This is a genomic window from Niveispirillum sp. FG148, from assembly GCF_057809655.1.
This window is the reverse complement of record NZ_JBMDKJ010000019.1, coordinates 1-55,461: the sequence shown is the minus strand read 5'-3', so window position 1 is coordinate 55,461 and position 55,461 is coordinate 1. Positions and strand designations below refer to the sequence as shown.

Sequence of the window (55,461 nt, the reverse complement as noted above, 5' to 3'; positions counted from 1 at the left end):
CAAGGGCGGCCGCCTGCGGCACCGTCCGCGGGAAACCGTCCAGGATGAAGCCCTTGGCGCAATCGGGCTGATCGATCCGTTCGGAGATCATCTCGATCATGATCTCGTCCGGCACCAGCTGGCCCGCCTTCATGATGGCGTCGGCGCGCTGGCCCAGTTCGGACCCGCTGCGCACGGCGGCGCGCAGCATGTCGCCCGTCGAGAGCTGCACGGTACCGTACTTCTTCTCAAGACGCTGCGACTGCGTCCCCTTGCCCGCACCGGGCGGACCCAACAGAATCAGGTTCATCCACGTCTCCCACGCAGCTTGGCCTTCTTGATCAGGCCTTCATACTGATGCGCCAGCAGGTGGGAATGGATCTGAGCCACGGTATCCATGGTCACCGTGACCATGATCAGCAGGCTGGTGCCACCGAAATAGAAGGCGGCCCCATATTCCGCCATCATGATTTCCGGCAGCAAGCAGACCACTGTGATGTAGGCGGCCCCCACCACCGTCAGACGGGTCAGCACATAGTCCAGATAATCGGCCGTGTTCTTGCCGGGCCGGATGCCCGGAATGAACCCGCCATACTTCTTCAGGTTCTCGGCCGTCTCGGTCGGATTGAAGACGATGGCGGTATAGAAGAAACTGAAGAAAACGATCAGCGCCGTGTACAGCACCATGTAAAGCGGCGTGCCATGCGCGATAAAGCGGGTCACCGTCGCCAGCCATTCCGGCCCGCCCGCCTGCGAGAAACCGACCGCCGTCAGCGGCAGCAGCAGCAGGGAGGAGGCGAAGATCGGCGGAATGACGCCCGCCGTATTCAGCTTCAGGGGCAGATGCGAGGCTTCCCCGCCATACATCTTGTTGCCCATCTGGCGCTTGGGATACTGCACGATCAGGCGACGCTGCGCGCGTTCGAAGAAGACGATGCCGGTAATCACCACAACAGCCAGCAGCAGCATGCCGATGATGAACCAGGTGCTCATGGCTCCGGTGCGGCCCAACTCCAGGATCTTCACCAGGGCGCCCGGCAGGGCGGCCACGATACCGGCGAAGATGATCAGGGAGATGCCGTTGCCGACGCCGCGCGCCGTGATCTGCTCGCCCAGCCACATCAGGAACATCGTGCCGCCCACCATGGTCACCACGGTCGACAGGCGGAAGAACCAGCCCGGATCAATGACGACACCGCCACCGGCCTGGTTCATCCCTTCCAGGCCCAATGCCAAGCCATAGGACTGGACAAGAGCCAGGATCACCGTCAGGTAACGGGTGTACTGGTTGATCTTCTTGCGGCCCGACTCGCCTTCCTTCTTCAAGGTCTCCAGCGACGGCGCAACGGCGGTCATCAGCTGGATGATGATCGAGGCGGAGATGTAGGGCATGATGTTGAGCGCAAAGATGGACATGCGCTCGACAGCACCACCGGCGAACATGTTGAACATGCCCAGGATGCCGCCCGACTGGTTGGCGAAGAAGCTGGCAAAGGCGCCGGAATCGATACCGGGCAGCGGAATGTAGGTGCCCAGGCGATAGACGATCAATGCGCCCAGGGTGAACCAAATCCGCTTCTTCAGTTCGGTGGCCTTGGAGAAGGCCCCGAAATTCATGTTTGCGGCAAGCTGTTCAGCGGCGGATGCCATAAAAGGCCTCTTGGCAAGTCACAATCCTGGCCGAAACGCACGGCCAGTCCTTCTCACGCGTATCAACAGGACATATGGGCACGCGGTCAACATGAAAAACACCCGCGCCACGATGCTATGTGCTGCGGACGGGGTTCGCCCCTGCCGGACCGCCCATCTTGAACCATTCCGGCTGATATCGGGATTTGCCGGCGGGGTCAATTCCACCAATGTCGGGGATCGCTGTGACGATGCCGCGCCGCCATCCCAGACGGCCGCGGCATACTGTCCCGCTCCGGCAGGCCCGAAACGCAACAAGGCCCTGGGTTTCCCCAGGGCCTTGTCACAAACCAACAGTGCGTTGGAGAACCGATCAGGCCTCGACGGCCGGCAGGTTCACCTTGCCACCGACTGCCTCGACCGCAGCGACGGCGCCGGCGGAAGCGCCAGCCACGTCGAAGGTCACGGCGGCGGTGATCGCGCCCTTGTTCAGCAGACGCACGCCGTCAGCCGACGGACGGGCCAGACCGGCCGCAACCAGCACCGCAGCGGTGATGGTCTCGGCAGCGTTCAGGCGACCGGCCTCGATGGCCTTCTGCACTGCGCCGACATTGACGACAGCATAGTCCTTCGCGAACGGAACGTTCGAGAAGCCGCGCTTCGGCAGACGGCGATGCAGAGGCATCTGGCCGCCTTCGAAGCCGCGGATCGAAACGCCCGTACGGGACTTCTGACCCTTGACGCCGCGGCCACCGGTCTTGCCCTTGCCGGAACCGATGCCACGGCCGATGCGCATCCGCAGCTTGCGGGCGCCTTCGTTTTCGCGGATTTCGTTGAGCTTCATGGATTTGATCCTTCAGGCCGTATCGGGGAAGCCTCTTACGAGGCCTCCTCGACGCGCACGAGGTGCCGAACCTTGTTGATCATCCCGCGGACGGCCGGCGTATCTTCCAGCTCGCGGGTGCGGTTCAGCTTGTTGAGGCCCAGACCGATCAGGGTCGCACGCTGGTCGCTCTGGCGACCGATCGGGCTACCCGTCTGGGTCACGATGACGGTGGTCTTCTCAGCCATTTACGCGGCCTCCTTCTCAGCACCCTCGCGCTTGCCGAGGATGTCGGAAACGCGACGGCCACGACGGGCAGCCACCGAACGCGGGCTGACGCACTGCGCCAGGGCGTCGAAGGTCGCCTTGATCATGTTGTGCGGGTTGGAGGTGCCGACCGACTTGGTCACCACGTCCGCCACGCCCAGGGCTTCGAAGATGGCGCGCATCGGGCCGCCGGCGATGATGCCGGTACCCGGGGGGGCAGCGCGCAGCACGACGCGGCCGGCACCGAAGTGACCGAACACATCATGATGCAGGGTACGACCCTCGCGCAGCGGCACGCGGATCATGGACCGCTTGGCCTGATCGGTGGCCTTGCGAATGGCCTCCGGCACTTCGCGGGCCTTGCCCGAACCCACGCCGACGCGACCCTTCGCGTCACCAACGACGACGATGGCAGCGAAGCCGAAGCGACGGCCACCCTTCACCACCTTGGCGACGCGATTGATCCCGACGAGCTTCTCGACGAGATCGTCGCCTTCGCGTTCCTCACGGCGATCGCGGTTCTCACCACGATCGCGGCGCTCGCCGCGATCGCGGCTACGCCGCTCGTTTTCGCCGCCGGCCGCGCTGTTCTCATTACGAGCCATGCTAACCCCCTTAGAACTGCAGGCCGGCTTCACGCGCGGCGTCGGCCAAAGCCTTCACGCGCCCGTGATACAGGTACTGACCACGGTCGAAGTACACGGTGTTGACACCCTTTTCGGCAGCGCGTTCGGCAATCAGCTTGCCGACGGCCTTGGCCGCTTCGATGTCGGCACCGGTCTTCAGAGCTTCGCGCATCGGCTTTTCCAGCGTCGACGCAGAGACCAGCGTGCAGCCGGCCTCGTCGTCGATGATCTGGGCATAGATGTGCTGGCTCGACCGGAAGACCGAGAGACGTGCGCGACCACCACCGACCTTGCGGAGCCGGGCGCGCACCCGCGCCTTGCGGCGCGCGTTGAGATCCTGTTGCTTGCTCATCGACGTCCGCCTTACTTCTTCTTGCCTTCTTTGCGGATGATCGTCTCGTTATCGTACTTCACGCCCTTGCCCTTGTAGGGCTCGGGCGGACGATAGGAGCGGATCTCCGCGGCGATCTGACCCACCTGCTGCTTGTCAGCGCCGGTGATCGAGATGGACGTCGGCTTGTCGCACTTCATCGTGATACCCGTGGGAATCGGGTAGCGGATGTCGTGGGAAAAGCCCAGGTTCAGCACCAGCTCGGAACCAGCGACGGCGGCCTTGTAGCCGACGCCGGTGATTTCGAGATTGCGCGTGAAACCCTTGTCCACGCCGTTGACCAGGTTGGCAACGTTCGTGCGGGCGGTAGCCCAGTTCTGGCGAGCCCGCACCGTCTCGGCGCGGGGCAGGACGACAAGCTTGCCGTCCTCCAGCTTGGCTTCGATTTCGTCGATGAGGGTAAGGCTGAGCTGACCCAGCTTACCCTTGGCGGTGACAGTCTGACCGGCGACCTGAACGGTAACCCCGGCCGGAACCGGCACCGGATGCTTTCCGATACGCGACATTGGGCCGTGCTCCTTAGAACACCTTGCAGAGCACTTCGCCGCCGACATTGGCGACGCGGGCTTCCGCATCAGACATGACGCCGCGGGGCGTCGACAGGATCGAAATGCCCAGGCCGTTATAGACCCGCGGCAGATCGGCGATCTTCGAATAGATGCGGCGGCCCGGCTTGGAAACGCGGTGCACTTCCTTGATAACCGGCTCGCCTTCGAAGTACTTCAGTTCGATGCGCAGGGACTGCACACCGGGACGGTCTTCTTCCACGGAATAACCGCGGATGTAGCCCTCGCGCTTCAAGACTTCCAGCACATTGGTGCGGAGCTTGGATGCGGGGCTCGTCACGACCGACATACGGGCCTTCTGACCGTTACGAATACGGGTCAGCATATCGCCCAGGGGATCGCTCAGGCTCATTACCCGACCCTCCTTACCAGCTGGACTTGGTCATGCCCGGGATCTGACCATTGCTGGCGAGATCACGCAGGGCAACGCGGCACAGACGGAACTTGCGGTAGAAGGCGCGCGGACGCCCCGTCAGTTCGCAACGGTTCCGAATGCGGGTGCGGCTGCCATTGCGGGGCAGCTGCGCCAGCTTCAGGACGGCCGCGAAACGCTCCTCGTCGGACAGTTCGCGGTTCTTGGCGGTCGCCTTCAGGGCGGCCCGCTTTTCCCGATGCTTCGCCGCCAGCTCGGTGCGGCGCTTGTTCTTCTCGATCGAGCTCTTCTTAGCCATTGGTCCCCGCCTCCCCGGCGAACGGCATGTCGAAACCCTTCAGGAGAGCCTTGGCTTCCTTGTCGGTCTTGGCCGTGGTGACGAAGATGATGTCCATGCCGCGGATATCGTCCACCTTGTCGTAGTCGATTTCCGGGAAAATCAGCTGTTCCTTCAGGCCCAGGGCATAGTTGCCACGGCCGTCGAAGGCGTTGCCGTTGATCCCGCGGAAGTCGCGCACGCGCGGCAGGGCGATGGTGACCAGACGATCCAGGAACTCGTACATGCGGTCGGCGCGCAGGGTGACCTTGCAACCGATCGGCATGCCTTCGCGCAGCTTGAACTGGGCGATGGACTTACGCGCCTTGGTGATCACGGGCTTCTGGCCGGTGATGGCAGCCAGTTCGGCGGCAGCCTGGTTCACCTTCTTGCCGTCGCTGGCGGCTTCGCCAACGCCCATGTTGATGACGATCTTTTCCAGACGCGGAATCTGCATGTCGTTGGCGTAGTTGAACTCCGCCTTCAACTTTGCACGCAGGGTCGCGTCGTAGCGTTCTTTCATACGAGCAGCCATGGCGCGCCTCACTGATCGATCACTTCGCCGGAACCCTTGGCGAAGCGGACCTTGCGGCCGTCCTCCAGGATCCGGAAGCCAACGCGGGTCGGCTTGTTGGTCTTCGGGTCGACGATGGCGACGTTGGACAGGTCCAGCGCCGCTTCGATCTCGACGATGCCGCCCTGCTGCATCGGGGTCTGACGCTGGTGCTTCTTCACCAGGTTGACACCGCGCACCTTGACGCGACCCTCGGTCGGAAGGACGGCAATGACCTCGCCGGTCTTGCCCTTGTCCTTGCCGGCGATGACGGCGACATTATCGCCCTTGCGGATCTTCGCAGCCATCAGAGCACCTCCGGCGCCAGCGAAATGATCTTCATGAACTTCTTGCCGCGCAGTTCACGGGTCACGGGCCCGAAAATGCGCGTACCGATCGGCTCGCCCTGCTTGTTGATCAGCACGGCGGCGTTGCGGTCGAAGCGGATGACGGAACCGTCCTCGCGGCGCAGTTCCTTGGCAGTGCGAACGATAACGGCACGCTGCACGTCACCCTTCTTCACGCGGCCGCGCGGAATGGCCTCCTTCACCGACACGACGATGACATCGCCGATGGCGGCGAAGCGACGACCAGCGCCGCCCAGCACCTTGATGCACTGCACCCGGCGCGCGCCACTATTGTCCGCGACTTCCAGGTTGGTTTGCATCTGAATCATGGAATGGCTTCCTTATCTTCAGGCGTTCGGATTGCCGTCGGCGGCCGGGGCCACAACGACGGTCCACCGCTTGGACTTGGAGATCGGACGGCATTCTTCGATCTGGACAACGTCACCGATCTTGAACGCGTTCGCCTCGTCATGGGCGGCGTACTTCTTGGACTGCTTGATGAACTTCTTATAGACAGGGTGCATCACGCGACGTTCGACAAGCACGGTGACAGTCTTGTCACCCTTGTCGGACACCACGGTGCCCTGCAGGACGCGACGGGGCATCGTTAACCCCTCCTCAGGACGCGGACACAGCAGACACCGTCTGCTGGCCCAGGATGGTCTTGATGCGGGCGATGTCGCGACGCACCACACGAACCCGCGCCGTATTCTCCAGCTGGCCGGAAGCCTTCTGGAAACGCAGGTTGAACTGCTCCTTCTTGAGCTGGAGGAGCTGATCGTTCAGCTCGTCCGTGCTCTTGCCGCGAAGGTCAGTAGCCTTCGTCATGCCTCACCCCCTTCACCCAGACGGGTGACAAAACGCACCTTGATCGGCAGCTTCGCAGCGGCCAGTTCGAAAGCGCGCTTGGCCAGGTCGGCCGGCACGCCGTCAACTTCGAACATGATACGGCCCGGCGCAACGCGCGCCGCCCAGAATTCCGGCGAACCCTTACCGGAACCCATGCGGACTTCCGCCGGCTTCGAGGACACGGGCAGATCCGGGAAAATCCGGATCCAGACGCGACCCTGACGCTTCAGGTGACGGGTGATGGCGCGACGAGCGGACTCGATCTGACGTGCCGTAATACGCATCGGCTCAACGGCTTTCAAGCCGAAAGCGCCGAAATTCAGAGAGGTACCGCCCTTCGACGCGCCGTGGATACGGCCCTTGTGCGCCTTGCGGTACTTGGTACGCTTCGGACTCAGCATGGCATGTAGCCTTCTCTATATCCCTTGCCAGTATCCGGATGATCAGCGGGTAGCCGTCTGTTCCGCGGCGCGCTTGTCCTGCGCCATCGGATCATGGGCCAGCACTTCACCCTTGAACACCCACACCTTGACACCGCAGGTGCCATAGGTGGTCTTGGCAGTGCCCACGCCGTAATCGATGTCAGCGCGCAGGGTGTGCAGCGGCACACGGCCTTCGCGATACCATTCGATACGGGCGATTTCCGCACCACCCAGACGACCGGAGCAGTTGATCCGGATACCCTGGGCGCCCAGACGCATTGCGGACTGCACGGCGCGCTTCATGGCGCGACGGAAGGCCACGCGGCGTTCCAGCTGGCTGGCGATGTTCTCGGCGATCAGACGGGCGTCCAGTTCCGGCTTGCGGATCTCGACGATGTTCAGGTTCACCTCGGAACCGGCCATCCGGCTGAGCTCGGAGCGCAGCTTTTCGATGTCCGCACCCTTCTTGCCGATCACCACACCCGGACGGGCCGTGTGGATGGTGATGCGGGCCTTCTTGGCCGGACGCTCGATGATGACGCGGCTGACGCCGGCGGCCTGCAGACGGGTCTGCAGGTAGCCACGCAGCTTCAGATCCTGGTGGAGCAGCTTGGCATAGTCACGACCAGCGTACCAGCGGCTGTCCCACGTCCGGTTGATACCGACACGCAGGCCGATCGGATTGACTTTCTGACCCATTATTCAGCGGCCCCCTCGGCCTTGTCCTCAGCGCGCTCACGCACGATCACGGTCAGGTTGCTGAACAGCTTCTCGACACGGGCGCCACGACCGCGGGCACGGGCGTGAAAACGCTTCATGACAAGAGCCTTGCCGACCGTCGCGTGGGACACGAACAGGCGATCAACGTCCAGCTGGTGGTTGTTCTCGGCGTTCGCGATGGCGGACTGGAGGACCTTCTTCACTTCGCCAGCGATACGACGCTTGGAAAATGTCAGAAGGGCGACAGCTTCACCAGCGGACTTTCCGCGGATCAGCTGCGCAACCAGGTTCAGCTTCTGCGGGCTCGTGCGGATCATTCCGCCGAACGCCTTGGCCTCAGTCTCGCTGAGGCGCCGCTCTGCAGCAGGCTTGCCCATGATTACTTCCTCTTCGCCTTCTTGTCGGCCGCGTGGCCGTAGAACGTACGGGTCGGCGAGAATTCACCGAACTTGTGACCGATCATGTTCTCGGTCACCAGCACCGGCACGAACTTCTGGCCGTTGTAGACGCCGAAGGTCAGACCGACGAAATGCGGCAGAATGGTAGAACGGCGGGTCCAGATCTTGATGATCTCATTACGGCCCGACGCACGCGCCTTGTCTGCCTTCTTCAACAGGTAGCCGTCAACGAACGGCCCCTTCCAAACGGAACGAGTCACGGCAGCACTCCTTTACTTAGCGCGGCGGCGGATAATGAGCTTATCCGTGCCCTTGTTCTGACGCGTCTTCTTGCCCTTGGTCGGCTTGCCCCACGGCGTGACCGGGTGACGGCCACCGGAGGTACGGCCTTCACCACCACCGTGCGGATGGTCGATCGGGTTCATGGCGACGCCGCGAACGGCAGGACGCTTGCCCAGCCAGCGGTTACGACCGGCCTTGGCGATGACCACGTTCGACTGGTCCGGATTGGACACGGCGCCGATGGTGGCCATGCACTCGCCACGGACCATGCGCAGCTCGCCCGAGGGGAGCTTCAGCTGGGCATAGCCCTGGTCGCGACCGACCAGCTGCAGGTACGTGCCGGCGGAACGCGCCAGCTGACCACCCTTGCCGGCCTTCAGTTCCACATTGTGGACGATGGTGCCGACGGGGATGTTCTTCAGCGGCATCGCGTTGCCGGGCTTCACGTCCACCTTCTCACCGGAGACGATGACGTCACCGGCCTTCAGGCGCTGCGGAGCCAGGATATAGGACAGCGTGCCGTCTTCGTACTTCACCAGCGCGATGAAGCCGGTACGGTTCGGGTCATATTCCAGACGCTCGACCGTGGCCGGCATATCGAACTTGCGACGCTTGAAGTCGACGATGCGGTACGTGCGCTTATGCCCGCCGCCCATGCGGCGAGCGGTGATGCGACCCGTGTTATTGCGACCGCCGGAGCCCGTCAGGCCCTCGGTCAGCATCTTCACGGGCTTGCCCTTGTGCAACTCCGAGCGATCCACCAGAACGAGCTGGCGGAGGCTCGGCGTAATCGGACGGAAAGTCTTCAAAGCCATAGCTCTACCCTCACACGCCGGTGGTCACGTCGATGGAGCTGCCCTCGGCGAGGGTCACGACGGCCTTCTTGTAGTCCGACCGGCGGCCGATCGTCCCACGGAAGCGCTTCGTCTTACCCTTGACCACGGAGGTGTTCACCGCCGTGACCTTCACCTTGAACAGGCCCTCAACCGCGGCCTTGATTTCGGGCTTCGAGGCATCCATGCGCACCTTGAAGGTGACCTGGTTGTGCTCGGAACCCATGGTGGCCTTCTCGGTGATGACGGGCGCAACGATCAGATCGTACATGCGCTCGGCCGAGACGGTGGTCTTCTTGCTCGTGCTCATTTCAGGCGAGCCTCCAGCTGCTCGACCGCGTTGCGCGTCAGGACGAGAACGTCCCTGCGCAGGATGTCGTACACGTTGGCGCCCTGTTCCGGCAGCACGTCGATGTGCGGGATATTGCCGGCGGCACGGGCAAAGTTCACATCGACATTGGCACCGTCGATGATGAGAGCCGACTTCAGACCCAGGGCCTGCAGCTGACCGAACAGCACCTTGGTCTTGTGGCTGTCGGCCTTGGCGGCCTCCAGAACGACCAGCTTGCCTTCGGCGGCCTTGACCGACAGGGCGGTCTTCAGGGCCAGCTTGCGGACCTTCTTGGTCAGGTCATGTTCGTGGGAACGAACGACCGGCCCGAAAATACGCGCGCCACCGCGGAACTGCGGCGAGCGCAGCGAGCCCTGACGGGCGCGGCCGGTGCCCTTCTGGCGCCACGGCTTCTTGGTGGTGCCGGAGATCTCGGAGATCGTCTTGGCCTTGTGCGTGCCAGCGCGGCGCTTGGCCAGCTGCCACAGCACCATGCGGGCCAGGATGTCCTGGCGGGCCGGCAGGCCGAACACGTCTTCCGACAGCTCGATCTCGCCGACGGTCTCGTTGTTCAGATTCTTGATGGACGTCTTCATTTATCAGCCCTCCGCCGCGACAGCTTCAGCAGCCGGAGCACGGAAGGCGCCGGGGAACGGCACGCCCTCGGGCAGCTTCTTCTTGACGGCGTCCTTGACGAGGACGAAGGCGCCCTCATGGCCCGGGACAGCGCCCTTGACCAGGATCAGACCGCGCTCGGCGTCGACCGACACGACCTTCAGGTTCTGGACGGTAACGGTGTCGACACCCATGTGACCGGGCATCTTCTTGTTCTTGAAGGTCTTACCGGGATCCTGACGGCCACCGGTCGAACCGATGGAGCGGTGCGACACGGACACGCCGTGGGTCGCACGCAGACCGCCGAAATTCCAGCGCTTCATACCGCCGGCAAAACCCTTACCCAGGGTCGTGCCCTGCACGTCCACGAACTGGCCGGCAACGAAATGATCCGCGGTCAGCTCAGCACCGACCTCGATCAGGTTGGCGGGAGCCACGCGGAACTCAACGAGCTTCTTCTTCGGCTCGACCTTGGCCTTGGCAAACACCTCACGCTGGGCCTTGGCGACGTTCTTCACCTTGGCCTTGACGGCGCCGAGCTGGAGGGCCGTATAGCCATCCTTCTCTTCCGTCTTGTGGGCGATGACCTGGACCTGGTCCAGCTTCAGCACAGTCACCGGCACGCTCTCACCCTCGTCGGTGAAGACGCGGGTCATGCCGACCTTCTGCGCGATCAATCCGGATCGCATCTGTTTTTTCTCCTCACTCGGGACATCCTCAGATTGGGAGAGGTCCCGTACTCGACCAAACTTGATTACAGCTTGATTTCGACGTCGACGCCGGCGGCCAGGTCGAGCTTCATCAGCGCATCAACCGTCTGCGGCGTCGGGTCGACGATATCCAGCAGACGCTTGTGGGTGCGAATCTCGAACTGCTCACGCGACTTCTTGTCGATGTGCGGGCTGCGGTTCACCGTGAACTTTTCCAGCTGCGTGGGCAGCGGAATCGGACCGCGGACGCGCGCACCGGTCCGCTTCGCGGTGTTGACGATCTCGCTGGTGCTCTGGTCGAGCACGCGATGATCAAACGCCTTAAGGCGGATCCGGATATTCTGATTGTCCATGTCCTAGACCCCAAAAAGAGCAGGGTTTATACCCAAAGAAGGAGCCGGCCCCAAGCACTTTCGGGCCGGCCCCATCACATTGCTGAAATGCGCGTCGGGAACGCTTACTTGACGATCTTCGACACGACGCCGGCGCCGACGGTGCGGCCGCCCTCGCGGATGGCGAAGCGCAGGCCTTCGTCCATGGCGATCGGGGCGATCAGCTTCACGCCGATGCGGATATTGTCGCCGGGCATCACCATTTCCGTGCCTTCCGGCAGGGTCACCGAGCCGGTCACGTCCGTCGTGCGGAAGTAGAACTGCGGACGGTAGTTGGCGAAGAACGGCGTATGACGGCCACCCTCTTCCTTGGTCAGGATGTAGGTCTCGGCTTCGAAGTCCGTGTGCGGGGTGATCGAGCCGGGCTTGGCCAGAACCTGACCACGCTCGACATCTTCACGCTTCGTGCCGCGCAGCAGCGCGCCAATGTTGTCGCCGGCCTGACCCTGGTCCAGCAGCTTGCGGAACATTTCAACGCCCGTGACGGTCGTCTTCACCGTGGCCTTCAGGCCGACGATCTCGACTTCCTCACCGACCTTGACGATGCCCTTCTCGACGCGGCCCGTCACAACCGTGCCACGGCCCGAGATCGAGAATACGTCTTCGATCGGCATCAGGAACGGCTTGTCGATCGGACGCTCCGGCTGCGGGATGTAGCGATCAACCTCGGCCATCAGCTCCAGGATCGCATCGCGGCCGATCGCCGGGTTGCTGTCGTTCAGGGCGGCAACGGCCGAGCCCTTCACGATCGGAATGTCGTCGCCCGGGAAGCCGTAGCTGGACAGCAGCTCGCGCAGTTCCAGCTCAACCAGCTCGACCAGGTCCGGATCAGCCAGATCCATCTTGTTCAGGAACACCACCAGGGCCGGCACGCCGACCTGACGGGCCAGCAGGATGTGCTCGCGCGTCTGCGGCATCGGGCCGTCGGCGGCCGAGCACACCAGGATCGCGCCGTCCATCTGCGCCGCACCCGTGATCATGTTCTTCACGTAGTCAGCGTGACCCGGGCAGTCAACGTGGGCATAGTGACGGTTGTCCGTCTCGTACTCGACGTGAGCGGTCGAGATCGTGATGCCACGGGCCTTCTCTTCCGGAGCCTTGTCGATCTGGTCGTAAGCCGTGAACGTGGCGCCGCCCTTCTCGGCCAGAACCTTCGTGATGGCCGCCGTCAGAGACGTCTTGCCATGGTCGACGTGACCGATCGTGCCGATGTTGCAGTGCGGCTTCGTCCGCTCAAACTTTGCCTTAGCCATGATTTTCCGTCCTCATTTCAATCGGTTGACGACCGTGTTCATGCCACTTTGCTGCGCAGTTCGTCAGCGATGGCGTGCGGCGCCTGTTCATAACGGTCAAACTTCATCGAGTACTGTGCCCGGCCCTGACTGATGGACCGGAGATTGTTCACATAACCGAACATCGTCGAGAGCGGCACCCGGGCATCGATCAGGCGGGCGTTGCCGCGCTGGTCCATGCCGGTGATCTGCCCCCGGCGGCTGTTCAGGTCGCCGATGATATCCCCCAGATATTCCTCCGGGGTCACCACCTCGACCTTCATCACGGGCTCCAGCAGGACGGGGCGAGCCTTGGCCAGCCCTTCCCGCAATGCCGCCCGCGCGGCGATTTCAAACGCCTGCGCGGAGCTATCCACATCGTGGAAGGCGCCATCGACCAGCTCGACCCGGACGCCCACCACCGGATAACCGGCGATGACACCCGAGGTTCTGGCTGCCTCAAGCCCCTTCTGCACACCCGTGACAAATTCCTTGGGCAGCGTATCTGCCCCGACCTTGTTCACGAATCCCAACCCCGGTCCGGCATCCGACGGCTCCACCACCAGCTTGACGCGGGCGAATTGGCCGACGACCCCCAACTGGCGCCGATGCGTGTAATCAACTTCACCGCGGGCAGTCACCGTCTCGCGATAGGCCACCTTCGGCCGGCCCACCGCGGCATCCACCCTGAATTCCCGCCGCATGCGGTCGACAATGATCTCCAGATGGAGTTCACCCATCCCCCGCAGCACAGCTTGACCCGATTCGGGATCGCGGCCCACCCGGAATGAAGGATCCTCGGCCGCCAGGCGCCCGAGTGCCACCGCCATCCGGTCATGATCGGCCTGCGTCTGCGGCTCGACCACCACCTCGATCACCGGCTCGGGGAATTCCATCCGTTCCAGAAGGACCGGATGCGCCGGATCACACAGCGTGTCCCCCGTCGCCGTCCCCTCCAGAGAGGCGAATGCGACGATGTCGCCCGCATGGGCCTCCTCGATCTCCTCCCGGCTGTTGGCATGCATCAACAGCATGCGACCAGCTTTCTCCTCCAGCTGCTTGCCCGGATTGGCCATGATGGCGTCCTGGCGCAGCGTGCCGGAATAGATTCGGGCGAAGGTCAGGGACCCCGCGAACGGATCGTTCATCACCTTGAACGCCAACGCCGCAAAAGGCGCCTCGTCAGTGGCGGGCCGGCTGACCGGTTCGCCCGACGGCGTCAGGGCTTGAATGTCACCGACATCCGCCGGCGACGGCAGATAATCGACAACAGCGTCCAGCATCGGCTGCACGCCCTTGTTCTTGAAGGCCGACCCGCACAGCACCGGCACGAGCTTCAGCCCGATGGTGCCCTTGCGGATCAAGCGCCGAAGTTCCGTCGCATCCGGCTCCTGGCCGGACAGGAAGGCATCTGTCGCCGCTTCCTCCATCTCCACCGCCTGCTCGACCAGCGTCGCGCGGTGGCGCTTCGCCTCTTCCAGCAGGTCGGCGGGAATCTCAACCCGCTCGAACCGGGCGCCCAGCATGTCGTCGGACCAGACGATCGCAACCATGTCGATCAGGTCGATGACACCTTTGAACCCGGCTTCCACGCCCAGCGGCAATTGCACGAGCGCGGGACTGGCGCCAAGCCGGTCCCGGATCATGCCGACCGTGGCCAGAAGGTCCGCGCCGACGCGGTCCATCTTGTTCACAAAGCAGATGCGCGGCACACGGTACCGATCCGCCTGCCGCCACACCGTCTCTGACTGCGGCTCCACACCCGACACCGCATCGAACAGAGCCACCGCACCATCCAGAACCCGCAGGGAACGTTCGACTTCGATGGTGAAGTCGACATGCCCGGGCGTGTCGATGATGTTGATGCGGTGATCCTTCCAGAAGCAGGTCGTCGCCGCCGACGTGATGGTGATGCCCCGCTCCTGCTCCTGTTCCATCCAGTCCATCGTGGCGGTGCCGTTGTCGACCTCGCCGATGCGATAGGACTTCCCGGTATAGAAGAGAATCCGCTCCGTCGTCGTCGTCTTGCCGGCATCGATATGCGCGGCAATGCCGATATTCCGATAGGAGTGGATGGGATGGGACCGGGCCATGGATTGGGGCTTCGCCGTGCGTGGTTCGTAGGAACTTACCAGCGGTAGTGCGAGAAGGCCTTGTTGGCTTCGGCCATGCGATGCGTGTCTTCACGCTTCTTCACGGCCGTACCGCGCTGCTGCGCGGCATCCAGCAGCTCACCCGACAGACGCTCGGTCATGGTGTTTTCCGAACGGTTGCGGGCGGCACCGATGATCCAGCGGATCGCCAGGGCCTGCGCACGGTCGGAACGCACTTCCACCGGAACCTGGTACGTCGCACCACCAACGCGGCGGGAACGAACTTCCAGATACGGACGGACATTATTCAGGGCGTCATGGAAGAGCTGCAGGGCGTCCTGCTTCGTCTTCGCCTCGATACGATCCAGGGCGCCATAGACGATGGACTCAGCCACCGACTTCTTGCCGTCGTACATCAGGCAGTTCATGAACTTCGTCAGCACGATGTCGCCGAACTTGGCATCGGGCAGAACTTCGCGCTTGTCGGCTTTACGACGACGGGACATTGCTCGCTCTCCTTACTTGGGCCGCTTCGCGCCGTACTTGGAACGACGCTGCTTGCGGTCCTTCACGCCCTGCGTATCGAGCGTGCCGCGGATGATGTGGTAACGCACACCGGGAAGATCCTTCACGCGGCCACCACGGATCATGACGACCGAGTGTTCCTGGAGGTTGTGACCTTCACCGGGAATGTAGCTGATGACTTCGTAGCCGTTCGTCAGGCGCACACGGGCAACCTTACGCAGCGCCGAGTTCGGCTTCTTCGGGGTGGTGGTGTAAACGCGGGTGCAGACGCCACGCTTCTGCGGGCACTCCTGCAGGGCCGGCACCTTGTCCCGGGCCACCAACGGAGCCCGCGGCTTGCGGATCAACTGACTGATCGTCGGCATGAACGCCCTTCGCCTTTTCTATATCCCCGTTCGGGGATGTCATTCCAAACCGGTCGCACCACCAACCCCATGACGACGACGAAAAACACCCGCATACGAAGCGGCAAGCTCCGTGCGGGAGATTTCCATACGCCGTCCGAACAAGGACTCGGGTGCGGCTATCGACTGTTCCGGGGAGGTTCCTTGGAGCTGGCCAACGTCCCTGATGGGTAAGCGCATGAAGCCAACAGTGGGGACAGCGTCTAGACGCCACGAGGGCGGGCTACAGCCTGCCCCCCCGAAATAGGTTGGCGGACTATATGGATGAGTCCGGGGGCCGTCAAGTCGAACCCTAGGGCTTCCGCCCCGTTTCCCTTGCATCCTGGCCCCCAGGAGTCCGCAGAGCTGGACCCGGCCGCAGCCGGGCTCAGGCTCCCGGCCCGCTTAGTCATCCGGCAGCGGCGCCAGTTCCACATCCGCGTAGATTTCGGCCATGGGGATGCTGATGCCAATGCTGTAGAGTACGATTTCAGCAGACAAACCCCGGATCGTTTCGACAACCCAACGGTCGCTCTGACGGTTGTGAAGCCATGCCTCCGCCGCGGATTGCTCGACCTCCAGCACCTGTTCCACCCGCGCGGCGGCGTAATCATCGCGCCTGACGGCCATCTCACGGGCGGAATTGCTGGGGGACAGCACCTGCACGGCCATGAGCGGCAGGGTGACCGACGGCTCGTCAGGATGGCAGCGGATCAGAATATCCGGGACCCGGACGGTCCGGCACTGCTCGATGAGCAGCACGCCTCCGCCGGATTCGATTTCGCAGGGGCGTCCCTCCGCCTGGAGCCGATTGCTTAAGGCGGCCCTGAGGTTTGCGGTAATCACCGCATGATTTGTGGAGGGCGCCGACAGCGCCACCGGCCAACCATTCACCAGCTCGTAGCGGCGGTCGTTGCCCGAGTCCCAGACCAGGAACGCCTCGATACTCATGCGCCGGGGCGCGTGCCGTTGTTCTGCAATCGCCATGGTATGATCCCTGGATGCGCACGCCAAAGTGACATCCTAGGCCGATTCGTCCGGTACCGCCACCCACACCGCGCCAAACGCCGCCAATCGCCACCCCGCCATGCTTGCGCCGCCACTGGCCTGAAGCCCCTCCCGGCCTTATATAGGCCGCTTGTTTTCAAGGACCCTGGCCCATCATGACCAAGCAGACCCATACTCCGGCCGCCGCCCCCAAGGTCGGTATCGTCTCCCTCGGCTGTCCCAAGGCCCTGGTGGACAGCGAACGCATCCTGACCAAGCTGCGGTCCGAAGGGTATGAGATTTCCGGTTCCTATGACGGGGCCGATGTCGTTCTGGTCAATACCTGCGGCTTCCTGGACAGCGCCAAGGCCGAAAGCCTGGAAGCCATCGGTGAGGCCATCAAGGAAAACGGCAAGGTGATCGTCACGGGATGCCTCGGCAAGGAAGAGAGCCTGATCCGGCAGAGCCACCCGAATGTGCTGGCCGTCACCGGTCCGCACCAATATGAGCAGGTGGTGAGCGCCGTGCATGACGTGGTGCCGCCGCGCCACGATCCCTATCTGGATGTCGTGCCCCCACAGGGCCTGCGCCTGACGCCGCGCCATTACGCCTATCTGAAGATTTCCGAGGGCTGCAACAACCGCTGCACCTTCTGCATCATTCCTTCCATCCGCGGCGACCTGGTCTCCCGCCCCGCCAACATGGTGCTGGCCGAGGCAGAGGCGCTGGTGAAGGCGGGGGTCAAGGAAATCCTGGTGGTCAGCCAGGACACGTCCGCCTATGGCATGGACACCCGCTATGCGGAGAGCAAGTGGAAGGGCCGGCAGGTCCGCGCCAAGTTCATCGACCTGGCCCGCGAACTGGGCGAACTGGGCGCCTGGATCCGCCTGCATTATGTCTACCCCTATCCGCATGTGGACGAGGTCATCGGCCTGATGGCAGAGGGCAAGGTGCTGCCCTATCTGGACATCCCCTTCCAGCATGCCGCCCCCAATGTGCTGAAGGCCATGAAGCGCCCGGCGAACACCGACAAGGTGCTGGACCGGATCAAGATGTGGCGCCAGGGCTGCCCCGATCTGACCCTGCGCTCCACCTTCATCGTCGGCTTCCCCGGAGAGACGGAGCAGGACTTCCAGTATCTGCTGGACTGGCTGACCGAAGCGCAGATCGACCGGCTGGGCTGCTTCAAGTACGAACCCGTGGACGGTGCCCCGGCCAACGAGCTGCCGGGCGCCGTGCCGAAGGAGGTGCAGGAGGAGCGCTGGAACCGACTGATGGCCCACCAGCAGGAAATCAGCGCCAAGCGTTTTGCCGCCAAGATCGGCCGCGAAATGGATGTGCTGATCGACGAGGTGGATGAGGACGGGGCCATCGGCCGGTCCTGGGCCGACGCGCCGGAAATTGACGGCGCTGTTTACTTGAACGGCGAGGATATGGTTAAGGTCGGCGACATGGTGCGGGTGCGCATCGAGGAAGCCGACGAATATGATCTGTGGGGCAGTGTCATCCGCTGACCCGCGTGACGGGAGCGATGATGTCCAACGGGGTTGATCTTTTTCTGAATGCCGGACCATTGATCCAGGCCCATGCCGTGCTGGCCGGTGCCGCCATCCTGCTGGGCGGGGTCCAGTTTGCCATGCCCAAGGGCACTATGACCCATCGGGTGGTGGGCTGGGCCTGGGTTCTGGCCATGGCCACGGTGGCATTGTCGTCCTTCGGCATTCATGAACTGCGCATCATCGGCGCGTTCAGTCCCATTCATCTTCTCTCAGTGCTGGTGCTGGTCGCGCTCTGGCAGGCCATCCGTCTGGCGCGGAAGGGCGACATCGCCCGGCACAGGCGGACCATGATCCGGGTCTATGTTCTGGCCCTGCTGATCACGGGCGGCTTCACCCTGCTGCCCGGCCGTTTGATGTATCGCATATTTTTCGGGGAATAACCCCGACGGGTGATTGTGGCTTTGCGCGTGGCAGGGGGCTGGAGCTAGATTTCCAGAAAAGCCTACACACGCGCGGTCGCCATGCAGATCACCCCCCTGTTCTCCACCCCCCTGGTCCGGGCCAGCCTGGGCGCCCAATCCCCGCTGATCACGCGCCTGCGCGACACCATCCTGGCGCATGAGGCAGCGACGCCGCAGGGTGTGCAGCACAGCAACGATGGCGGCTGGCAATCCACCGACAATTTCCTGGATTGGGCGGGGGACGCCGGGGCAGCGCTGATTGACGGGCTGACGCAGATGATCAACCAGGTGACACTGGTCGTCGACAATGGCCAGTTGCGCAAGGTGGCACCGGCCTGGACCCATACCGCCTGGGCCAATGTCAACCGCCGGGGCAATGGCAACCATGCCCATTTTCATCCCGGCGCCTATTGGTCGGCCGTCACCTATGTCGATGATGGCGGCATCGGCGGAAAGCCGGACCTGGGTGGCTGTATCGAGTTCACCGACCCGCGCGGACCCCTGCCCATGATGTACGCGCCGACTGTGAAGGTGAATGCCCAGGGCTATCTTTCCGCAGGCCTGGCGGAACGCGTCTATCCGGAGACGGGGTCGATCATCATCTTCCCCTCCTGGCTGCTGCACTCCGTCGCCCCCTATAGCGGGGACGGCATCCGCATTTCCGTCGCGGTGAATTTCAGCGTCTGATCGCGTCCTACTCGTCGCCGATCCAGACCTTGGCGGACAGCAGCTTCTGCGCGCCCTCGCGCAGTTCATCATGCAGGCGGCGGACATCCGCCACCACCGCCTCCTCCAACTGGCCCAGCTTGCGCCCGCGATGGGCGTGCAGCAGATCGCCCAGCCGTTTGGCCGTGCGATAAAGCGGGGGGAAAGACCGCCCCACGCCCAGAACCTCGTCCCGATAGTCCGGTTGCAGCACGTTGGGATAGATCCGGTCCATCCGGTCCAGGGCCAAAGAAAGCTGAGTACGGTTCATCGCCATCGCTCAGTTGCGGATCACCGGGCGCCAACGCGGCGGCTTCTCCCCATCCCCGGCATCCTCTCCCTCCACGGGCGGGACCAGGGTCCGGGTTGGCGCACCGGTGTCGCCCGGGCGCGCGGCCCCTTTGGACAGCAGGCCCCGCAACCAGTAGATATGGGCTACGGCCACAACGGCCCCAATCGGCACGGGGGCCGCGATCAGCAGCCAGGCGTGGTCGGCCGCCAGGGCCGGCGCCATGGGCAGCGAACGCAGTAACGACCCGACCAGACTGGCCGCCCCCGCCCCGGCCAATGCCGCGAATAGCAGCCCAACCCTGCCCGCCCGCCGTCCCGATGCCATTGCCCGCTCCCTCGATTACGCACGCGGCCTATTTAGGCGGCGGCGGGGGTCGTTGCCAAGGGGCAAGGCCGTCTTGCCGCAACACACGCCGCATTCGGGCGGCGGCACCGTAGGTCGACGCCCAGATCATCGCGAAGGTTATGACGGCAATCAGGCGCAGCCAGATAGTGTCCATGCGGGCCAGCGGTCCAAGGCGGGCCTGGGCGTCGTCTGCATGGGCCGCTTCCTCCGCCATGATGCCGGCGATGGCCACCGCTTCCGGGCCGGTGATCAACCAGCGCACCTGATCCTGCAGGTGGGCATGGACACAGCGCTCCACAGCGATGGTGCAGAGCAGGACCCCACGCGGTCCCGCCAGGCCGGTCAGCCCGCCCAGCACGGTTCCACCAATGCCCCATATAGGCAGCGCGCCGCAGGGCTGGACGGCCCGATGACGCATCAGGTCCCTGAAAGTGCGAAGATGCCGGCTTTCATCTTCCATCGTCCCCCGCACAAAGGCGCGGATGGCCGGATCGCGGCAAAGGGCGGCCTGGGCGCGATAGATGCGGATTGCGCCATATTCCCCGGCGTGATTGACCCGCAGGATATCGCGCAGAACATTCTCCCGGTCCATCCCCACCTCCGAAATGCAAAAAGGGCCGCCCCGTTGCCAGGGCGGCCCTTTCCGTACGCGCACTTAGGCTACCGATTTTACTCGGCGGCTTCCGGCGGCAGGGCCGCGGCTGCGTCGTCCTCGCCCATCTGCAGGGCGCGGTCGCGCTCGGCAGCAATGGCCTTCAGACGGTTGACCACGGAACCGGTACCGGCCGGGATCAGACGGCCGACGATCACGTTTTCCTTCAGGCCTTCCAGATTGTCGACCTTGCCCTGGACGGCAGCTTCCGTCAGGACGCGGGTCGTTTCCTGGAACGACGCGGCGGAGATGAAGGACCGGGTCTGCAGCGACGCCTTGGTGATGCCCTGCAGAACCGGCTTGCCGACGGCGAAGCGCAGATCCACCTCGCCTTCCTTGATCCGCTGCTGGACGGTGCGGTTCTCCTGCTCGAACTCCACCCGATCGACCTGATCGCCGATCAGCAGGGTCGTATCGCCGGGATCGGAGACCTCGATCTTCTGCAGCATCTGGCGGACGATCACTTCGATGTGCTTGTCGTTGATCTTCACGCCCTGCAGACGATAGACGTCCTGGATCTCATTGATGAGGTAGTTGGCCAGCGCCTCGACACCCATCACCGACAGGATGTCGTGCGGCACGGGGCTGCCATCCATCAGGCTGTCGCCCTTCTGGACATAGTCACCCTCCTGCACGGAGATGTGCTTGCCCTTCGGGATCAGGTACTCGCGCTCTTCCCCCGTCTCGTCGCTCTTCACGACGATACGGCGCTTGGTCTTGTAGTCCTTGCCGAATTCCACGCGGCCATCGATCTCCGCGATGATCGCGAAGTCCTTCGGACGGCGGGCTTCGAACAGCTCGGCCACGCGCGGCAGACCGCCGGTGATGTCACGCGTCTTGGAGCTTTCGCGCGGGATACGGGCCAGCACGTCACCGGCCCGGACCTTCGCACCATTCTCCACCGACAGGATGGCATCCACGCTCATGAAATAGCGGGCTTCCGCGCCGTTCGGCAGCTTCACCATATCGCCATTGTCGTCCAGCAGTGCCACGCGCGGACGCAGGTCCGCACCGCGCGGCTGCTGGCGCCAATCGACCACGACCTTGGCCGAGATACCGGTGGCCTCGTCCATGACCTCGCGGACGGACACGCCTTCCACCAGATCGACATAGGTGGCCGTACCTTCCTTTTCGGTCAGGATCGGCAGGGTGTACGGGTCCCATTCGGCCATACGATCGCCGCGCTTGATCGGCGCGCCGTCGACAGCCAGCGCCTTGTTCAGCTTGGCGCCATAGGGGACACGGTGCTTGGCGCGCTCACGGCCCTGCTCATCCAGCAGCGCCAGTTCGCAGTTGCGGCCCATCACCACCGGCACACCGTCGCTGTTCAGCACGAGGTTGCGGTTACGCACAATCACAGTGGCGTCCAGCGTCGCTTCGATGAAGCTCTGCTCCGCACCGCGCTGTGCCGCACCACCGATGTGGAACGTGCGCATCGTCAGCTGCGTGCCGGGTTCACCGATCGACTGGGCGGCGATGACGCCCACGGCTTCGCCCATGTTCACCCGCGTGCCACGGGCCAGATCGCGGCCGTAGCAATGGGCGCACACGCCGTCCTGCGTTTCGCAGGTCAGCACGGAGCGGATATGGACGGTGTCGATGCCGGCGCGGTCGATCAGCTCGATCTCCCGCTCGGTGATCAGCTCGCCCATCGGAACGATCAGCTCGCCCGACAGCGGATGCACGATGTCGCCGGTCGAGGTACGGCCCAGAATACGTTCGGACAGGGGAACGATGACGTCGCCGCCATCGATCACCGCCTTCACGGTCAGGCCTTCCTTGGTACCGCAATCCGTCTCGGTGATGATGGCGTCCTGCGCCACATCCACCAGACGACGGGTCAGGTAACCGGAGTTCGCCGTCTTCAAGGCCGTGTCGGCCAGCCCCTTACGGGCACCGTGCGTGGAGTTGAAATACTCCAGAACGGTCAGGCCTTCTTTGAAGTTGGAGATGATCGGCGTCTCGATGATTTCGCCCGAGGGCTTGGCCATCAGACCGCGCATACCGGCCAGCTGCTTGATCTGGGCCGGCGAACCGCGGGCACCGGAATGGGCCATCATATAGACCGAGTTCACGCCGTAACCGGGGCGCGGCTGCTCGATCACCTTCATCATGGCCGTCGCCACCTTTTCGGTGGTTTCCGACCAGACGTCGACGACCTTGTTGTACTTCTCGCCCTGGGTGATCAGGCCGTCCAGATACTGCTGCTCGAACTCCTTCACGCGGTCCTGGGCTTCCTTGATCAGCGTCTCCTTCTCGGCCGGGATGACCATGTCATCCTTGCCGAAGGAGATGCCGGCCTTGAACGCGTTGGTGAAGCCCAGACGCATCATCCGGTCGGCGAAAATCACCGTCTCCTTCTGACCGCAATGGCGGTAGACGATGTCGATGATATTGCCGATTTCCTTCTTGGTCAGAAGGCGGTTGATCAGGTCGAACTTGATGGCCGGATGACGCGGCAGGATCTCCGACAGCAGCATGCGGCCGGGGGTCGCCTTGACACGAACGGTGATCGGCTTGTTGTTCTCGTCTACCGTGTGATAGCGGGCTTCGACCTTGGAATGCAGCGTCACCGCCTTCGCGGCCAGTGCATGCTCGATCTCGCCGATGGAACCGAAGGCCATGCCCTCGCCCTTGGCACCCGGCAGCTCCATCGTGATGTAATAGAGACCCAGGATGATGTCCTGGGACGGCACGATGATGGGACGGCCGGAGGCGGGCGACAGGATGTTGTTGGTGGACATCATCAGGACGCGCGCTTCCAACTGGGCCTCAAGGCTCAGCGGGACGTGCACGGCCATCTGGTCACCGTCGAAGTCGGCGTTGAACGCCGTGCAGACCAGCGGGTGCAGCTGGATTGCCTTGCCTTCGATCAGGGTCGGCTCGAACGCCTGGATGCCCAGACGGTGCAGGGTCGGCGCGCGGTTCAGCATCACGGGATGCTCGCGGATGACCTCTTCCAGGATGTCCCACACCTCGGGACGTTCCTTTTCCACCATGCGCTTGGCAGCCTTGATGGTGGAGGCCAGACCGTACAGTTCCAGCTTCGCGTAGATGAAGGGCTTGAACAGCTCCAGCGCCATCTTCTTCGGCAAGCCGCACTGGTGCAGCTTCAGCTCTGGACCCACCACGATGACCGAACGGCCCGAGTAGTCGACGCGCTTGCCCAGCAGGTTCTGACGGAAGCGACCCTGCTTGCCCTTCAGCATGTCGCTGATGGACTTCAGGGGACGCTTGTTGGCACCGGTGATGACGCGGCCACGGCGGCCATTGTCGAACAGCGCGTCGACGGCCTCCTGCAGCATGCGCTTTTCGTTACGGACGATGATGTCCGGCGCCTTCAGCTCGATCAGCCGCTTCAGACGATTATTGCGGTTGATGACGCGGCGATACAGGTCGTTCAGGTCGGAGGTGGCGAAACGACCGCCATCCAGCGGGACCAGCGGACGCAGTTCCGGCGGAATGACCGGCACCACGTCCAGGATCATCCATTCCGGACGGGTCGCGTTCGGATAGGTCTTGTAGATGGTCGGGGCGTCGGCGAGCTCGATACGCTCCTTATACCCTTCGAACCGCTCATAGGCGGCGACATCCTCGACCTCGACCGGCTCGCCCAGGAAGCTTTCCAGCATCTTCAGACGCTTGACCAGCTTCTTGCGCTTGGCTTCCGACGCGGTCTCGCGCAGGTCGTCGCGGCAGTTCGCCTTTTCCGAGACCAGATCCAGCGAGGACAGCATGTCCTTCAGCGCCTCGGCACCGATCTTGGCGGTGAAGGCGTCTTCGCCGAACTTGTCCTGGCGGTCGATCAGTTCATCTTCAGACAGCAACTGACCCTGCTTCAGGTCGGTCAGGCCGGGCTCGATGACGACATAGTTTTCGAAGTAAAGGACGCGCTCCAGATCCTTCAGCGTGTTGTCCAGCAACAGGCCGATACGGGACGGCAGCGACTTCAGGAACCAGATATGGGCAACGGGCGAGGCCAGTTCGATATGGCCCATGCGCTCGCGGCGGACCTTGGACAAGGTCACTTCCACGCCGCACTTTTCGCAGATGATGCCGCGATACTTCATGCGCTTGTACTTGCCGCACAAGCACTCGTAATCCTTGATCGGACCGAAAATGCGGGCGCAGAACAGGCCGTCGCGCTCCGGCTTGAAGGTCCGGTAGTTGATCGTCTCAGGCTTCTTGATCTCGCCGAACGACCAGGAGCGGATGCGCTCCGGGCTGGCGATCGAGATGCGGATCTGGTCGAAGCTCTGCGGGCCCTGCGGAGCGCCGAAGATGTTCATCAATTCGGTATTCATATGCCGTCTCCCCTGGGGATCATGGCTTCGTCAAACGATGAGAACAGGAGGCGGGGGATGACCCGCCTCCTGTCGACCCTGTCGGCCCTTAGTAGTCGCGCTCGTTCAGCTCGACATTCAGGCCCAGCGAACGCAGTTCCTTGACCAGAACGTTGAAGCTTTCGGGAATGCCGGCTTCGAAGTTGTCGTCGCCACGGACGATGGCCTCGTAAACCTTGGTACGGCCGGACACGTCGTCCGACTTCACCGTCAGCATTTCCTGCAGCGTATAGGCAGCACCGTAAGCTTCCAGTGCCCACACTTCCATTTCACCGAAACGCTGACCACCGAACTGGGCCTTACCGCCCAGCGGCTGCTGGGTGACCAGGCTGTAGGGGCCGATGGAACGGGCGTGGATCTTGTCGTCGACCAGATGGTGCAGCTTCAGCATGTAAATGTAGCCGACGGTGACCTTGCGGTCGAACGGCTCACCCGTGCGGCCGTCGATCAGCTGCATCTGGCCCGACCGGTCGATACCGGCATCTTCCAGCATGCGGCAGATATCCTCTTCACGCGCACCGTCGAAGACGGGCGTGGCGAAGGGAATGCCGCGACGCAGGTTGTTGGCCAGCTCGATCAGCTCGGCATCACCCATGTCGGCGATGTCGCCACCATAGACATCCTCACCATAGATGTGGCGCAGGCGGGCCCGCAGCTCATCCAGGGTCTTGGACTTCAGCGCCGCATCGGTCGCCTGGGCCCGCATCTTGTCCAGCATTTCGCCAATCTGGCGACCCAGACCGGCGGCAGCCCAACCCAGATGGGTTTCCAGGATCTGACCGACATTCATGCGCGACGGCACGCCCAGCGGGTTCAGCACGATGTCGACATTCCGGCCATCTTCCAGGTACGGCATGTCTTCGATCGGGGTGATGCGCGAGATGACGCCCTTGTTGCCGTGACGACCGGCCATCTTGTCACCGGGCTGCAGCTTGCGCTTCACAGCCACGAAGACCTTGACCATCTTCATCACGCCGGGCGGCAGCTCGTCACCGCGCTGCAGCTTCTCGACCTTGTTCTCGAACTTCTCCTGCAGGCGCTGGACGCTCTCGTCGAACACCTTGCCGGTCTGCTCGATGAACTCCATCACATGGTCGTCGGCGACGGAGATATGGCGCCACTGGCCGCGGGTCAGGCCCGACAGCAGCTCGGCGTTGATCACTTCGCCGCCCTTCAGGCCCTTCGGACCCGAAACCACGGTCTGGCCGGCCAGCAGTTCCTTCAGACGGGTATAGAAGGAGCGTTCCAGGATGCCCTTCTCGTCGTCGCGGTCCTTGGCCAGCTTCTCGATCTCGGCCCGCTCGATGGCCAGCGCGCGCTCGTCCTTGTCCACACCACGGCGGCTGAACACGCGCACTTCCACGACCGTACCGACCACGCCCGGCGGCAGGCGCAGCGACGTGTCGCGCACGTCAGAGGCCTTTTCGCCGAAGATGGCGCGCAGCAGCTTTTCTTCCGGCGTCATCGGGCTTTCGCCCTTCGGCGTGACCTTGCCGACCAGGATGTCGCCCGGACGGACTTCGGCGCCGATATAGACGATGCCGGCTTCGTCGAGGTTCTTCAGAGCCTCTTCGCCGACATTCGGAATGTCGCGGGTGATTTCTTCCTGGCCCAGCTTGGTATCGCGGGCCATGACCTCGAATTCCTCGATATGGATCGAGGTGAAGACGTCATCGCGCACGATCCGTTCGGAGATCAGGATCGAATCTTCGAAGTTGTAGCCATTCCAGGGCATGAACGCGACCAGCACGTTGCGGCCCAGGGCCAGCTCGCCCAGGTCGGTCGAGGGACCATCGGCGATGATATCGCCCTTGATCACCCGGTCGCCCACCTTCACCAGCGGCTTCTGGTTGATGCAGGTGTTCTGGTTGGAACGCTGGAACTTCAGCAGGTTGTAGATATCGACGCCGGGGGCGGCCGGATCCGTATTCTCGGTCGCGCGGACCACGATACGGGTGGCGTCCACCTGGTCGACGATGCCGGCGCGGCGGGCAACGATGGTCACGCCCGAATCACGGGCCACCGTCGCTTCCATGCCGGTACCGACCAGCGGGCTGTCCGCCTTGATCAGCGGCACGGCCTGACGCTGCATGTTGGAGCCCATCAGCGCGCGGTTGGCGTCGTCGTTCTCCAGGAACGGGATCAGCGCCGCGGCGACGGACACAACCTGCTTGGGCGACACGTCGATCAGGTCGATCATGTCGGGCCGCGCCAGCAGATATTCACCACCCTTGCGGCAGGAGACCAGCAGTTCGGCGAACTTGCCGTCCGCGCTCAACGGCGCATTGGCCTGGGCCACCATGTAGCGGCCTTCTTCCATGGCCGACAGGTACACCACTTCCGACGTCACCTTCTGGTCCACCACCTTGCGGTAGGGGCTTTCGATGAAGCCGTACTGGTTCACGCGGGCATAGGTGGCCAGGCTGTTGATCAGACCGATGTTCGGGCCTTCCGGCGTCTCAATCGGGCAGATGCGGCCATAGTGGGTGGTGTGAACGTCGCGGACCTCGAAGCCCGCGCGCTCACGCGTCAGACCGCCCGGCCCCAGGGCCGAGAGACGACGCTTGTGCGTGATTTCGGACAGCGGGTTCGTCTGGTCCATGAACTGCGACAGCTGCGAGGAGCCGAAGAATTCACGCACCGCGGCCGCGGCCGGCTTGGCGTTGATCAGGTCATGCGGCATGACCGTGTCGATCTCGACCGAGCTCATGCGCTCGCGGATCGCACGTTCCATGCGCAGCAGGCCGACGCGGTACTGGTTCTCCATCAGCTCGCCGACGGAGCGGACGCGACGGTTGCCCAGATGGTCGATATCGTCGATCTCGCCGCGGCCATCCTTCAGTTCCACCAGGATCTTCAGGATCTTCAGGATGTCTTCCTTGCGGAGCACGCGTACCTGATCGTCCGTCTCGAAATTGAGACGGGCGTTCATCTTCACGCGACCCACGGCCGACAGATCGTAGCGTTCCTGGTCGAAGAACAGGCCCTGGAACAGCGCCTCGGCGCTTTCCAGCGTCGGCGGCTCACCCGGGCGCATCACGCGATAGATATCGACCAGCGCGTCCTCGCGGCTCGCGTTGCGGTCGGCAGCCATGGTGTTGCGGATATAGGGCCCGACGTTCAGATGGTCGATGGCCAGGACGGGCAGTTCCTGCACGCCCAGCTTCTCCAGACGATCCAGCGCGGCGCTGCTGATCTCGTCACCACCCTCGTACAGAACCTCACCCGTCTTCTCGTCGATGATGTCAACGGCCAGATACCGGCCGACGATCTCTTCGACCGACGCGGCAACTTCCGTCAGACCCTGCTCGACCAGGCGCTTCACGACGCGCGGGGTCATCTTGGTTTCACGGGTCGCCAGGACCTCGCCCGTGCGGGCATCGATCAGGTCGGTGGTCAGCTTCTGGCCCTTCAGACGCTCAGCGTCGAAGGCCGTCTTCCAACCGGCGCCGGAACGGGTATAGGTCACGGTACCATAGAAGGCGCCAAGGATTTCCTCCTTGGTCATGCCCTGCGCCTCGTAAGGCTGCAGGTCCTTGCCCTGCGCCTTGCGCGCGGCACGCGCGGTTTCCGTGTCCGCCCCGTCCAGGGCGTACAGCAGCGTGGTGGCAGGCAGCTTGCGGCGGCGGTCGATGCGGACATAGACAATGTCCTTGGCATCGAACTCGAAATCCAGCCACGAGCCGCGATAGGGAATGACGCGGGCGGCGAACAGGTACTTGCCCGAGCTGTGGGTCTTGCCCTTGTCGTGGTCGAAGAACACACCGGGGCTGCGGTGCATCTGGCTGACGATCACACGCTCGGTGCCATTGATGATGAAGGTGCCGTTGGCCGTCATCAGGGGCATGTCGCCCATGTAGACGTCCTGCTCCTTGATGTCGCGGATCGACCGCAGGCCGGTATCTTCATCAATGTCGAACACGGTGAGGCGCAGCGTCACCTTCAGCGGGGCGGCAAACGTCATGCCGCGCTGCTGGCATTCCTCGACATCATATTTCGGCTGCTCAAGCTCATACCGGACGAAGTCCAGCACGGCGCGCTCGGAGAAGTCCTTGATCGGAAAAACCGACTTGAAGACTTCCTGAAGGCCGAGAACCGCCCGCTTTTCCGGCGCCACATCCATTTGCAGGAAATGGTCGTAGGAACTGCGCTGAACCTCGATGAGGTTCGGCATGCGGGTGACCTCGGGAATACGCCCGAAGCTCTTGCGGATACGCTTACGTCCCGTGAACGACTTGGCCATAGAGTGCCTCTCGTGAACTCGCCCGGTGCAGTGCGCGCTCTGGTCAATGCCCAACTTGGAACCACGGGCCTGTCACCCGTCGCCCCAAAACACGAATCGACGCGGGCGAAAATCCCATCGGGATCGTCGCTTACCAGCGTCGCCATCATCGGCGCATCCCGCTTCCGCTGCCGGTAGAAGCCAGGATTTGCCTCGATTTTTCCCGTCCGAAGCAGGGGAGCGCCCCACCCCTTCCGGACCCTTCCAGGACCCGTCCCGGAAAAGCCCGCCATAATAGCGGACCATTCCGGTCCAGAAAAGACAGACGACGCCGGGCGGCGGCCCCCTCCCGGGGGACCACCGTCCAGCGCCCTCTTATGCAGCGACGAGCGCCACTATTACTTGACGGCGACCTTCGCGCCGGCGTCTTCCAGCAGCTTCTTGATCTTGGCAGCCTCGTCCTTCGACACGGCTTCCTTGACGACCTTCGGAGCGCCTTCGACCAGGTCCTTGGCTTCCTTCAGGCCCAGGCCGGTGATGGCGCGGACTTCCTTGATCACGTTGATCTTCTTGTCGCCACCGTCAACCAGCTCGACGGTGAACTCGGTCTGCTCTTCGACCGGAGCGGCAGCAGCGGCGGCGGCCGGAGCGGCAGCAACGGCAACCGGAGCGGCGGCGGAAACGCCCCACTTCTCTTCCAGCAGCTTCGACAGTTCGGCGGCTTCCAGGACGGTCAGAGCCGACAGTTCTTCAACCAGCTTTTCCAGCTTGGACATGATGCTCTCCTAAGGGAACTAGATAAATGTTTCGTTGAGATGCGGCTCAGGCCGCCTCGTCCTTCTTGGCGTAGGCCGCGAGAACGCGGGCCACTTGGCCACCCGGTGCCTGCAGAACACCAGCGATACGGGTCGCCGGGGTCTGGATCATGCCGAGCAGGCCAGCACGCAGTTCCGTCAGCGACGGCAGCTTGGACAGGGCATCAACGCCCGCGGGGTCCAGCGTGACGGCACCGATGGAGCCACCAACGATCTTGAACTTATCGTTGGTCTTGGCGTAGTCGATAGCGACCTTGGCCGCTGCAACCGGGTCCTTGGACCAGGCCATCGCGGTCGGGCCCTTGAACAGGCCTTCGGTCTTCTCGAACTGCGTGCCCTTGAGGGCGATGACGGCGAGCGAGTTCTTGGTCACTTTGTAGCTAGCACCCGCAGCCCGCATCTTGCGGCGCAGGTCGGTTACTTCAGCCACCGTCATGCCGGACTGCTTGGTCACGACGACGAGGGCTGCCGACTGCAGCTCAAGATTAAGGGCCGCGATCGTAGCTTCCTTCTGTGAACGATCCACGGTTCGCCTCCATTTGGGACAGGACAGCCAGAAGGCTGTTCCGCCCGGTTACAACACATCCAGGCCGGTTCAGACGAACCAGCCCAGACGGGGTTACCTGTCCCAGAAGCTTCAAGCCATCATGTCCAGGCCGGTGAAAGCCGTCCTGGCGTATCAATGCTTTTGCTCCTGTCTGCGCCGGCTGGACTATTAAGCGTCAGGGGCGGGCCCCATCGGCGCACGGCGGTCTCGGACAGGGTGGGCCTTCCCTAAAGAAGGCCCGATCCCGTTCCGGCCGAGACCGGAACGGGAAACTCTCGTCAGAACTTAGGCGTTCAGCGCGGCGACCAGCGCCTGCACATCCAGCTTCAGGCCCGGGCCCATCGAGGAGGACAGCGAGACCTTCTCGATATAGGTGCCCTTGGCCCCGGCCGGCTTGGCGCGGTTGATGGCCGACACGAAAGCCTTGACGTTCTCTTCCAGGGCTTCAGCCGTGAAGCTGGCCTTGCCGACGCCGGCATGGATGATACCGGTCTTCTCGGCGCGGAACTCGACCGAACCGCCCTTGGCGGCCTTGACGGCCTCGGCGACGTTCGGGGTCACGGTGCCCAGCTTCGGGTTCGGCATCAGGCCGCGGGGGCCCAGGACCTTACCCAGCTTGCCGACCACGCCCATCATGTCCGGGGTGGCGATGCAGCGGTCGAAATCCATGTTGCCGGCCAGAATCTGCTCGGCCAGATCATCAGCGCCGACCAGATCGGCACCGGCGGCCTTGGCTTCCTCGGCCTTGGCAGCGCGGGCGAACACGGCGACGCGGACGGTCTTGCCCGTGCCGTTCGGCAGCACGACCATGCCACGGACCTGCTGGTCAGCGTGACGCGGATCGATGCCCAGGTTCATCGCAATTTCGACGGTCTCGTCGAACTTGGCGGTGGCGTTGCCCTTCACGGTGCTGACGGCTTCGTCCAGCACATAGAACTTGGCACGGTCAACGTTGGCGTTGGCCTTCTTCAGACGCTTACCAATGGCCATGATCAGCCCTCCACCACTTCAAGACCCATGGAACGGGCGGAGCCGATGATCATGCTCATCGCAGCTTCAACGTCGTTCGCGTTCAGATCGACCATCTTCTGCTCGGCAATGGCGCGCACCTGAGCGGTGGTCACCTTGCCGACAGTGGCGGATTTGCCGACCGTGGGCGAACCCTTGGTGATGCCCGAGGCCTTCTTCAGGAAGTAGGTCACCGGCGGGGTCTTGGTCACGAAGGTGAACGTGCGGTCACCAAAGGCGGTGATCACGACCGGAATGGGCATGCCCTGTTCCAGCTGCGCCGTCCGTGCATTGAACTGCTTGACGAATTCCATGATGTTCAGGCCGCGCTGACCCAGAGCCGGACCGATCGGCGGGCTCGGGTTGGCCTTGCCGGCCGGGACCTGCAACTTGATGTAACCGACGATTTTCTTCGCCATGATGATCCTCATGAGCTGACGCGACGGCCGGGCCGAAGCGTCACGGGATTGCGTGGTGCGGCCACCCTTGGACTTTCGGGCGAACCTCCCACACGGGTGCCGGCCACTGACGGATCAGCGGCCGGAAACGGGTCAGATCTTCTCGACCTGGGTATATTCCAGTTCCACCGGGGTGGCGCGGCCGAAAATCGACACCGCGACCTTGAGGCGGGACTTGTCCTCGTCCACTTCCTCGACCAGACCGGTGAAGGAGGTGAAGGGACCGTCCGTGACCCGGACATTCTCGCCCACCTCGAAGGTGATGGAAGGCTTGGGCCGCTCCACACCTTCCTGCACCTGGTTCATGATGCGCAGCGCCTCGGTCTCCGAAATGGCCTGCGGCTTGCCGCCGCCGCCCAGGAAACCGGTCACCTTCGGCGCATTCTTGACCAGATGCCAGGTCTCATCCTCAAGCTCCATCTTCACCAGCACATAGCCGGGGAAGAACTTGCGCTCGGAATTGATCTTGGTGCCGCGACGAACCTCGACGACCTCCTCGGTCGGAACCAGGATATCGCCAAACTTTTCTTCCAGGCCTTTTTGCGCGGCCTTCTCACGGATCGCCTGGGCGACCTTCTTTTCGAAGCCGGAATAGACGTGGACGACGTACCAACGCATCGCCATGGTCAGCTCCCCATACCAAGGATCAGGCGGATGCCAAATCGCAGGATCTGGTCCACCGTCAAGAAGAAGAGCGAAGCCATGATCACCATGATGAACACCATCGCGGTGGACACGGTCGTCTCCTTCCGCGTCGGCCAAGTCACCTTGGCGACCTCACGGCGGACCTCGCGCAAGAATTCTGCGGGATTGGTTTTTGCCATGGCGGCGCTGGCCATCATTCCTGAAAACTGAATACCAACTTTGTCACCCTGGCACTGGCACCGGCTGGGACCGGACTTCGGCAGGGGGCCACCCTTTTCAGGGGATGGCAGGAGTGGAGGGGCTCGAACCCCCAACCCCCGGTTTTGGAGACCGGTGCTCTACCAATTGAGCTACACTCCTACACCACGGGTTCCGCTTTCAGCGCCGCCGACAAAACATCGCCGTCGCCCCGAGCGGTCCCGGGGAGTGCGGGTTGATAGCGCAGTTGCGCCCGCAACGCAACAACCAGTTTGCACCGATCATCGATACGCGTTGCAGGGGATCATTGCGCGCGCCGCATTCCGGAAAGGCCGGACCTTCACGGGCCAAGTCCTTCCTAAAAAAAAGGAAAAGGGCCGCTGTCACCAGCGACCCTATCCTTACACTCTGTCCCTCAGGCGCCGGACGCAGCCATCCGGCGGCTTGGGCTTGCGGCACCTCGGGGTGCCGGGCCGGTGGTCACCGACCGTCAGCGGCGCAAGGCAAGCCTCACAACGCTGGCCTTACTGACTTACTTGACGATCTTCGACACGACGCCGGCGCCGACGGTGCGGCCGCCCTCGCGGATGGCGAAGCGCAGGCCTTCGTCCATGGCGATCGGGGCGATCAGCTTCACGCCGATGCGGATATTGTCGCCGGGCATCACCATTTCCGTGCCTTCCGGCAGGGTCACCGAGCCGGTCACGTCCGTCGTGCGGAAGTAGAACTGCGGGCGGTAGTTGGCGAAGAACGGCGTATGACGGCCACCCTCTTCCTTCGTCAGGATGTAGGTCTCGGCTTCGAAGTCCGTGTGCGGGGTGATCGAGCCGGGCTTGGCCAGAACCTGACCACGCTCGACGTCTTCACGCTTCGTGCCGCGCAGCAGCGCGCCAATGTTGTCGCCGGCCTGACCCTGGTCCAGCAGCTTGCGGAACATTTCAACGCCCGTGACGGTCGTCTTCACCGTGGCCTTCAGGCCGACGATCTCGACTTCCTCACCGACCTTGACGATGCCCTTCTCGACGCGGCCCGTCACAACCGTGCCACGGCCCGAGATCGAGAACACGTCTTCGATCGGCATCAGGAACGGCTTGTCGATCGGACGCTCCGGCTGCGGGATGTAGCGATCAACCTCGGCCATCAGCTCCAGGATCGCATCGCGGCCGATCGCCGGGTTGCTGTCGTTCAGGGCGGCAACGGCCGAGCCCTTCACGATCGGAATGTCGTCGCCCGGGAAGCCGTAGCTGGACAGCAGCTCGCGCAGCTCCAGCTCAACCAGCTCGACCAGGTCCGGATCAGCCAGATCCATCTTGTTCAGGAAAACCACCAGGGCCGGCACGCCGACCTGACGGGCCAGCAGGATGTGCTCGCGCGTCTGCGGCATCGGGCCGTCGGCGGCCGAGCACACCAGGATCGCGCCGTCCATCTGCGCCGCACCCGTGATCATGTTCTTCACGTAGTCAGCGTGACCCGGGCAGTCAACGTGGGCATAGTGACGGTTGTCCGTCTCGTACTCGACGTGAGCGGTCGAGATCGTGATGCCACGGGCCTTCTCTTCCGGAGCCTTGTCGATCTGGTCGTAAGCCGTGAACGTGGCGCCGCCCTTCTCGGCCAGAACCTTCGTGATGGCCGCCGTCAGAGACGTCTTGCCATGGTCGACGTGACCGATCGTGCCGATGTTGCAGTGCGGCTTCGTCCGCTCAAACTTTGCCTTAGCCATGGTATCCTGTGCCCTTGCCTGCTGCGATCTCTAGAAGACGCCGGGTCGTGGAAAACTGTTTGTCTGGAGCGGGTGAAGGGAATCGAACCCTCGTCGTAAGCTTGGAAGGCTTCTGCTCTACCATTGAGCTACACCCGCACGGTGCGTTTCGCCCACTGCCGACAACGTCACCACAAGCAGAACGGCGCGCCCCATATTCTGAGGCGCGCCTGAACTGGTGGAAGGGGCTGGATTCGAACCAGCGTACGCTATGCGGGCAGATTTACAGTCTGCTGCCTTTAACCACTCGGCCACCCTTCCGCGGTGCCGTTCTCGACCAGCGGCCGGAACGGAGTGCGGGTTATAAGGATTAATCGCCTTCTGTCAACGCTATTTTGACAGACACCTTCATTCTTTCTGAACACTGGCGGAAATCCTGGCTTTCAACGAAAGTGCGCCTATGAGAAACCGACCCCCCTCCCAGAATTCCGATCGCCGCGGCAAAGGCGGCGCCAGCGGTGCCGGCGCCGGACGCGCCGGTGGCCGCACCAACAATCGTACGGGCGACGCGCCCGCACGTCCCGGCCGTCCCGGAAAGCCCGGCGGCAAGCCAGGCTTTGCCAAGGGCCCGCGTGATGACGCCCGCCCCGACCGCGCCGGCGATGCCCGCCCGGCCCGCGGCCCGCGTCGCGAGGAGGAGGCCCGCCCGGCCCGGTCCGCGCGTGGCGACAGGCCGGAACGCAGCGAAGGCTTCCGCAGCGAGCGCAGCGGCGGCTTCCAGAAAGACGATCGTCGTCCCGGCCCGCGTTTCAGCCGCGACCGTGATGGCGCTCGCGACAGTGCCCGCGGCGAAGAGCGGGGCGCATCCGATCGCCGTCGCCCCCTGTCGGCGGCAGAGGAACTGGGGCTGGAGACCACGCCCCTGCGCGCCACCACCGGCCCGGCCCTGAACAAGCACAATCTGCTGTACGGCGTGCATGCCGTATCGGCCGCCTGGATCAACCCGAACCGCAAGATTCGCGACCTGTTCGTCACCGAGGCCGGCCTCGAATCACTCGACGACGCCTTCGACAAGGCCTCAGCGGCCGAGTTGGATCGGCCCGAGCCGCGTCTGGTGGAGAAGGAAGAGATCGACAAGCTGCTTCCGCCGGGTGCCGTTCACCAGGGCGTGGCCTTGTCCTGCGCGCCCCTGCCGGAGGTGGAGATCGAGGATATCATCGACGCCGCCGCCGATGATCCCACGGCCTTGGTCGTCGTCCTGGATCAGGTGACCGATCCGCACAATGTCGGCGCCGTGCTGCGCTCTGCCGCCGCCTTTGGCGCCAAGGCCGTCATCGTGCAGGATCGCCACGCGCCGCCCGTGACCGGCACGCTGGCCAAGACGGCGTCAGGCGCGGTTGAGGCCGTGCCGCTGGTACGCGTGACCAATCTGGCCCGTGCCCTGGACCAGTTGAAGGCCGCCAGCTTCTGGACGGTCGCTTTGGCCGAATCAGGCGCGCGCAACCTGCATGAGGTCGATCTGTCGGGCCGTTCAGCCCTGGTATTGGGGTCGGAAGGCGACGGCATCCGCCGTCTGACGGGCGAGCGGTGTGACGAGATCGTGCGTCTGCCCACCGGTGGGCCCGTCGGCAGCCTGAATGTGTCCACGGCCGCCGCCGTGGCCCTTTACGAGGTCGCGCGACGGCGCTAATGTCGCGGCCCGTTTGGCACCGGAGGGGAAACCCTCCGGTCCACGCACCCGGTCGCCGGCTTAGCTCAGTGGTAGAGCAACCGCCTTGTAAGCGGTAGGTCGTCAGTTCAATCCTGACAGCCGGCACCAGGGGCCGCCCGTTCCAGGGCGGCCGGGACGTCGAGTGACCCGTCCCCTTACTTCACCACGTCCCCTTATTTCACCACATAGGGCTTGCCCGCCAGATCATACATGACGGTGCCCTGCGGCACGCTGTTCAGGTTGACCTGGCGCCCCAGGCCGGCACCCGCATTGCCATTATACTGCCAGAGATCCTCGCCGTTGACGTAGTAAACGGCGCTGGTGCGGAAGGTGTAGAAGCCCTCCCGCGCGATGGAGACGGTCAGTACCATCTCCGTATCCGTTTCCGGCGGTTTGGAGTTCAGAGCCTCCAGCCCCACGGCGGCCACGGCGGCGCTGATGCCCCAGGGGAACTTGGCCGCCGCCCCGCCCGACAGGCGCGACGCCACCATGACGCCCGACGCCAGGGCCGTCAGCGGGCCGGGGAACGGATCAGCACGCAGCTTCGGCGCATTGCTTTTCACCGTCAGCACATCGATGCCCACCGACGTCACATCGGGCCGCGCATCCACCGATACCAGGTGCCCCGCCTGGACCAGCTTCGTCGTTACCGCCGACAGGAAGGCGTCGGCGAACAGCGTGTCCTCCTTGCGCATCATGTAGAGCTGCACCGGCACCTTCCTGCCCATCTGGAACTCCAGGTGGGTGGAAATTGCCGAGGCCACATCGTCCGCCACCACCTGCCATTGCCCGGCCGATTGCAGCACCGGCTGCGGCTTCATGGGAATGGACACGGCCACCGGCCGCCCCGAACAGCCCGCCAACCCCAGACACAGCGCCGCGGCCAGCAGCGGCAACAGACCTTTGCACAGGCGATCCTTGGCGGGGGTGGGGGCGGCGCGGTTCATGATCGGTGTCCGTTGGGCAGATTGATTTGCCCAAAGATAAGCAACGACCGTGCCAGATCAGGAGAAGCGGGCCAGCGTGGCCCCCAGGGCACCACAGACGCGGCCATCCGGCCCGGCGACGGGCAAGCCCAGCGCCTCCACATCGAACAGCCGCCCATGCGACATCACAGAAAGATCGGTTGTGAAGCGCCGGGGCTGCGCCGCTTCCACGACACCGCGCAGCATGCGCAGGATACGGCCATAGGAGGGCACCCGCGCGAACTCGCTGATCCGGCGGCCGGTGGGATCGAAACCATAATTGGCACAGGTAACGGCGCCGATGCGGCGGCCGATGAAATCAGGGTTTCCACCTGATTCGGCCGGAATCATGTCCAGCCACCAGAAATGGTCGGCCACACCCGCCCGGACCGGATCGATATCGGCGCCCAGCGGCAGGTCAGCACCCGGTCGGATGCATTCCCGCCAATGGTCCAGCAAAGCCCGCAGTTCCGGCGCGCGCAACATGTCGCGGCGGTCCACGGTCTCCAATCGGAACATTTCCTCCATGGCCTCCGCTCTCCGGCTGCCGATCGCATTTTCGCAACAGGGTGCGGGGCGACGCGGCCGGGTTCAAGCAGAACGACAACGCATAAGGTCAGTCGGGCATGACAGTGACGGCCGACGTCTCGTCACCCTTGATGCGATCGGCATCCAGCGGATGGCCCTGGATGCGGAAACACAGGGTTTCGGCGATGTTGGTGGCGTGGTCGCCGATGCGTTCCAGGTTCTTGGCCGCGAACAGCAGATGGGTACAGGCCGTGATGCGGGCCGGGCTCTCCATCATATAAGTGAGAAGTTCGCGGAACAGGCCCGTATAGGCGCGGTCCACCTCCTCGTCCCGATCGCGCACGGCCAGCGCCGCCACCGCATCATCCTCATCATAGGCGCGCATGACCGTCGACAGCATGTCGGCCACGGATTGACCGATGGGCCGCATCGATCGGGCCAGCGCCACCTCCGGGAGAGCCTGCAGCGTCATGGTGCGCTTGGCGACATTGGCGGCAAAATCCCCGATTCGCTCCAGATTGTTGGCGATGCGCAGGGCCGAGATGACCATGCGCAGGTCGTTGGCCTTGGGATGGCGCAGCGCCAGCAGACGCACCGTCTGCGCTTCCACCTTATGTTCCAGATCGTCCAGGGTGGCGTCACGCGCCACCACCCGTTCGGCCAGCGCCGTATCGCGCCCGGCGATCGCGGCAACAGCGTCACTGATCTGGTCGACGGCCAAACGTCCCATCTCCCGCACCTGATCATGCAGGATATCCAGCTGCTCGTCGAAGGCGCTGACGATGTGCCGGGTGGGAATCACGCTGCCATTTTCGTCCACGGGACAATGCTCCGGCCATTAGAGACGTCGATTATCACGAAACCATCTAACACAAACGGCTCCGGCTGTGGCAGGTTCAAGAAAAGTTCATCAATCTCATTGGGCCAGAGGCGCATGACCCCGCACGAGTTGCTCGCCGTCATCGACAAGCATGAGCGCTGGCTGAAACGGCTGACCGGCGGCGCTCGCGCCATGCTGGCTCTGGCTGATCTGCAAGGGCACAATTTCTCTGGCGCCAATCTGCAGAACTGCAAATTGTCCGGTGCCAACCTTGCCGATTGCGACTTCACCGGTGCCAATCTGACGGCATCCGACCTGTTCGCGGCCAAGATGACGCGGGCGATCCTGGTCAATGCCAATCTGACCAATGCCGATCTGCGCGGGGCCCATCTGCGCGGGGCCCGGTTGAAATGCGCCATCCTGCGCGGTGCCGACCTGCGCGGTGGCGCGCTGCTGGACCGGCGCAGCCCCGGCAATGTGAAGATGGAGCCGTCGGATCTGCGCGGCGCCGATATGGATGACGCCACCCTGTCCAACGCCAATCTGGCGGGGGCCGACCTGTCGGAATGTTCCCTGGTGGGGGCGGATTGCTCAGGCGCGCAGATGGCGGGCTGCAACATGGCCCGGTCGGTGATGAAAAGCACGAATTTCACCGGCTGCGACATGCGCGGGGTCAACCTCAACGGTGCCAACCTGACCGGGGCCAGGCTGCGCGACTGCAACATGGCGGGGGCCGTGCTGGCCGGCGCCAACCTGCGCAATGCCGACCTGCAGGGCGCAAATCTGGAAGGTGTCGACCTGTCCAACGTCGACATGCTGGGCGCCAATTTCAGCCGGTCGGCCGAAAGCTTCTCCGCCACCATCCAGCGCATCCTGGCCCAACACCAGGCCTGGATCACCAGCAATGGTGACAAGGGGGAACGCGCAGACCTGGAGGGTCAGGATCTCAGCCATATCGATCTGGCCGGGGCCAATCTGGGCGGGGCCAACCTGAAGGGCGTCAATCTGTCGGGGGCCAAGCTGCGCGACGTGCTGTTCGTCATGGCCGACCTGTCGGGCTCGGCGCTCAACTATGCCGACATGACGGGGGCGACGCTGGACGGGGTCAATCTGCGTGGCGCCAACATGACGGGGACCAAGCTCGATTCGGCCAAGATCGGGTCGGTGGAGATCAAGGGGCCGAACGGTCGCGGCACGGGCCGCAAATGGCCCGCCAACCTGTCGAACGCCGTCCTGGTCCAGGCCAGCCTGACCCGGGCCATGATGCGGGGCGTCAACCTGACCGGTTCCGACCTGCGCGGGGCCGATCTGACGGGCGCCAATCTGCTGGAAGCCAATATCCGCGACACCAACATGACCGACGCCATCACCACCGGGGCCACACTGCCGGCCCCGGACGATGACGACGATTTCAACTGACGGCCGACAGCCTGTCCTGGACAAAGCCGATGCGGGCGGCCGGATCGGCGGGTGCCATATCCAGCATCAGCAGGCGGTTCGGCGCGACATAGCGCCGGCACAGCCCCTCCAGCACCGTCTGGAAATGCAGTTGCATCCAGGGATTGGCGGAACGCACACCATCGGCCGCAATCGGCACTGCTCCCCAGGGCAGCAGCACGACCAGACTGTAATCGGCCATGGCGCAGACGACGCGGGCCAGCAGGGCCTCCGTCGCCTCAGGATCATCGACGCCAAAGCCGTTGGCCAGCCAGAAGGCGGCCATGTCCAGCGGTGTCCGGTCGGTTACCAGCCCCGCATCGCTGCGCGCCAGTTCCTGGGCCAGTTCATCAGTGTCGCCGGCCAGCAGGCGGCGATGCTGCTCCCGCGTCAGATCATGGAAATCGAACCCGGCTTCCAGCCGCTCACGCATGATCTCTCCACGCAGCCGCAGATCCAGGCGACGCGCCAGATCGATGGCCAGCGTCGTCTTGCCCGTACCGGCACTGCCGGTGATCCCGATTCGAGGTTGCCGCATCCGCCACCTCCCCCCAACCTTGCCCGTACCGTTGCGTCGGTCTTATAAAGTCGCGCCCGCCAGTTCGTGGCGGCATCCGGGTCAGAAGGATAGCATCGTGCCCTGCCAGCCCGCCGCCAATCCCCGCGAAAGGCGGGGGTCCACCGGCCTTTCCGTGATCGCCGCCCTCTGTGTCGCCAGCATGGCGGCGCTGGCGCCGATTGCGGCGAAAGCAGGGCCGCAACGGGTGGTCTCCCTCAATCTCTGCGCCGACCAGCTAGCCCTGATGCTGCTGCCGCGCGACCATATCGCCGGGCTGACCCATCTGGCCAACGATCCCGGCCTGTCGGCGCTGTGGGAGCAGGCCGGCGATATCCCCCGCCTGAAAGGCCTGGCGGAAGAGGTGCTGCCGCTGAAGCCGGATCTGGTGCTGGCCGGCGCCTTCACGACGCGGCCCACCATCGCCATTCTGCGCGCCCGCGGCATTCCCGTGCTGGAGATCGGGCTGGTCAGTGATTTCGATGGCATCCGCGCCCAGATCCGCACCGTCGCCGCTGCCCTGGACAGGACCGGGAGGGGGGAGGAACTGGTGGCGGAGATGGATGCCAAGCTGGCCGCGGCCCGGATTCCGGACGGCGACAGCCAGCGGCCGCGCGTGCTGTCGCTGGCGCCTGGCGGCTTCACCTCCGGTAGCGGCACCCTGAACGATGCCGTCATGCAGGCTGCGGGGCTGACTAACTACGCGTCGGAGAAAGGCATGCAGGGCTATGGCTACCTGTCGGTGGAAACGGTGGCCGCGGACCCGCCCGACTTGCTGATCGTCAATACCGACGAAAAGGGACACCCGTCGTTGAACGGGCAGATGCTGTCCCATCCGGCCCTGGCCCGCGCCGTGCCGGCCACCCGCCGCCCGCATGTTCAGGGCCGACTGTGGACCTGTGGCGGCCCTTTTACCGCCGATGCCGTAACCCAGCTGGCCGCCGCCCGCGACCGTCTGCCGATCAAGGAACCCTGAGCCATGCTGCGCGCCCTTTTCCTGCTGGCCCTGGCCGTGGCCTTGTTCTTCGCCGCCTCGCTGGCCGTCGGGCCCAGCGCCATCTCCCTTCCCATGGCGATCCGCGACTGGTGGCAGGGCGGCGACAGCACGGCCGCCATCATCTTTGCCGATATCCGCCTGCCCCGCGCCCTGCTGGGTCTGGGCATCGGCGCCGTGCTGGGCCTGTCAGGGGCGGCTTTGCAGGGGCTGTTGCGCAACCCGCTGGCCGAACCGGGCCTGATCGGCGTGTCGGCCAGTGCCGGGCTGGGCGCCGTCATCGCCTTTTACAGTGGCTTAAGTCTTGTCTACCCGTTGGCATTGCCTGCTGGCGGCATGGCCGGGGCTCTGGTCGCCGTCACCCTGCTTTATCTGCTGGCGGGACGGCAGGCGTCGGTGCTGACCCTGATCCTGGCGGGCGTAGCCATTTCCAGCCTGGCCAGCGCCTTGACGTCCCTGGCCCTGTCGCGCTCCCAGAATGCCTTTGCCCTGTCGGAGATCGTGTTCTGGATGCTGGGCTCGCTGGCTGACCGGTCGATGAACCATGTGGCCGTAGCCGCCCCCTTCATGGCCGTCGGGGCCGCCCTGCTGCTGCTGGCGGGCCGCGGGCTGGATGCCCTGTCGCTGGGCGAGGAGACGGCAAAGTCCATGGGCTTCGCACCGGCCCGCACGGGAGCGCTGGTCATCCTGGGCACCGCTTTGGCCGTGGGGGCCGCCGTGTCGGTGGCAGGGTCCATCGGCTTCATCGGCCTGATCGTGCCGCACCTGCTGCGCCCGCTGGCCGCCGCCCAGCCGTCACGCCTGCTGCCCCTGTCGGCCCTGGGCGGGGCCGCCCTGCTGCTGGCTGCCGACGCCGCCATCCGCCTGGGCAACCCGACGCAGGAATTGAAGCTGGGCGTGGTGACGGCGCTGCTGGGCGCGCCCTTTTTCCTGGCTCTGGTGCTGCGCACCCGCACCCGTATGACCTGAACCTTCCCCGGAAAATCATCCCCTGACGACCAGCATTTTTGTATGCTCGCGACGAAAGCAGCCGGGGAACAGATCCATGCGCAAGGTGACCGTCGCCGCCACGCAGTTTGCGTGCAGCTGGGACCGCGAGGCCAATATCGCAAAGGCCGAGAAGATGATCCGCGACGCCCATGCACAGGGCGCCCAGATCATCCTGATCCAGGAATTGTTCGAGACACCCTATTTCTGCCAGGACCAGAAGGCGGAATATTTCGCCCTGGCGGCTCCGGTTGATGACAATCCCCTGATTCGGCATTTTCAGGCCCTGGCCCGGGAACTGGCGGTCGTGCTGCCGCTGTCCTTTTTCGAAAGGGCCAACAACGCGCATTACAATTCCCTGGTCACCATCGATGCCGATGGCGAAATCCTGGGCCTTTACCGCAAAAGCCACATCCCCGACGGGCCGGGATACCAGGAAAAATACTATTTCAATCCCGGCGACACGGGCTTCCAGACCTATCAGACGCGCTACGCCCGAATCGGCACCGCCATCTGCTGGGACCAGTGGTTCCCGGAGGCCGCCCGCGTCATGGCGTTGCAGGGGGCAGAGCTGCTGTTCTACCCCACAGCCATCGGATCGGAGCCGCAGGACCCGACCCTGGACAGCCGCGATCATTGGCAGCGGGTGATGCAAGGCCATAGCGGCGCCAACCTGATCCCCCTGATCGCCAGCAACCGCATCGGGACGGAGACGTTCGACACGGGCAGCATCACCTTTTACGGCTCCAGCTTCATCACCGACCCTAAGGGCGCCAAGGTGAAGGAAGCGGCGCGCGAAGGCGAGGCGCTGCTTCTCCACAGTTTCGACCTGGACGAGGTTGCCCGCATCCGCGCCGGTTGGGGCGTGTTCCGCGACCGTCGCCCGGCACTCTATGCCCCGATCCTGACGCTGGACGGGAAAATCCGACACCCCTGACGCGGAGACGGCGCAAAGCAGTCGCGCCCGCATGCTGAATGCTTGTATAATCCGGATGCCTTACATCTTCCGGATTGGTCGACGCCTTGCGCCGTCTGCTCTGCCTGATCCTGTTCCTGGCCTTTTCGTCGCCTTGCCACGCGGCGGCGGCCGGCGCGCCCGAAGGAAGACTGGAAACGCTGTTCAGCAACCGGGCGGGACAGGTACTGCGCCTGTTCGGCCGCGGCCTGTTCAGCGGCCCCGCCCCTGTGGAAGGACCGGCTCTGGGCACGGTTGGTGATGACTATCGGCTGGGGCCGGGGGATGAGGTGACGGTGCTCCTGCGCGGGCAGATTTCGCGCAACACACGCTACCGCATCGGCGCCGACGGCCTGCTGCTGATCGAGGATCTGCGGCCCATCGCCGCCGCCGGAAGGCCACTGGGCGAACTGAAGGCCGATGTCGAGGCCGCGGTCGCCGCCACCCATCTGCAGACACAGGCCTTTCTGTCGGTCTCCGCACTCCGCCGGGTCGGCGTTCTGGTGCTGGGCCAGGTGGCACGGCCCGGCCGGCAGGAACTGCCAGCCTATGCCACGGCGCTGGACGCGCTGCTGGCGGCGGGTGGCGTGCTGCCCGACGGCAGCCTGCGGGCCATCCGGCTGACCGGTCCAGGCGGTACGGCCGGCATGATCGACCTTTACGACCTGCTGACACGGGGCGAAGGGGCAGCAACGGCCCTGCTGCCCGACGGCGCACGGCTGATCGTGCCCCCCCTTGGTCCCACCGTGGCCGTGGCGGGCTCGGTGAAGCGGCCCGGCATCTATGAACTGCCGCCCGACAGCAGCGCCCTGACCGGTCCGGACGATACGGCCGACCTGCTGTCGCTGGCCGGCGGTGCCCTGCGCCCCGGTCAGGACCGGTCCACCCTGCTGCGCTATACGGCCGAGGGGGTGGAACGGGCCCAGCCCGTCACGGCCCATGATCCGCAGCGCCTGCGCGACGGCGATCTGCTGCTGCATGCGCCCGATGGCGGCGGGCGCGCGGGCAGCGTCACCCTTCGCGGGGCCGTGGCCGAACCGGGGGAGAAGGTATTGAGCGACGGCATGCGGCTGGCCGATCTGGTGGACCTGCGCATGCTGCCATCCGATATCTACAAGCCACTGGCCGTGCTGCTGCGCCGGACAATGGCGGGTGGGCCGCCCGAATTGCGGCCGCTTGACCTTGCCGCCCTGCTGACGGGGCGGGAGGCGGAAACCGCGCGGGATGGCGATCAGCTGATCCTGCTATCGGCCAGTGACGTGGCCTTCCTGCGCGGGCGCAGTGTGCTGTCGCTGCTGGCTGGCAGGCGCCCGGCGGAACCGGACCTTGCCGCCTGTCCTGGCCTGGGGGCCTTGGCCGCCGCCCTTTCGGCCGACCCGGAGGGCGCCCTGGCCGCCGGTCCCGCCGCCCTGACCGCCGCCATCATGGAAGGCCCGCCCACGCCCTGCCCGCCCCTGTTCCTGGAGGAGCCGGATCTGCTGCCCTTCCTGCTGCGGCAGTCGGTGTTCCTGCGCCGGGGCGTGCTGCGGCCCGGTCCCTATCCCGTGGCCGGGCCGGTGCCCCTGTCCACACTTGCTGCCATCGCCGGGGGTACCCATCAGGGCCGGCAGATGGTGGGACCGGGCGAGGTGGCGGATGCCGGTGGCGACGGGGTGCTGCTGTCCGGCGCCGTGCGCCAGCCGGGCCTGCGGGGAGCCGGTGACGGCGTCAGTCTGCGGGCGCTTCTGTCCGGCACGGGCGCTCCCCTGCCGGATGCCTATGGCCTGGCGGCCCTTCTGGATCGGGCAGACCCTGCCGGGCCGGCGCGCCGTGTCAGCCTGTTCGCCCCTGCCGATGTCCTGGCTGGCCGCTTCGATCTGCGGCTGCGGGACGGCGACCGGGTCACGCTGTTCCGGCAGGCGGAAGCGACCCCGCCCCTGGACCCGACACTGCCCGATCCGCTGGAACCTGACATGCGCCGCATCCTGTCGGAACGGATGGTGGCCGTCCGGGGCGGCGTCGCGCATCCTGGTGAATATCCCGTGGCGGGACCCGTGCCGCTGGACCTGCTGCTGCGCGTGGCCGGTGGTCTGCGCGCCGATGCCGATCCGCAGCGGCTGGAACTGACCCCGCCCCCCAATCCGGCAGCCGATGCGGAGGGGGAAATGGCGGACCAGCCGCAGATGCTGCCGCCCGACCGCGAGGGCGCCACCGCCATTCCCCCCGGTGCTGCCCTGCGCGTCGGCCTGCGCCAGCGACCGCAGGAGCGCCGCGCCGTGCTGCTGGTGGGAGAGGTGATGGAGCCTGGCACCTATGATCTGGCGCCTGGGGAGACCCTGTCCGGCCTGCTGAACCGCGCTGGTGGCCTGACGCCTGATGCCTATCCCGCCGGCGCCATTTTCACCCGCGAAAGTGCCCGGCTGGCAGAGGAGGAGGGGTTGCGCCGCGACGCCCGCGAACTGGACCGGCAATTGTCGCAGATGCTGGGTGGCAAGAATCCACCCGACCCGGCCCGTGTGGATCTGGTACGCCGCATGGCGGACGATCTGCGCCATGTCCAGGCCCTGGGGCGCATCAGCGTGGAGGCCGACCCGGCCGCCCTGACGGCACGGCCGGAACTGGACATGCCGCTGATGCCGGGCGACCGCATCCATATCCCCAAGCGGCCGCTGACCGTGACCGTGTCGGGTGAGGTGCTGTCGCCGGTCTCCCTGCTGTTCGATCCGCAGAAGGAGCCGCGGGATTATCTGCGTGAAGCCGGCGGCCCCACCCGTTTCGCCGACGAGGACCGGATCTTCATCATCCATCCCAACGGGGCGGCCGAACCGCTGCATGGCAGCTGGACCCGGCACGAGGCGGCGGCCATCACACCGGGTGCCATGATCGTGGTGCCGCGCGACGCGGAGCCGTTCGAATGGCTGCCCCTGACACAGAGCATCACCACGATCCTGAGCCAGATCGCCTTTTCTGCCGCCGCCATCGCCGCGATCTCGGACTGATGGCATGACCCGGCCGCCGCTTCTGTCCATCATTACCGTCGTCAAGGATGATGCGGCCGGACTTGCCGCCACCGGCACCAGTATCGCTGCCCAGGCTTGGACGGACTTTGAATGGCTGGTGGCCGATGGCGGTTCGGGTCCGGAAATTGCTGCTGCCTTTCTGAAAACCGGCCTGCAACCCCATTGGTTCGACAGCCGGGCCGATGGCGGCCCCTTCGCCGGCATGGATCGGGCCATGGCCCGGGCAAGGGGTGACTACCTGCTGTTCCTCAATGCCGGTGACACGCTGGCCGATGCCCATGTGCTGTGCGACCTGGCCCCGCTGCTGGCGGCCGGTCGGCTGGACCTGTTCTATGGCGACACGGCGGAAGACCCGGGCGACGGCCGCAGGCGGCGCAAGCGCGCCCGACACTGGCGCTGGGCCTTCTACGGCATGCCGGCCCATCACTGCGCCATCTTCTATCGTCGTACGCTTCTGGCCGGCCTGCATCTGGATTGCGGCTACCGCATTGCCGGCGATTATGCCGTCACCCTGCAGGTTCTCCAACGCGCGCAATATGTTGCCAGGCTTCCCCGGCTGATCGCCGTCTTCGCCCCCGGCGGCCTGTCGCGCCAGCATGCGGCGCTGGGCCGGAGGGAGCAGGATCATATCCGCCAGCAGCTTCTGGGCCTGTCCCGCGCGGCGCGCGCCACCATCAGCCTGCTACAAATTGTCGCAGCAACCCTGCGATCTCTATCTCCGAAGGGGTATGCCCTTTGGCGATTTTAGAGGTGCGACTTTCGAATCGCTTGCGCATTCGTTCTGTTAACATCACATTTACACAGCAAATTCAGACACTAAGCTTAGGTTGTCCGTACAGCCGCATAGACCACCGGTTTATCCCCTCCCCGCTCCCCCCTATGCAACCAGCTGTATTGGAGCGATCAACCACAGGTCCTATATGTATCGGAACATCAGGCGCCAAGGAGTTCACCATGCTTGAAAAGACGACCAGTCCGAAAAACGTGCTCGCGCAGGCTTATTCCCTGTCCAAGCGCGGCGAAGGCCCCAATCCCATTGATATCCATGTCGGTCAGCGTCTGCGTCTGCGCCGCACGTTGCTGGGGCTGAGCCAGGAAACCCTGGGCGAAGCCGTCGGCATCACGTTCCAGCAGCTGCAGAAGTATGAACGCGGCGCCAACCGCATCAGCGCCAGCCGCCTGTTCAACCTTTCCCAGGTGCTGGGCGTGCCGGTGACCTTCTTCTTCGACGATCTGCCGGCGCATGAAGAGGCGCTGCTGTCGGAAGAGCCGAGCGAAACGCAGGAATTCGAATCCATGGCCCGGCGCGAGACGCTGGAACTGGTTCGCGCCTATTACCGCATTCCGGACGAGTCGATCCGCCGCCGGACGTTCGAACTGGTCAAGACCCTGGCCGGCGACACGACGGACATAAGCAAGGCCGACTGATCGGCCAGCGACACCTCAGCGCCTGACGTCGATGACTGGCTGGCCACCTCCTGCGTGGCCAGCCAGTGGCGTTTCAAATCGATGGACCAGTAGTAGAAGGCCCGCGCCAGGGCATGGTGCAGACCGGCCTTCCCGTCCAGCACGCCCAGTCGCCAGACATAGTCGTAAAGGAAGGCCAGCAAGGGCCGCCCAGGCAGCACCCGGACGATGCGCTTGGCCAGCCGGCGCCAGCCCCGTTCCCCGGCCAGCAGGGCACCACCATGCGCCGGGCCGGCGACGGCCAGGGCCGCCTCCCAGTCTGAATAGCGGTTATGGCGGTCGAACCACGCCGATAGCGGCTTGGCATCGGCATGGATCAGTGGATGGCGCAGCTGGCCGACGGGCCCCTGTACGACAGGCTGGTAATGCCCCTCCACCTCCCACATCCGGGCGACCTGCAGATCGTCGCAGGGCGGAAAAGCGGCGCAGCTGCGGTGCATCAGCGCGACCTTGCGATAGGGTGTGCCGAACCGCAATTGCCGGCCCAGCCAGACGGGCCGGCTGGAAATGAAATAGGCGGCGCACGCCTCTGCGTTGCCGGACCGCACCCGCGCCCCGATCTCCGTCGCCAGGGCCGCCGATACGCGCTCATCCGCATCGACGAACAGCACCCAGTCATGGCGGACAGACGCATGCGACAGCGACCATTGCTTCTTCTTCGGATAGCGGCCGTTCCAGGCGAAGGGAATGATCGTGGCCCCCATCGCTGCGGCCACCACATCCGTCCCATCGGTGCTGTGGCTGTCCACCACCAGCACCTGGGCGAAGGGGTAAAGGCCGTCCAGACAATCGGCGATGTTCGCCGCTTCATTCCGGGTCATGACAATGACGGTGACGGGAATATCGCCTCTCATGACCACCCCCGGCGCCAACTGTACCGTGCCGACAGGTAGAACAGCCCCAGCGCCAAGGCCGCCAGTGCACCCGCCGGCACCAGCAGCACCGGATTAGGCCAGTCGGCCAGGGCCGGTGCCGATGGCCGCTCCAGCGGATCGGCCGCATAGGGCAGACCGACTTCCAGCATCATCAGGGTCTGTTCCTGCTCGCTGACCATGCTGGCCAGCGACCGCTGCCGGTCCAGGTTGGCCATGCCCGCCATGCGATCCCCGACATGGGCCATTTCCGCCAGCAGGCGTCGCCGCGCCTCGTCACGCAGATGTGCCTCCGTGGCGCCATGCAGCCGGGTCAGCAGCAGCAGGGCGAAATCCCGCCTTTCATGGCGGAAGACCAGCCGCCGCATGGGACCGCCGCTGACCGATTCGATCGCCAGATGCTTCTTCAACAGACGCGAAAGATCCACCGCATCCGGCGGCGCCCAGGTGGGATGACCGGCCACCCAGCGCAGCGACCGGGTCAGAAGCGCGCCCGCCCCCATCGGGGGACGCCAGTCGCCCACCCGCTCGTCCCAGCTATCCTCGAACAGGCGATGCATGATCTCGGGATCCGCAACCAGCCGTTCAGCCACCGGAACAGATGTCAGCAGCGCCAGATAGCGGGAGAAATCGGAGACCAGTTCCTCCGCCGAGCCTTCCTCCGCGATGCCACGGCCGGCGGCCGGTGACAGTGCCGGGGCACGCGGCCCCATGGCGGCCGGACCGGATCGGCCCGGCGGGCCCACCACCATGCTGGCCGTGAATTGGGGTGTCACCAGATGCAGGGCCAGCGCCATCAGCCCCGCCCCGGCCAGCGCCGCCAGTCCCAGCCGCCGCCATTGTCCAGCCAGCGCCCGCAGAAGCTCTCCCAGGCGGGGCATCGGCAGGTCCATGCGTTCGCCAAGACTGTCCGGCACGATCGCCGCCTTCTCTTATATTCCTATTACAAGAGAGTGTATGACCTTCTACCGCTTGTAAAGCCCGCGGGCCGACCGCCCTACGACCAGAGACAATAGAAGGCTGAAGCAGAGATACTTGAAACTTGTATGCAGGCAGAGGGCGAGCGTCAGTGATGGGGCCACCGCCAGCAGCAGTTGCGGCTGCCGGCCCGCGGACCGGGCGATCAGACCCGCCAATACTCCCCCATAGACCATGACCAGCGCCAGACCCACGGCCCCCAGCTTCAGCAGGAAATAGCTGGCCGCGCTGTGGGTGTAGGAGACGCGCCACCAGCCCACGGCCGGATTGGCCACCAGCGCGCCCCAGCCATCACCGATCAGGAAGGCGACGGGATCGCGGCCGACCTGGTCCAGCACGGCCAGCATCTCATCCAGCCGGTTGTTCAGGCCCACCGATTCGGTCTTGTCCGCAAGCATGCCCATGATGCCCGTCATCGGCATGCGCGCCACCAGCAAGGTCGCAAACAGCAGAAGCAGGCCATTGACGGCCAGCGCCGGGCGCCGGGTCACGGCCCGGGACCCCAGCCGCGCCAGCCCAACCAGGAGGGCCAGGACCGACAGGCCAAGACCGGCCCGATGTACCGTGGCCGCCAATGCCAGAAGGCAGCAAAGGCTTCCCCCCGCCGCCAGTCCCGCCTGCACCGTCCCACGCCAGCCACCCCCGGCCGCCAGCCAATGCGCAGCCCGCAGGCCCAGCCAGACGGAAGCGAACGGCACCAGGGCGCTGTTCAGCAGGTAATCCCGGCCTTCGCCCAGGGGGGTGGTGCCGATGGCGGACAGGGCCAGGCCGGCATCGCGCCACCAGCGCAAGGCGAAGGCGACACCGGCCAGCGCCGCCATGTCGGCCAGCCGATCGGCCGTGTCATCGGACAGGCGGGACAGAGACGGGGCCAGCAGCAGCGGCAGGCACAGGAACAGCATGGGCACGATATCGCGGACCATATCGGTCAGGCCCCAGCCATTCCAAAGGCCCCGGAGCATTCCCTGCCATAGCAGCCAGGTCATGATCAGCGATCCGGATGCCATGACGACATTGCCCCGGGCGACCGTCAGGCCGGCGAAGAAATGCCAGGGCACCGCCACGCCGGCCAGGGCGGCAATGCCGGCAAACACCAGCAGTTCCTGCAGCCGGATGCCCGGCGGGGCCGGCGCCCCCACCAGACCATAGGTCAGCAGCGCGGCGGAAAAGGCCAGAACCCGCCAATCCACCCGCCGGTCGGCCCCTGACACAAGCTGCACGCGATCCACCTTCGGGTTGCACCGCCATTGCGACCATTGTGCCACGGTGAAGGCGCTGGACAAGGGGCGGGGTTCAAGGCCAAATCCCGGCATGACGCACCAGATCGACACCATCACCCTGCCCCATGGCCGGCCCGGTACTGCCCGCCGGCTGACCATCCACCAGTTCGGCACGGCCGGCGCCCGACCCAAGGTCTATATCCAGGCCGGGCTGCATGCTGGCGAACTGCCGGGCATGGTTGTGGCCGATCATCTGCGTGACCGGTTGGCCGAACTGGACGCGCAGGGCCGCGTCACGGGACATGTCGTGCTGGTGCCCATGGCCAATCCCATCGGGCTGGACCAGGTGCTGCTGGGTTATCATATCGGGCGGTTCGACCAGTCGACCGGGGTCAATTTCAACCGCGCCTTCGCCGATCTGGCCGATGCCGTCTCCGACAGTCTGACCGAGGGACGCGCCGGCCCGCTGGGGCCTGAGGCCACCACCAATGGCCGCATCATCCAACAGGCCCTGGCCGAGGCCGCCCAGGACCTGAGGCCGCGCAACGAGGCCGACGCCCTGCGCAAGCTGCTGCTGTCGCACGCCGTCGATGCCGACCATGTGCTGGACCTGCATTGCGACAGCGAGGCGGTGATGCATCTCTACACCACGCCGGCCTGCTGGCCGCTGGGGGTGGATGATCTGGCCGCACGGCTGGAGGCGCAGGCCGTGTTCCTGGCCGACAGTTCCGGTGGGGAACCGTTCGACGAAGTCTGTTCCACCCCCTGGGACAGCCTGCGCACCCGCCATGGCAGCGCCGACACGCCCATTCCCGTCGGCTGTTCGGCCGTGACCGTGGAACTGCGCGGTGAAGCCGATGTGGATGACGGGCTGGCACGTCGTGACGCCGATGCCATCCTGGACCATCTGGCCTGGCGCGGCGTGCTGGATGGTGCGGCCCCGCCCGTGAACCGCACCGCCGATCTGGCCACCCCCCTGGCGGCGGTCGATCGGGTCCGCGCGCCAGTTGGCGGCGTCGCCCTTTACGAGGTGGCGTTGGGCGACAATGTGGAGGCAGGACAGCGGGTCGCCAGCATCCTGGACCCGGCAACGGGTGCGCGCCATCCCTGCCACGCCACCGCCGCCGGCATCGTCTGGTCGCGGGCCCAGAACCGCTATGCCGGACCGGGCGACACGCTGCTGTCCATCGCCGGGCGCGACATCCTGGTCACCAAGGGACCGCTGCTGTCCGCGTAATTTCATTGCCTGCGAAATCGCCGCCGCGCCATGACGTGACTTAACGGCTCATGGGCTTGGAAATCGGGGCGCAGCGGTCTAGTTTCGCTCGCACCTGAATTCCGTTCCCGTGCCACAGACTGGTCAGACCGATGAACAAGCCCCTGAACACCTATCGCAGCGGTCCCGACGAACACGGGCATTTCGGCATTTTCGGGGGCCGTTTCGTGGCCGAAACGCTGATGCCGCTGATCCTGGATCTGGAAAAGGCCTATGAGGAGGCCAAGGCCGACCCGGCCTTCCATGCCGAACTGGCCGGATATCTGAAGCAGTATGTCGGCCGGCCCAGCGTGCTTTATTACGCCGAGCGGCTGACCCAGCATTTCGGCGGCGCCAAGATCTATTTGAAGCGCGAAGAGCTGAACCATACCGGCGCGCACAAGATCAACAATTGCATGGGCCAGATCCTGCTGGCCAAGCGCATGGGCAAGAAGCGCATCATCGCAGAGACCGGCGCCGGTCAGCATGGCGTGGCCACGGCCACCGTCTGCGCCCTGATGGGCCTGCCCTGCACCATCTATATGGGCGCCACCGACATTGCCCGTCAGGCGCCGAATGTGTTCCGCATGAAGCTGCTGGGGGCGGAGGTGAAGCCCGTGACCAGCGGTGCCGCCACCCTGAAGGACGCGATGAATGACGCGTTGCGCGACTGGGTGACGAATGTGGAAGACACCTTCTACATCATCGGCACCGTCGCCGGCCCGCACCCCTATCCGGCCATGGTCCGCGATTTCCAGAACATCATCGGCGAGGAGACGCGCCAGCAGATGCTGGAAATGGAAGGCCGCCTGCCCGACCTGCTGGTCGCCTGCATCGGCGGCGGGTCGAACGCCATGGGCCTGTTCCACCCGTTCCTGGATGAGCCCACCGTGCGCATGGTGGCGGTTGAGGCCGGCGGCCACGGGCTGGAAACCAAAACCGGCCACGCCGCCAGCCTGGCCGGCGGCCGTCCCGGCGTGCTGCATGGCAACCGCACCTATCTGTTGCAGGACGAGGATGGCCAGATCATCGAGGGCCATTCCATCTCCGCCGGCCTGGATTATCCCGGCATCGGCCCGGAACATGCCTGGCTGCATGAGGTGGGCCGCGTTGAATATGTCAGCGCGACAGACACGGAGGCGCTGGACGCCTTCCAGCTTCTGGCCAGGACCGAAGGCATCCTGCCCGCCCTGGAACCCAGCCACGCCCTGGCCGTCGTCGCCAAACTGGCCCCGACCCTGCCCAAGGAGACGCTGCTGGTCGTCAACCTGTCCGGCCGCGGCGACAAGGACATCTTCACCATCAGCAAGGAACTGGGCTTCGCGCTTTGAGAGCCCGTCCAGGACGTTATTCAGTTTTCCCAACGCATTATGATCTCTCACCCCGTCATCCCGGCGCAGGCCGGGATCCAGCGTAAGCCGCGTCTGCGGCGAGAAGAGTTATGCAGCGCGCCGACGCGCGCTCTGGATCCCGGCCTGCGCCGGGATGACGGGGGTGAAGGCAAGTACTAAGTGTAATTAAATTTCCGGACAGGTACTGAGCCAACGGCCGCAACCAAATTCATATGCCAGACAAGCGTTAGAATGGTGTTCCGGTCATGTTATTCTCCCCATGGCGACAGCCATGGGGAGGGGGATACGTGGCCGAGCAAGCGAAATGGTGGGACAAGGATTTCTGGCTGGGTCTGGGGACCGGACATGTGGTCCGTCTCTGGAACCGGCTGGTCGTCAGGGTGGGGCTGCTTTCTGCCAGCCTGATCGCCGCCTTGACGGTTCCTATCGTGCTGGCCACCCTGCTGACGGGCTATGGTTACCTATGGCCGGCGGAGATCGCCGGCTGGCCCGTGCTGCCGGGAATCGTGGAGAAAATCCGTCAGGAACCGGTGCCGAAGGCCGATCCGCAGCGTTTCTCCGTCCTTGTCGCCCATCTGAGGGGCGACAAGGATAATCAGGTCCATGACAATATCCTGGCCCTGCTGGCGGAGTTCGAGGGCGTCCAGGCCTTGCGGCTGGACCGGACCATCGGGGACGATGCCCCCGACCCCCACCAGGCGAACAGCAAGGGGCATGAGCAGGCCAAGCAGATTTTGGCGAAATCCGGCGCCTCCATCCTGATCTGGGGCCGGACCATGGTCCAGGGCAGCCAGACGGTCCCCTATCTGCTGATCACGGCCAACACCGCGCAGACCGGGGGGCGTCAATATGGATTCCAATCGTCTGCCACCGGTTTCGAACTTCCCGGCATCCTGTGGAGCGATCTGGCGGATATCCTGCGCCTGATCGTCGAAACACGATCGACGGAAGTGTTAGCGGCGGCCGGCCATTACCAAGCGGACAAGCTGAAGCCCTTCATCCGACAGGTTCAAACGCTTCTGGCCCATGCCGATCATCGGCCGGGCTGGCAGGCGGAAGGCCTGGCATCGGTCCGTTTCGCCCTGGCCCATGCACAGCAGACCATCGGTGAGCAGACCGGCGACAGCAACGCGCTGCTCGACGCCATTGATGTCTACAACCACGTCCTTACGGATTGGACACGCGAGCGCGTTCCCCTCAACTGGGCCATGACCCAGAATAACCTGGGCACCGCGCTCCAGACGCTGGGAGAACGCGAGAGCGGCACAGCGCGATTGGAACAGGCCGTCCAGGCCTATGAAAAGGCCCTGTTGGAATGGACGCGCGACCGCGTTCCCCTCAACTGGGCCATGACCCAGAATAACCTGGGCACCGCGCTCCGGGCGCTGGGAGAACACGAGAGCGGCACAGCGCGATTAGAACAGGCCGTCCAGGCCTTTGAAAAAGCCCTGCTGGAAAGGACACGCGACCGCGCTCCCCTTAACTGGGCCGGGACCCAAAATAACCTGGGCAACGCGCTCAAGACGCTGGGAGAACGCGAGAGCGGCACGGAGCGATTGGAACAGGCCGTCCACGCCTATGAAAAGGCCCTGCTTGAATGGACACGCGACCGCGTTCCCCTCGACTGGGCCATGACCCAGAATAACCTGGGCAACGTGCTCACGACGCTGGGAGAACGCGAGAGCGGCACAACGCGATTGGAACAGGCCGTCCAGGCCTTTGAAAAGGCCCTGCTGGAAAGGACACGCGACCGCGTTCCCCTCGACTGGGCCATGACCCAGAATAACCTGGGCAA

General features: G+C 64.6%; 61 protein-coding genes and 4 tRNA genes (1 of these 65 only partly in view). 15 read left to right on the top strand and 50 right to left on the bottom strand.

Annotated features, from left to right (window positions below):
- The 28 genes from ACODTW_RS18700 to ACODTW_RS18565 all read right to left on the bottom strand — a co-directional run.
- Positions 1–289, bottom strand: the 5' portion of a protein-coding gene (locus ACODTW_RS18700; RefSeq protein WP_488947566.1) for an adenylate kinase. It extends 356 nt beyond the left edge of the window; only the first 289 of its 645 coding nucleotides appear in the window; the start codon lies at positions 287–289; its stop codon lies beyond the left edge, outside the window.
- Complete coding sequence (gene secY, locus ACODTW_RS18695) at positions 286–1,629, bottom strand: preprotein translocase subunit SecY (RefSeq protein WP_488947565.1); 1,344 nt, start codon at positions 1,627–1,629, stop codon at positions 286–288. The genes ACODTW_RS18700 and secY overlap by 4 nt, the downstream gene beginning before the upstream one ends.
- 352 nt (positions 1,630–1,981) lie before the next feature.
- Complete coding sequence (rplO, locus tag ACODTW_RS18690) at positions 1,982–2,452, bottom strand: 50S ribosomal protein L15 (RefSeq protein WP_488947564.1); 471 nt, start codon at positions 2,450–2,452, stop codon at positions 1,982–1,984.
- A 35-nt stretch (positions 2,453–2,487) separates the two neighbouring features.
- Positions 2,488–2,679 (bottom strand): 50S ribosomal protein L30, encoded by a 192-nt coding sequence (gene rpmD / locus ACODTW_RS18685; RefSeq protein WP_488947563.1) that lies wholly within the window; start codon positions 2,677–2,679, stop codon positions 2,488–2,490.
- Entirely contained in the window at positions 2,680–3,303 is a 624-nt protein-coding gene (rpsE, locus tag ACODTW_RS18680) for a 30S ribosomal protein S5 (RefSeq protein ID WP_488947562.1), read from the bottom strand. It lies immediately after the preceding gene.
- Between the two features lie 10 nt (positions 3,304–3,313).
- Entirely contained in the window at positions 3,314–3,676 is a 363-nt protein-coding gene (gene rplR, locus ACODTW_RS18675; RefSeq protein WP_488947561.1) for a 50S ribosomal protein L18, read from the bottom strand.
- Positions 3,677–3,687: 11 nt separating this feature from the next.
- Positions 3,688–4,221, bottom strand: coding sequence for a 50S ribosomal protein L6 (gene rplF, locus ACODTW_RS18670; RefSeq protein ID WP_488947559.1), 534 nt, complete (start codon positions 4,219–4,221; stop codon positions 3,688–3,690).
- A 13-nt stretch (positions 4,222–4,234) separates the two neighbouring features.
- On the bottom strand, positions 4,235–4,633 hold the full coding sequence (gene rpsH, locus ACODTW_RS18665; protein WP_488947558.1) for a 30S ribosomal protein S8: 399 nt from the start codon (positions 4,631–4,633) through the stop codon (positions 4,235–4,237).
- A gap of 13 nt (positions 4,634–4,646) precedes the next feature.
- Positions 4,647–4,952, bottom strand: coding sequence for a 30S ribosomal protein S14 (gene rpsN, locus ACODTW_RS18660; RefSeq protein ID WP_416618167.1), 306 nt, complete (start codon positions 4,950–4,952; stop codon positions 4,647–4,649).
- Positions 4,945–5,505, bottom strand: a complete 561-nt coding sequence (gene rplE / locus ACODTW_RS18655; protein WP_292912195.1) for a 50S ribosomal protein L5 — start codon at positions 5,503–5,505, stop codon at positions 4,945–4,947. The genes rpsN and rplE overlap by 8 nt, the downstream gene beginning before the upstream one ends.
- A gap of 8 nt (positions 5,506–5,513) precedes the next feature.
- Positions 5,514–5,834, bottom strand: a complete 321-nt coding sequence (rplX, locus tag ACODTW_RS18650) for a 50S ribosomal protein L24 (protein WP_488947615.1) — start codon at positions 5,832–5,834, stop codon at positions 5,514–5,516.
- Positions 5,831–6,199, bottom strand: a complete 369-nt coding sequence (rplN, locus tag ACODTW_RS18645; protein ID WP_054168356.1) for a 50S ribosomal protein L14 — start codon at positions 6,197–6,199, stop codon at positions 5,831–5,833. The genes rplX and rplN overlap by 4 nt, the downstream gene beginning before the upstream one ends.
- Before the next feature lie 18 nt (positions 6,200–6,217).
- Positions 6,218–6,475 (bottom strand): 30S ribosomal protein S17, encoded by a 258-nt coding sequence (rpsQ, locus tag ACODTW_RS18640; protein ID WP_488947557.1) that lies wholly within the window; start codon positions 6,473–6,475, stop codon positions 6,218–6,220.
- A 13-nt stretch (positions 6,476–6,488) separates the two neighbouring features.
- The gene (rpmC, locus tag ACODTW_RS18635; RefSeq protein WP_292912193.1) at positions 6,489–6,698 is read right to left on the bottom strand and encodes a 50S ribosomal protein L29; all 210 of its coding nucleotides are present in this window, start codon (positions 6,696–6,698) and stop codon (positions 6,489–6,491) included.
- A complete protein-coding gene (gene rplP / locus ACODTW_RS18630) occupies positions 6,695–7,120 on the bottom strand; it encodes a 50S ribosomal protein L16 (RefSeq protein ID WP_488947556.1) in 426 nt (141 codons plus the stop codon). Before rplP ends, rpmC begins: the two co-directional genes overlap by 4 nt.
- Before the next feature lie 42 nt (positions 7,121–7,162).
- Positions 7,163–7,840, bottom strand: coding sequence for a 30S ribosomal protein S3 (rpsC, locus tag ACODTW_RS18625; protein ID WP_488947555.1), 678 nt, complete (start codon positions 7,838–7,840; stop codon positions 7,163–7,165).
- Positions 7,840–8,238 carry a 50S ribosomal protein L22 gene (rplV, locus tag ACODTW_RS18620; protein ID WP_054168361.1) on the bottom strand — a complete coding sequence of 133 codons (399 nt, stop codon included), beginning with the start codon at positions 8,236–8,238 and terminating at the stop codon, positions 7,840–7,842. Before rplV ends, rpsC begins: the two co-directional genes overlap by 1 nt.
- A 2-nt stretch (positions 8,239–8,240) precedes the next feature.
- The gene (gene rpsS / locus ACODTW_RS18615) at positions 8,241–8,519 is read right to left on the bottom strand and encodes a 30S ribosomal protein S19 (protein ID WP_416573395.1); all 279 of its coding nucleotides are present in this window, start codon (positions 8,517–8,519) and stop codon (positions 8,241–8,243) included.
- Positions 8,520–8,531: 12 nt separating this feature from the next.
- Positions 8,532–9,356: a 50S ribosomal protein L2 gene (gene rplB / locus ACODTW_RS18610; RefSeq protein ID WP_488947554.1), complete on the bottom strand. Its 825-nt coding sequence runs from the start codon at positions 9,354–9,356 to the stop codon at positions 8,532–8,534.
- A 10-nt stretch (positions 9,357–9,366) separates the two neighbouring features.
- Entirely contained in the window at positions 9,367–9,684 is a 318-nt protein-coding gene (locus ACODTW_RS18605) for a 50S ribosomal protein L23 (protein WP_488947553.1), read from the bottom strand.
- Positions 9,681–10,301 (bottom strand): 50S ribosomal protein L4, encoded by a 621-nt coding sequence (rplD, locus tag ACODTW_RS18600; protein ID WP_488947552.1) that lies wholly within the window; start codon positions 10,299–10,301, stop codon positions 9,681–9,683. Before rplD ends, ACODTW_RS18605 begins: the two co-directional genes overlap by 4 nt.
- A gap of 3 nt (positions 10,302–10,304) precedes the next feature.
- Positions 10,305–11,009: a 50S ribosomal protein L3 gene (rplC, locus tag ACODTW_RS18595; protein WP_488947551.1), complete on the bottom strand. Its 705-nt coding sequence runs from the start codon at positions 11,007–11,009 to the stop codon at positions 10,305–10,307.
- Positions 11,010–11,074: 65 nt separating this feature from the next.
- Positions 11,075–11,383, bottom strand: a complete 309-nt coding sequence (gene rpsJ / locus ACODTW_RS18590) for a 30S ribosomal protein S10 (RefSeq protein WP_029013602.1) — start codon at positions 11,381–11,383, stop codon at positions 11,075–11,077.
- A 104-nt stretch (positions 11,384–11,487) separates the two neighbouring features.
- The gene (tuf, locus tag ACODTW_RS18585; RefSeq protein WP_488947534.1) at positions 11,488–12,675 is read right to left on the bottom strand and encodes an elongation factor Tu; all 1,188 of its coding nucleotides are present in this window, start codon (positions 12,673–12,675) and stop codon (positions 11,488–11,490) included.
- A 38-nt stretch (positions 12,676–12,713) separates the two neighbouring features.
- On the bottom strand, positions 12,714–14,786 hold the full coding sequence (fusA, locus tag ACODTW_RS18580) for an elongation factor G (protein ID WP_488947550.1): 2,073 nt from the start codon (positions 14,784–14,786) through the stop codon (positions 12,714–12,716).
- Between the two features lie 35 nt (positions 14,787–14,821).
- Positions 14,822–15,292, bottom strand: coding sequence for a 30S ribosomal protein S7 (gene rpsG, locus ACODTW_RS18575; RefSeq protein ID WP_094452541.1), 471 nt, complete (start codon positions 15,290–15,292; stop codon positions 14,822–14,824).
- A 12-nt stretch (positions 15,293–15,304) separates the two neighbouring features.
- Positions 15,305–15,676, bottom strand: coding sequence for a 30S ribosomal protein S12 (gene rpsL, locus ACODTW_RS18570; RefSeq protein WP_029013599.1), 372 nt, complete (start codon positions 15,674–15,676; stop codon positions 15,305–15,307).
- A 423-nt stretch (positions 15,677–16,099) separates the two neighbouring features.
- Positions 16,100–16,681: a Uma2 family endonuclease gene (locus tag ACODTW_RS18565; RefSeq protein ID WP_488947549.1), complete on the bottom strand. Its 582-nt coding sequence runs from the start codon at positions 16,679–16,681 to the stop codon at positions 16,100–16,102.
- Between the two features lie 176 nt (positions 16,682–16,857).
- Here ACODTW_RS18565 and rimO point away from each other — a divergent pair, with 176 nt between their 5' ends.
- The 3 genes from rimO (at position 16,858) to ACODTW_RS18550 (ending at position 19,328) form a co-directional block, all read left to right on the top strand.
- Complete coding sequence (gene rimO / locus ACODTW_RS18560) at positions 16,858–18,195, top strand: 30S ribosomal protein S12 methylthiotransferase RimO (protein ID WP_488947548.1); 1,338 nt, start codon at positions 16,858–16,860, stop codon at positions 18,193–18,195.
- A 20-nt stretch (positions 18,196–18,215) separates the two neighbouring features.
- On the top strand, positions 18,216–18,620 hold the full coding sequence (locus ACODTW_RS18555; RefSeq protein ID WP_488947547.1) for a DUF2306 domain-containing protein: 405 nt from the start codon (positions 18,216–18,218) through the stop codon (positions 18,618–18,620).
- Positions 18,621–18,701: 81 nt separating this feature from the next.
- Complete coding sequence (locus tag ACODTW_RS18550) at positions 18,702–19,328, top strand: TIGR02466 family protein (RefSeq protein ID WP_488947546.1); 627 nt, start codon at positions 18,702–18,704, stop codon at positions 19,326–19,328.
- A 7-nt stretch (positions 19,329–19,335) separates the two neighbouring features.
- Here the strand turns inward: ACODTW_RS18550 and ACODTW_RS18545 are convergent, their stop codons facing one another.
- From ACODTW_RS18545 to ACODTW_RS18475, 15 genes are all read right to left on the bottom strand, one after another.
- Positions 19,336–19,617, bottom strand: coding sequence for a hypothetical protein (locus tag ACODTW_RS18545; protein ID WP_488947545.1), 282 nt, complete (start codon positions 19,615–19,617; stop codon positions 19,336–19,338).
- A 9-nt stretch (positions 19,618–19,626) separates the two neighbouring features.
- On the bottom strand, positions 19,627–19,962 hold the full coding sequence (locus ACODTW_RS18540) for a hypothetical protein (RefSeq protein WP_488947544.1): 336 nt from the start codon (positions 19,960–19,962) through the stop codon (positions 19,627–19,629).
- 28 nt (positions 19,963–19,990) lie between these two features.
- A complete protein-coding gene (locus ACODTW_RS18535) occupies positions 19,991–20,575 on the bottom strand; it encodes a demethoxyubiquinone hydroxylase family protein (RefSeq protein ID WP_488947542.1) in 585 nt (194 codons plus the stop codon).
- A gap of 77 nt (positions 20,576–20,652) precedes the next feature.
- On the bottom strand, positions 20,653–24,939 hold the full coding sequence (gene rpoC, locus ACODTW_RS18530) for a DNA-directed RNA polymerase subunit beta' (RefSeq protein WP_488947541.1): 4,287 nt from the start codon (positions 24,937–24,939) through the stop codon (positions 20,653–20,655).
- Positions 24,940–25,027: 88 nt separating this feature from the next.
- Positions 25,028–29,221, bottom strand: coding sequence for a DNA-directed RNA polymerase subunit beta (gene rpoB, locus ACODTW_RS18525; RefSeq protein WP_488947540.1), 4,194 nt, complete (start codon positions 29,219–29,221; stop codon positions 25,028–25,030).
- 377 nt (positions 29,222–29,598) lie between these two features.
- Complete coding sequence (gene rplL / locus ACODTW_RS18520) at positions 29,599–29,976, bottom strand: 50S ribosomal protein L7/L12 (protein ID WP_488947539.1); 378 nt, start codon at positions 29,974–29,976, stop codon at positions 29,599–29,601.
- Between the two features lie 46 nt (positions 29,977–30,022).
- Complete coding sequence (rplJ, locus tag ACODTW_RS18515) at positions 30,023–30,541, bottom strand: 50S ribosomal protein L10 (RefSeq protein WP_488947538.1); 519 nt, start codon at positions 30,539–30,541, stop codon at positions 30,023–30,025.
- A 306-nt stretch (positions 30,542–30,847) separates the two neighbouring features.
- The gene (gene rplA / locus ACODTW_RS18510) at positions 30,848–31,555 is read right to left on the bottom strand and encodes a 50S ribosomal protein L1 (RefSeq protein ID WP_488947614.1); all 708 of its coding nucleotides are present in this window, start codon (positions 31,553–31,555) and stop codon (positions 30,848–30,850) included.
- Positions 31,555–31,989 (bottom strand): 50S ribosomal protein L11, encoded by a 435-nt coding sequence (gene rplK, locus ACODTW_RS18505; protein WP_488947537.1) that lies wholly within the window; start codon positions 31,987–31,989, stop codon positions 31,555–31,557. Before rplK ends, rplA begins: the two co-directional genes overlap by 1 nt.
- Positions 31,990–32,121: 132 nt before the next feature.
- The gene (gene nusG / locus ACODTW_RS18500) at positions 32,122–32,652 is read right to left on the bottom strand and encodes a transcription termination/antitermination protein NusG (protein WP_488947536.1); all 531 of its coding nucleotides are present in this window, start codon (positions 32,650–32,652) and stop codon (positions 32,122–32,124) included.
- Positions 32,653–32,654: 2 nt separating this feature from the next.
- The gene (gene secE, locus ACODTW_RS18495; RefSeq protein ID WP_488947613.1) at positions 32,655–32,852 is read right to left on the bottom strand and encodes a preprotein translocase subunit SecE; all 198 of its coding nucleotides are present in this window, start codon (positions 32,850–32,852) and stop codon (positions 32,655–32,657) included.
- Between the two features lie 105 nt (positions 32,853–32,957).
- A tRNA-Trp gene (locus tag ACODTW_RS18490) sits at positions 32,958–33,033 on the bottom strand.
- A 370-nt stretch (positions 33,034–33,403) separates the two neighbouring features.
- The gene (gene tuf, locus ACODTW_RS18485; protein ID WP_488947534.1) at positions 33,404–34,591 is read right to left on the bottom strand and encodes an elongation factor Tu; all 1,188 of its coding nucleotides are present in this window, start codon (positions 34,589–34,591) and stop codon (positions 33,404–33,406) included.
- A gap of 64 nt (positions 34,592–34,655) precedes the next feature.
- Positions 34,656–34,729, bottom strand: a tRNA-Gly gene (locus ACODTW_RS18480).
- 77 nt (positions 34,730–34,806) lie between these two features.
- Positions 34,807–34,891: transfer RNA gene (locus tag ACODTW_RS18475), tRNA-Tyr, on the bottom strand.
- A gap of 139 nt (positions 34,892–35,030) precedes the next feature.
- Between ACODTW_RS18475 and rlmB the strand changes: the two genes are divergently transcribed.
- On the top strand, positions 35,031–36,260 hold the full coding sequence (rlmB, locus tag ACODTW_RS18470) for a 23S rRNA (guanosine(2251)-2'-O)-methyltransferase RlmB (RefSeq protein WP_488947532.1): 1,230 nt from the start codon (positions 35,031–35,033) through the stop codon (positions 36,258–36,260).
- A 54-nt stretch (positions 36,261–36,314) separates the two neighbouring features.
- Positions 36,315–36,389, top strand: a tRNA-Thr gene (locus tag ACODTW_RS18465).
- A 65-nt stretch (positions 36,390–36,454) separates the two neighbouring features.
- Here the strand turns inward: ACODTW_RS18465 and ACODTW_RS18460 are convergent.
- The 3 genes from ACODTW_RS18460 to phoU form a co-directional block, all read right to left on the bottom strand.
- Positions 36,455–37,228: a hypothetical protein gene (locus tag ACODTW_RS18460; protein WP_488947531.1), complete on the bottom strand. Its 774-nt coding sequence runs from the start codon at positions 37,226–37,228 to the stop codon at positions 36,455–36,457.
- Positions 37,229–37,285: 57 nt separating this feature from the next.
- Positions 37,286–37,765 carry a PAS domain-containing protein gene (locus ACODTW_RS18455; RefSeq protein ID WP_488947530.1) on the bottom strand — a complete coding sequence of 160 codons (480 nt, stop codon included), beginning with the start codon at positions 37,763–37,765 and terminating at the stop codon, positions 37,286–37,288.
- Between the two features lie 97 nt (positions 37,766–37,862).
- Positions 37,863–38,594 carry a phosphate signaling complex protein PhoU gene (phoU, locus tag ACODTW_RS18450; RefSeq protein ID WP_488947529.1) on the bottom strand — a complete coding sequence of 244 codons (732 nt, stop codon included), beginning with the start codon at positions 38,592–38,594 and terminating at the stop codon, positions 37,863–37,865.
- Between the two features lie 114 nt (positions 38,595–38,708).
- On the opposite strand from phoU, the gene ACODTW_RS18445 reads away from it, so the two are divergent.
- The gene (locus ACODTW_RS18445; protein WP_488947528.1) at positions 38,709–40,013 is read left to right on the top strand and encodes a pentapeptide repeat-containing protein; all 1,305 of its coding nucleotides are present in this window, start codon (positions 38,709–38,711) and stop codon (positions 40,011–40,013) included.
- Here the strand turns inward: ACODTW_RS18445 and ACODTW_RS18440 are convergent.
- Positions 40,006–40,569 (bottom strand): AAA family ATPase, encoded by a 564-nt coding sequence (locus ACODTW_RS18440; protein WP_488947527.1) that lies wholly within the window; start codon positions 40,567–40,569, stop codon positions 40,006–40,008. The two genes, ACODTW_RS18445 and ACODTW_RS18440, sit on opposite strands and share 8 nt — an antisense overlap.
- Before the next feature lie 97 nt (positions 40,570–40,666).
- Here ACODTW_RS18440 and ACODTW_RS18435 point away from each other — a divergent pair, with 97 nt between their 5' ends.
- The 6 genes from ACODTW_RS18435 (at position 40,667) to ACODTW_RS18410 (ending at position 47,950) form a co-directional block, all read left to right on the top strand.
- Positions 40,667–41,563, top strand: a complete 897-nt coding sequence (locus tag ACODTW_RS18435) for an ABC transporter substrate-binding protein (RefSeq protein ID WP_488947526.1) — start codon at positions 40,667–40,669, stop codon at positions 41,561–41,563.
- 3 nt (positions 41,564–41,566) lie between these two features.
- A complete protein-coding gene (locus ACODTW_RS18430; protein ID WP_488947525.1) occupies positions 41,567–42,550 on the top strand; it encodes a FecCD family ABC transporter permease in 984 nt (327 codons plus the stop codon).
- 76 nt (positions 42,551–42,626) lie between these two features.
- A complete protein-coding gene (gene aguB / locus ACODTW_RS18425; RefSeq protein WP_488947524.1) occupies positions 42,627–43,505 on the top strand; it encodes an N-carbamoylputrescine amidase in 879 nt (292 codons plus the stop codon).
- Between the two features lie 86 nt (positions 43,506–43,591).
- Complete coding sequence (locus ACODTW_RS18420) at positions 43,592–46,501, top strand: SLBB domain-containing protein (RefSeq protein ID WP_488947523.1); 2,910 nt, start codon at positions 43,592–43,594, stop codon at positions 46,499–46,501.
- 4 nt (positions 46,502–46,505) lie between these two features.
- The gene (locus ACODTW_RS18415; RefSeq protein WP_488947522.1) at positions 46,506–47,270 is read left to right on the top strand and encodes a glycosyltransferase; all 765 of its coding nucleotides are present in this window, start codon (positions 46,506–46,508) and stop codon (positions 47,268–47,270) included.
- 206 nt (positions 47,271–47,476) lie between these two features.
- A complete protein-coding gene (locus ACODTW_RS18410; RefSeq protein WP_488947521.1) occupies positions 47,477–47,950 on the top strand; it encodes a helix-turn-helix domain-containing protein in 474 nt (157 codons plus the stop codon).
- Here the strand turns inward: ACODTW_RS18410 and ACODTW_RS18405 are convergent.
- Genes ACODTW_RS18405 through ACODTW_RS18395 form a run of 3 tightly spaced genes read right to left on the bottom strand, consistent with a single transcriptional unit; the run spans position 47,857 to position 51,173 of the window.
- Positions 47,857–48,843 (bottom strand): glycosyltransferase family 2 protein, encoded by a 987-nt coding sequence (locus ACODTW_RS18405; RefSeq protein WP_488947520.1) that lies wholly within the window; start codon positions 48,841–48,843, stop codon positions 47,857–47,859. The two genes, ACODTW_RS18410 and ACODTW_RS18405, sit on opposite strands and share 94 nt — an antisense overlap.
- Complete coding sequence (locus ACODTW_RS18400; protein WP_488947519.1) at positions 48,840–49,778, bottom strand: hypothetical protein; 939 nt, start codon at positions 49,776–49,778, stop codon at positions 48,840–48,842. The genes ACODTW_RS18405 and ACODTW_RS18400 overlap by 4 nt, the downstream gene beginning before the upstream one ends.
- A gap of 48 nt (positions 49,779–49,826) precedes the next feature.
- A complete protein-coding gene (locus tag ACODTW_RS18395; RefSeq protein ID WP_488947518.1) occupies positions 49,827–51,173 on the bottom strand; it encodes a hypothetical protein in 1,347 nt (448 codons plus the stop codon).
- Between ACODTW_RS18395 and ACODTW_RS18390 the strand changes: the two genes are divergently transcribed.
- From ACODTW_RS18390 to ACODTW_RS18380, 3 genes are all read left to right on the top strand, one after another.
- On the top strand, positions 51,151–52,296 hold the full coding sequence (locus ACODTW_RS18390) for a succinylglutamate desuccinylase/aspartoacylase family protein (protein WP_488947517.1): 1,146 nt from the start codon (positions 51,151–51,153) through the stop codon (positions 52,294–52,296). The two genes, ACODTW_RS18395 and ACODTW_RS18390, sit on opposite strands and share 23 nt — an antisense overlap.
- A 131-nt stretch (positions 52,297–52,427) precedes the next feature.
- The gene (gene trpB, locus ACODTW_RS18385) at positions 52,428–53,645 is read left to right on the top strand and encodes a tryptophan synthase subunit beta (RefSeq protein ID WP_488947516.1); all 1,218 of its coding nucleotides are present in this window, start codon (positions 52,428–52,430) and stop codon (positions 53,643–53,645) included.
- Positions 53,646–53,953: 308 nt separating this feature from the next.
- Positions 53,954–55,461, top strand: a 1,508-nt coding sequence (locus ACODTW_RS18380; protein WP_488947515.1) for a tetratricopeptide repeat protein, incomplete at its 3' end; no start/stop codon positions are given.

Bases quoted from the DNA above. Each gene is read 5' to 3' on its own strand.
- rpsJ (WP_029013602.1), bottom strand. From the start codon at position 11,383: ATGGACAATCAGAATATCCGGATCCGCCTTAAGGCGTTTGATCATCGC.
- secY (WP_488947565.1), bottom strand. From the start codon at position 1,629: ATGGCATCCGCCGCTGAACAGCTTGCCGCAAACATGAATTTCGGGGCC.
- rpmC (WP_292912193.1), bottom strand. From the start codon at position 6,698: ATGACGAAGGCTACTGACCTTCGCGGCAAGAGCACGGACGAGCTGAAC.
- rplO (WP_488947564.1), bottom strand. From the start codon at position 2,452: ATGAAGCTCAACGAAATCCGCGAAAACGAAGGCGCCCGCAAGCTGCGG.
- rplB (WP_488947554.1), bottom strand. From the start codon at position 9,356: ATGGCTTTGAAGACTTTCCGTCCGATTACGCCGAGCCTCCGCCAGCTC.
- rplF (WP_488947559.1), bottom strand. From the start codon at position 4,221: ATGTCGCGTATCGGAAAGCATCCGGTGCCGGTTCCGGCCGGGGTTACC.
- ACODTW_RS18460 (WP_488947531.1), bottom strand. From the start codon at position 37,228: ATGAACCGCGCCGCCCCCACCCCCGCCAAGGATCGCCTGTGCAAAGGT.
- fusA (WP_488947550.1), bottom strand. From the start codon at position 14,786: ATGGCCCGGTCCCATCCCATCCACTCCTATCGGAATATCGGCATTGCC.
- rlmB (WP_488947532.1), top strand. From the start codon at position 35,031: ATGAGAAACCGACCCCCCTCCCAGAATTCCGATCGCCGCGGCAAAGGC.
- ACODTW_RS18455 (WP_488947530.1), bottom strand. From the start codon at position 37,765: ATGTTCCGATTGGAGACCGTGGACCGCCGCGACATGTTGCGCGCGCCG.
- ACODTW_RS18430 (WP_488947525.1), top strand. From the start codon at position 41,567: ATGCTGCGCGCCCTTTTCCTGCTGGCCCTGGCCGTGGCCTTGTTCTTC.
- rplV (WP_054168361.1), bottom strand. From the start codon at position 8,238: ATGGGCAAGCCTGCTGCAGAGCGGCGCCTCAGCGAGACTGAGGCCAAG.
- ACODTW_RS18545 (WP_488947545.1), bottom strand. From the start codon at position 19,617: ATGAACCGTACTCAGCTTTCTTTGGCCCTGGACCGGATGGACCGGATC.
- trpB (WP_488947516.1), top strand. From the start codon at position 52,428: ATGAACAAGCCCCTGAACACCTATCGCAGCGGTCCCGACGAACACGGG.
- ACODTW_RS18605 (WP_488947553.1), bottom strand. From the start codon at position 9,684: ATGAGCACGAGCAAGAAGACCACCGTCTCGGCCGAGCGCATGTACGAT.
- ACODTW_RS18565 (WP_488947549.1), bottom strand. From the start codon at position 16,681: ATGGCGATTGCAGAACAACGGCACGCGCCCCGGCGCATGAGTATCGAG.
- rpmD (WP_488947563.1), bottom strand. From the start codon at position 2,679: ATGGCTGAGAAGACCACCGTCATCGTGACCCAGACGGGTAGCCCGATC.
- nusG (WP_488947536.1), bottom strand. From the start codon at position 32,652: ATGGCGATGCGTTGGTACGTCGTCCACGTCTATTCCGGCTTCGAAAAG.
- rpsL (WP_029013599.1), bottom strand. From the start codon at position 15,676: ATGCCGACGATCAGTCAGTTGATCCGCAAGCCGCGGGCTCCGTTGGTG.
- ACODTW_RS18405 (WP_488947520.1), bottom strand. From the start codon at position 48,843: ATGAGAGGCGATATTCCCGTCACCGTCATTGTCATGACCCGGAATGAA.
- rplE (WP_292912195.1), bottom strand. From the start codon at position 5,505: ATGGCTGCTCGTATGAAAGAACGCTACGACGCGACCCTGCGTGCAAAG.
- rplD (WP_488947552.1), bottom strand. From the start codon at position 10,301: ATGAAGACGTCCATCAAGAATCTGAACAACGAGACCGTCGGCGAGATC.
- ACODTW_RS18445 (WP_488947528.1), top strand. From the start codon at position 38,709: ATGACCCCGCACGAGTTGCTCGCCGTCATCGACAAGCATGAGCGCTGG.
- ACODTW_RS18540 (WP_488947544.1), bottom strand. From the start codon at position 19,962: ATGGCATCGGGACGGCGGGCGGGCAGGGTTGGGCTGCTATTCGCGGCA.
- rpoC (WP_488947541.1), bottom strand. From the start codon at position 24,939: ATGAATACCGAATTGATGAACATCTTCGGCGCTCCGCAGGGCCCGCAG.
- rpoB (WP_488947540.1), bottom strand. From the start codon at position 29,221: ATGGCCAAGTCGTTCACGGGACGTAAGCGTATCCGCAAGAGCTTCGGG.
- rplC (WP_488947551.1), bottom strand. From the start codon at position 11,009: ATGCGATCCGGATTGATCGCGCAGAAGGTCGGCATGACCCGCGTCTTC.
- tuf (WP_488947534.1), bottom strand. From the start codon at position 34,591: ATGGCTAAGGCAAAGTTTGAGCGGACGAAGCCGCACTGCAACATCGGC.
- ACODTW_RS18440 (WP_488947527.1), bottom strand. From the start codon at position 40,569: ATGCGGCAACCTCGAATCGGGATCACCGGCAGTGCCGGTACGGGCAAG.
- rplR (WP_488947561.1), bottom strand. From the start codon at position 3,676: ATGAGCAAGCAACAGGATCTCAACGCGCGCCGCAAGGCGCGGGTGCGC.
- secE (WP_488947613.1), bottom strand. From the start codon at position 32,852: ATGGCAAAAACCAATCCCGCAGAATTCTTGCGCGAGGTCCGCCGTGAG.
- ACODTW_RS18555 (WP_488947547.1), top strand. From the start codon at position 18,216: ATGTCCAACGGGGTTGATCTTTTTCTGAATGCCGGACCATTGATCCAG.
- rpsG (WP_094452541.1), bottom strand. From the start codon at position 15,292: ATGTCCCGTCGTCGTAAAGCCGACAAGCGCGAAGTTCTGCCCGATGCC.
- rplP (WP_488947556.1), bottom strand. From the start codon at position 7,120: ATGCTGAGTCCGAAGCGTACCAAGTACCGCAAGGCGCACAAGGGCCGT.
- rpsC (WP_488947555.1), bottom strand. From the start codon at position 7,840: ATGGGTCAGAAAGTCAATCCGATCGGCCTGCGTGTCGGTATCAACCGG.
- rimO (WP_488947548.1), top strand. From the start codon at position 16,858: ATGACCAAGCAGACCCATACTCCGGCCGCCGCCCCCAAGGTCGGTATC.
- rpsE (WP_488947562.1), bottom strand. From the start codon at position 3,303: ATGGCTCGTAATGAGAACAGCGCGGCCGGCGGCGAAAACGAGCGGCGT.
- ACODTW_RS18415 (WP_488947522.1), top strand. From the start codon at position 46,506: ATGACCCGGCCGCCGCTTCTGTCCATCATTACCGTCGTCAAGGATGAT.
- rplL (WP_488947539.1), bottom strand. From the start codon at position 29,976: ATGTCCAAGCTGGAAAAGCTGGTTGAAGAACTGTCGGCTCTGACCGTC.
- tuf (WP_488947534.1), bottom strand. From the start codon at position 12,675: ATGGCTAAGGCAAAGTTTGAGCGGACGAAGCCGCACTGCAACATCGGC.
- rpsN (WP_416618167.1), bottom strand. From the start codon at position 4,952: ATGGCTAAGAAGAGCTCGATCGAGAAGAACAAGCGCCGCACCGAGCTG.
- rplK (WP_488947537.1), bottom strand. From the start codon at position 31,989: ATGGCGAAGAAAATCGTCGGTTACATCAAGTTGCAGGTCCCGGCCGGC.
- ACODTW_RS18535 (WP_488947542.1), bottom strand. From the start codon at position 20,575: ATGGACCGGGAGAATGTTCTGCGCGATATCCTGCGGGTCAATCACGCC.
- rpsH (WP_488947558.1), bottom strand. From the start codon at position 4,633: ATGAGCCTGAGCGATCCCCTGGGCGATATGCTGACCCGTATTCGTAAC.
- rplN (WP_054168356.1), bottom strand. From the start codon at position 6,199: ATGATTCAGATGCAAACCAACCTGGAAGTCGCGGACAATAGTGGCGCG.
- rpsQ (WP_488947557.1), bottom strand. From the start codon at position 6,475: ATGCCCCGTCGCGTCCTGCAGGGCACCGTGGTGTCCGACAAGGGTGAC.
- aguB (WP_488947524.1), top strand. From the start codon at position 42,627: ATGCGCAAGGTGACCGTCGCCGCCACGCAGTTTGCGTGCAGCTGGGAC.
- ACODTW_RS18410 (WP_488947521.1), top strand. From the start codon at position 47,477: ATGCTTGAAAAGACGACCAGTCCGAAAAACGTGCTCGCGCAGGCTTAT.
- ACODTW_RS18395 (WP_488947518.1), bottom strand. From the start codon at position 51,173: ATGGTGTCGATCTGGTGCGTCATGCCGGGATTTGGCCTTGAACCCCGC.
- ACODTW_RS18550 (WP_488947546.1), top strand. From the start codon at position 18,702: ATGCAGATCACCCCCCTGTTCTCCACCCCCCTGGTCCGGGCCAGCCTG.
- ACODTW_RS18390 (WP_488947517.1), top strand. From the start codon at position 51,151: ATGACGCACCAGATCGACACCATCACCCTGCCCCATGGCCGGCCCGGT.